At 74.3% G+C, this 55,830-nt stretch carries 50 protein-coding genes and 2 pseudogenes (2 of these 52 running past the window's edge); 21 read left to right on the top strand and 31 right to left on the bottom strand.

The annotated features are described in order from the left end of the window. From ACZ3IG_RS29850 to ACZ3IG_RS29835, 4 genes are all read right to left on the bottom strand, one after another. Window positions 1–295, bottom strand: the 5' end (the start) of a protein-coding gene (locus ACZ3IG_RS29850) for an NPP1 family protein (protein ID WP_467435935.1). It extends 482 nt beyond the left edge of the window; 295 of the gene's 777 nt are visible here — the first part of the coding sequence; the start codon lies at window positions 293–295; its stop codon lies beyond the left edge, outside the window. Window positions 296–425: 130 nt separating this feature from the next. Further along, window positions 426–1,406 carry an ATP-dependent DNA ligase gene (locus ACZ3IG_RS29845; RefSeq protein WP_467435954.1) on the bottom strand — a complete coding sequence of 327 codons (981 nt, stop codon included), beginning with the start codon at window positions 1,404–1,406 and terminating at the stop codon, window positions 426–428. A gap of 161 nt (window positions 1,407–1,567) precedes the next feature. Next, entirely contained in the window at window positions 1,568–2,617 is a 1,050-nt protein-coding gene (locus ACZ3IG_RS29840; protein WP_467435934.1) for a YncE family protein, read from the bottom strand. Between the two features lie 62 nt (window positions 2,618–2,679). Then, a complete protein-coding gene (locus tag ACZ3IG_RS29835) occupies window positions 2,680–4,419 on the bottom strand; it encodes a hypothetical protein (protein ID WP_467435932.1) in 1,740 nt (579 codons plus the stop codon). Window positions 4,420–4,563: 144 nt separating this feature from the next. Here ACZ3IG_RS29835 and fes (ACZ3IG_RS29830) point away from each other — a divergent pair, with 144 nt between their 5' ends. Continuing rightward, window positions 4,564–5,838: an enterochelin esterase gene (gene fes / locus ACZ3IG_RS29830; RefSeq protein WP_467435931.1), complete on the top strand. Its 1,275-nt coding sequence runs from the start codon at window positions 4,564–4,566 to the stop codon at window positions 5,836–5,838. 164 nt (window positions 5,839–6,002) lie between these two features. On the opposite strand, the gene ACZ3IG_RS29825 is transcribed toward fes (ACZ3IG_RS29830), so the two are convergent. The 9 genes from ACZ3IG_RS29825 to fes (ACZ3IG_RS29785) all read right to left on the bottom strand — a co-directional run bounded on the left by ACZ3IG_RS29825 (window position 6,003) and on the right by fes (ACZ3IG_RS29785) (window position 17,014). After that, a complete protein-coding gene (locus ACZ3IG_RS29825; protein ID WP_467435930.1) occupies window positions 6,003–6,206 on the bottom strand; it encodes an MbtH family NRPS accessory protein in 204 nt (67 codons plus the stop codon). Continuing rightward, the gene (locus ACZ3IG_RS29820) at window positions 6,203–10,081 is read right to left on the bottom strand and encodes an amino acid adenylation domain-containing protein (protein WP_467435929.1); all 3,879 of its coding nucleotides are present in this window, start codon (window positions 10,079–10,081) and stop codon (window positions 6,203–6,205) included. Before ACZ3IG_RS29820 ends, ACZ3IG_RS29825 begins: the two co-directional genes overlap by 4 nt. Further along, window positions 10,078–10,305 (bottom strand): phosphopantetheine-binding protein, encoded by a 228-nt coding sequence (locus ACZ3IG_RS29815; RefSeq protein ID WP_467435928.1) that lies wholly within the window; start codon window positions 10,303–10,305, stop codon window positions 10,078–10,080. Before ACZ3IG_RS29815 ends, ACZ3IG_RS29820 begins: the two co-directional genes overlap by 4 nt. A 3-nt stretch (window positions 10,306–10,308) precedes the next feature. Beyond that, window positions 10,309–10,941 (bottom strand): isochorismatase family protein, encoded by a 633-nt coding sequence (locus ACZ3IG_RS29810; RefSeq protein ID WP_467435927.1) that lies wholly within the window; start codon window positions 10,939–10,941, stop codon window positions 10,309–10,311. 22 nt (window positions 10,942–10,963) lie between these two features. Then, window positions 10,964–12,592: a (2,3-dihydroxybenzoyl)adenylate synthase gene (locus ACZ3IG_RS29805; protein WP_467435926.1), complete on the bottom strand. Its 1,629-nt coding sequence runs from the start codon at window positions 12,590–12,592 to the stop codon at window positions 10,964–10,966. Next, complete coding sequence (locus ACZ3IG_RS29800) at window positions 12,589–13,788, bottom strand: isochorismate synthase (RefSeq protein ID WP_467435925.1); 1,200 nt, start codon at window positions 13,786–13,788, stop codon at window positions 12,589–12,591. The genes ACZ3IG_RS29805 and ACZ3IG_RS29800 overlap by 4 nt, the downstream gene beginning before the upstream one ends. An 84-nt stretch (window positions 13,789–13,872) precedes the next feature. Continuing rightward, window positions 13,873–14,655 carry a 2,3-dihydro-2,3-dihydroxybenzoate dehydrogenase gene (locus ACZ3IG_RS29795; RefSeq protein ID WP_467435923.1) on the bottom strand — a complete coding sequence of 261 codons (783 nt, stop codon included), beginning with the start codon at window positions 14,653–14,655 and terminating at the stop codon, window positions 13,873–13,875. Further along, a complete protein-coding gene (locus ACZ3IG_RS29790) occupies window positions 14,652–15,632 on the bottom strand; it encodes an ABC transporter substrate-binding protein (protein WP_467435922.1) in 981 nt (326 codons plus the stop codon). The genes ACZ3IG_RS29795 and ACZ3IG_RS29790 overlap by 4 nt, the downstream gene beginning before the upstream one ends. Before the next feature lie 62 nt (window positions 15,633–15,694). Then, the gene (fes, locus tag ACZ3IG_RS29785; RefSeq protein WP_467435920.1) at window positions 15,695–17,014 is read right to left on the bottom strand and encodes an enterochelin esterase; all 1,320 of its coding nucleotides are present in this window, start codon (window positions 17,012–17,014) and stop codon (window positions 15,695–15,697) included. A 184-nt stretch (window positions 17,015–17,198) separates the two neighbouring features. Here fes (ACZ3IG_RS29785) and ACZ3IG_RS29780 point away from each other — a divergent pair, with 184 nt between their 5' ends. The 5 genes from ACZ3IG_RS29780 to ACZ3IG_RS29760 all read left to right on the top strand — a co-directional run bounded on the left by ACZ3IG_RS29780 (window position 17,199) and on the right by ACZ3IG_RS29760 (window position 23,071). Continuing rightward, on the top strand, window positions 17,199–18,251 hold the full coding sequence (locus tag ACZ3IG_RS29780; RefSeq protein ID WP_467435919.1) for a FecCD family ABC transporter permease: 1,053 nt from the start codon (window positions 17,199–17,201) through the stop codon (window positions 18,249–18,251). Between the two features lie 5 nt (window positions 18,252–18,256). Beyond that, the gene (locus ACZ3IG_RS29775; protein ID WP_467435953.1) at window positions 18,257–19,351 is read left to right on the top strand and encodes a FecCD family ABC transporter permease; all 1,095 of its coding nucleotides are present in this window, start codon (window positions 18,257–18,259) and stop codon (window positions 19,349–19,351) included. A 428-nt stretch (window positions 19,352–19,779) separates the two neighbouring features. After that, the gene (locus ACZ3IG_RS29770; RefSeq protein ID WP_467435918.1) at window positions 19,780–20,160 is read left to right on the top strand and encodes a DoxX family protein; all 381 of its coding nucleotides are present in this window, start codon (window positions 19,780–19,782) and stop codon (window positions 20,158–20,160) included. Beyond that, window positions 20,157–20,624 carry a peroxiredoxin gene (locus ACZ3IG_RS29765; RefSeq protein WP_467435917.1) on the top strand — a complete coding sequence of 156 codons (468 nt, stop codon included), beginning with the start codon at window positions 20,157–20,159 and terminating at the stop codon, window positions 20,622–20,624. The genes ACZ3IG_RS29770 and ACZ3IG_RS29765 overlap by 4 nt, the downstream gene beginning before the upstream one ends. 104 nt (window positions 20,625–20,728) lie before the next feature. Beyond that, window positions 20,729–23,071: a SpoIIE family protein phosphatase gene (locus tag ACZ3IG_RS29760; protein WP_467435916.1), complete on the top strand. Its 2,343-nt coding sequence runs from the start codon at window positions 20,729–20,731 to the stop codon at window positions 23,069–23,071. A 22-nt stretch (window positions 23,072–23,093) separates the two neighbouring features. On the opposite strand, the gene ACZ3IG_RS29755 is transcribed toward ACZ3IG_RS29760, so the two are convergent. Further along, entirely contained in the window at window positions 23,094–23,924 is an 831-nt protein-coding gene (locus tag ACZ3IG_RS29755; RefSeq protein ID WP_467435914.1) for an aldo/keto reductase, read from the bottom strand. 144 nt (window positions 23,925–24,068) lie between these two features. Between ACZ3IG_RS29755 and ACZ3IG_RS29750 the strand changes: the two genes are divergently transcribed. After that, a complete protein-coding gene (locus ACZ3IG_RS29750; protein WP_467435913.1) occupies window positions 24,069–25,046 on the top strand; it encodes a TauD/TfdA dioxygenase family protein in 978 nt (325 codons plus the stop codon). Window positions 25,047–25,295: 249 nt separating this feature from the next. On the opposite strand, the gene ACZ3IG_RS29745 is transcribed toward ACZ3IG_RS29750, so the two are convergent. Next, window positions 25,296–26,051, bottom strand: a complete 756-nt coding sequence (locus tag ACZ3IG_RS29745; protein ID WP_467435912.1) for a dienelactone hydrolase family protein — start codon at window positions 26,049–26,051, stop codon at window positions 25,296–25,298. Between the two features lie 153 nt (window positions 26,052–26,204). Next, window positions 26,205–26,825 (bottom strand): L-threonylcarbamoyladenylate synthase, encoded by a 621-nt coding sequence (locus ACZ3IG_RS29740; protein WP_467435911.1) that lies wholly within the window; start codon window positions 26,823–26,825, stop codon window positions 26,205–26,207. Between the two features lie 54 nt (window positions 26,826–26,879). Here ACZ3IG_RS29740 and ACZ3IG_RS29735 point away from each other — a divergent pair, with 54 nt between their 5' ends. Then, a complete protein-coding gene (locus ACZ3IG_RS29735) occupies window positions 26,880–28,439 on the top strand; it encodes a helix-turn-helix domain-containing protein (protein ID WP_467435910.1) in 1,560 nt (519 codons plus the stop codon). A gap of 145 nt (window positions 28,440–28,584) precedes the next feature. On the opposite strand, the gene ACZ3IG_RS29730 is transcribed toward ACZ3IG_RS29735, so the two are convergent. Genes ACZ3IG_RS29730 through ACZ3IG_RS29720 form a run of 3 tightly spaced genes read right to left on the bottom strand, consistent with a single transcriptional unit; the run spans window position 28,585 to window position 31,147 of the window. Further along, the gene (locus ACZ3IG_RS29730; RefSeq protein ID WP_467435908.1) at window positions 28,585–29,625 is read right to left on the bottom strand and encodes an NAD(P)-dependent alcohol dehydrogenase; all 1,041 of its coding nucleotides are present in this window, start codon (window positions 29,623–29,625) and stop codon (window positions 28,585–28,587) included. A gap of 42 nt (window positions 29,626–29,667) precedes the next feature. Next, on the bottom strand, window positions 29,668–30,456 hold the full coding sequence (locus ACZ3IG_RS29725) for an SDR family NAD(P)-dependent oxidoreductase (RefSeq protein WP_467435907.1): 789 nt from the start codon (window positions 30,454–30,456) through the stop codon (window positions 29,668–29,670). 7 nt (window positions 30,457–30,463) lie between these two features. Next, window positions 30,464–31,147 (bottom strand): TetR/AcrR family transcriptional regulator, encoded by a 684-nt coding sequence (locus ACZ3IG_RS29720; protein ID WP_467435906.1) that lies wholly within the window; start codon window positions 31,145–31,147, stop codon window positions 30,464–30,466. A 187-nt stretch (window positions 31,148–31,334) separates the two neighbouring features. Here ACZ3IG_RS29720 and ACZ3IG_RS29715 point away from each other — a divergent pair, with 187 nt between their 5' ends. The 3 genes from ACZ3IG_RS29715 (at window position 31,335) to ACZ3IG_RS29705 (ending at window position 34,506) form a co-directional block, all read left to right on the top strand. Beyond that, on the top strand, window positions 31,335–31,571 hold the full coding sequence (locus ACZ3IG_RS29715) for a hypothetical protein (protein ID WP_467435905.1): 237 nt from the start codon (window positions 31,335–31,337) through the stop codon (window positions 31,569–31,571). 318 nt (window positions 31,572–31,889) lie between these two features. Then, on the top strand, window positions 31,890–33,548 hold the full coding sequence (locus ACZ3IG_RS29710) for a catalase (RefSeq protein WP_467435904.1): 1,659 nt from the start codon (window positions 31,890–31,892) through the stop codon (window positions 33,546–33,548). Between the two features lie 634 nt (window positions 33,549–34,182). Beyond that, complete coding sequence (locus ACZ3IG_RS29705; RefSeq protein WP_467435903.1) at window positions 34,183–34,506, top strand: hypothetical protein; 324 nt, start codon at window positions 34,183–34,185, stop codon at window positions 34,504–34,506. Between the two features lie 19 nt (window positions 34,507–34,525). On the opposite strand, the gene ACZ3IG_RS29700 is transcribed toward ACZ3IG_RS29705, so the two are convergent. After that, window positions 34,526–35,755, bottom strand: a complete 1,230-nt coding sequence (locus tag ACZ3IG_RS29700) for an SLC13 family permease (RefSeq protein ID WP_467435952.1) — start codon at window positions 35,753–35,755, stop codon at window positions 34,526–34,528. Window positions 35,756–36,020: 265 nt separating this feature from the next. On the opposite strand from ACZ3IG_RS29700, the gene ACZ3IG_RS29695 reads away from it, so the two are divergent. Further along, the gene (locus ACZ3IG_RS29695) at window positions 36,021–36,698 is read left to right on the top strand and encodes a hypothetical protein (protein WP_467435902.1); all 678 of its coding nucleotides are present in this window, start codon (window positions 36,021–36,023) and stop codon (window positions 36,696–36,698) included. Window positions 36,699–36,765: 67 nt separating this feature from the next. Here the strand turns inward: ACZ3IG_RS29695 and ACZ3IG_RS29690 are convergent, their stop codons facing one another. Then, the gene (locus ACZ3IG_RS29690) at window positions 36,766–38,022 is read right to left on the bottom strand and encodes an MFS transporter (RefSeq protein WP_467435901.1); all 1,257 of its coding nucleotides are present in this window, start codon (window positions 38,020–38,022) and stop codon (window positions 36,766–36,768) included. A 499-nt stretch (window positions 38,023–38,521) separates the two neighbouring features. On the opposite strand from ACZ3IG_RS29690, the gene ACZ3IG_RS29685 reads away from it, so the two are divergent. Together ACZ3IG_RS29685 and ACZ3IG_RS29680 are read left to right on the top strand one after the other, a co-directional pair. Further along, entirely contained in the window at window positions 38,522–39,523 is a 1,002-nt protein-coding gene (locus ACZ3IG_RS29685) for an NAD-dependent epimerase/dehydratase family protein (protein WP_467435900.1), read from the top strand. Then, the gene (locus ACZ3IG_RS29680; protein WP_467435899.1) at window positions 39,520–40,458 is read left to right on the top strand and encodes a glycosyltransferase family 9 protein; all 939 of its coding nucleotides are present in this window, start codon (window positions 39,520–39,522) and stop codon (window positions 40,456–40,458) included. The genes ACZ3IG_RS29685 and ACZ3IG_RS29680 overlap by 4 nt, the downstream gene beginning before the upstream one ends. 61 nt (window positions 40,459–40,519) lie before the next feature. Here ACZ3IG_RS29680 and ACZ3IG_RS29675 read toward each other — a convergent pair whose 3' ends face one another. After that, window positions 40,520–41,083, bottom strand: coding sequence for a hemerythrin domain-containing protein (locus ACZ3IG_RS29675; RefSeq protein ID WP_467435898.1), 564 nt, complete (start codon window positions 41,081–41,083; stop codon window positions 40,520–40,522). A gap of 278 nt (window positions 41,084–41,361) precedes the next feature. Between ACZ3IG_RS29675 and ACZ3IG_RS29670 the strand changes: the two genes are divergently transcribed. Next, entirely contained in the window at window positions 41,362–42,723 is a 1,362-nt protein-coding gene (locus tag ACZ3IG_RS29670; protein ID WP_467435897.1) for an MGH1-like glycoside hydrolase domain-containing protein, read from the top strand. 16 nt (window positions 42,724–42,739) lie between these two features. Here ACZ3IG_RS29670 and ACZ3IG_RS29665 read toward each other — a convergent pair whose 3' ends face one another. Then, a complete protein-coding gene (locus ACZ3IG_RS29665; RefSeq protein WP_467435896.1) occupies window positions 42,740–43,036 on the bottom strand; it encodes a hypothetical protein in 297 nt (98 codons plus the stop codon). Between the two features lie 23 nt (window positions 43,037–43,059). Here ACZ3IG_RS29665 and ACZ3IG_RS29660 point away from each other — a divergent pair. Then, window positions 43,060–43,597, top strand: a pseudogene (locus tag ACZ3IG_RS29660) (Tn3 family transposase); the annotation flags it as partial. A 139-nt stretch (window positions 43,598–43,736) separates the two neighbouring features. On the opposite strand, the gene ACZ3IG_RS29655 reads toward ACZ3IG_RS29660, so the two are convergent. Continuing rightward, entirely contained in the window at window positions 43,737–44,606 is an 870-nt protein-coding gene (locus ACZ3IG_RS29655) for a helix-turn-helix transcriptional regulator (protein WP_467435895.1), read from the bottom strand. Between the two features lie 81 nt (window positions 44,607–44,687). Continuing rightward, window positions 44,688–44,822, bottom strand: a complete 135-nt coding sequence (locus ACZ3IG_RS29650; protein ID WP_467435893.1) for a hypothetical protein — start codon at window positions 44,820–44,822, stop codon at window positions 44,688–44,690. Between ACZ3IG_RS29650 and ACZ3IG_RS29645 the strand changes: the two genes are divergently transcribed. The 4 genes from ACZ3IG_RS29645 (at window position 44,821) to ACZ3IG_RS29630 (ending at window position 51,956) form a co-directional block, all read left to right on the top strand. Then, entirely contained in the window at window positions 44,821–45,519 is a 699-nt protein-coding gene (locus ACZ3IG_RS29645; protein ID WP_467435892.1) for a type 1 glutamine amidotransferase domain-containing protein, read from the top strand. The genes ACZ3IG_RS29650 and ACZ3IG_RS29645 overlap by 2 nt on opposite strands. A 98-nt stretch (window positions 45,520–45,617) precedes the next feature. Then, window positions 45,618–47,123, top strand: a complete 1,506-nt coding sequence (locus ACZ3IG_RS29640; RefSeq protein ID WP_467435891.1) for an NAD-dependent succinate-semialdehyde dehydrogenase — start codon at window positions 45,618–45,620, stop codon at window positions 47,121–47,123. Next, the gene (locus ACZ3IG_RS29635) at window positions 47,120–48,529 is read left to right on the top strand and encodes a lyase family protein (RefSeq protein ID WP_467435890.1); all 1,410 of its coding nucleotides are present in this window, start codon (window positions 47,120–47,122) and stop codon (window positions 48,527–48,529) included. The genes ACZ3IG_RS29640 and ACZ3IG_RS29635 overlap by 4 nt, the downstream gene beginning before the upstream one ends. A gap of 382 nt (window positions 48,530–48,911) precedes the next feature. Next, window positions 48,912–51,956 carry a glycosyl hydrolase gene (locus tag ACZ3IG_RS29630; RefSeq protein WP_467435889.1) on the top strand — a complete coding sequence of 1,015 codons (3,045 nt, stop codon included), beginning with the start codon at window positions 48,912–48,914 and terminating at the stop codon, window positions 51,954–51,956. A gap of 18 nt (window positions 51,957–51,974) precedes the next feature. Here the strand turns inward: ACZ3IG_RS29630 and ACZ3IG_RS29625 are convergent, their stop codons facing one another. The 3 genes and pseudogenes from ACZ3IG_RS29625 to ACZ3IG_RS29615 all read right to left on the bottom strand — a co-directional run. Then, on the bottom strand, window positions 51,975–52,364 hold the full coding sequence (locus ACZ3IG_RS29625; protein ID WP_467435951.1) for a hypothetical protein: 390 nt from the start codon (window positions 52,362–52,364) through the stop codon (window positions 51,975–51,977). Continuing rightward, complete coding sequence (locus ACZ3IG_RS29620; RefSeq protein WP_467435950.1) at window positions 52,361–52,663, bottom strand: hypothetical protein; 303 nt, start codon at window positions 52,661–52,663, stop codon at window positions 52,361–52,363. The genes ACZ3IG_RS29625 and ACZ3IG_RS29620 overlap by 4 nt, the downstream gene beginning before the upstream one ends. Before the next feature lie 10 nt (window positions 52,664–52,673). Then, window positions 52,674–53,344, bottom strand: a pseudogene (locus ACZ3IG_RS29615) (molybdopterin-dependent oxidoreductase); the annotation flags it as partial. Window positions 53,345–53,454: 110 nt separating this feature from the next. On the opposite strand from ACZ3IG_RS29615, the gene ACZ3IG_RS29610 reads away from it, so the two are divergent. Next, the gene (locus ACZ3IG_RS29610; RefSeq protein ID WP_467435887.1) at window positions 53,455–54,096 is read left to right on the top strand and encodes a GNAT family N-acetyltransferase; all 642 of its coding nucleotides are present in this window, start codon (window positions 53,455–53,457) and stop codon (window positions 54,094–54,096) included. 125 nt (window positions 54,097–54,221) lie between these two features. Here ACZ3IG_RS29610 and ACZ3IG_RS29605 read toward each other — a convergent pair whose 3' ends face one another. The 3 genes in view from ACZ3IG_RS29605 to ACZ3IG_RS29595 are tightly spaced (each overlapping or abutting the next) and all read right to left on the bottom strand, a layout consistent with a single transcriptional unit that may run on beyond the window. Then, window positions 54,222–54,947, bottom strand: a complete 726-nt coding sequence (locus tag ACZ3IG_RS29605; RefSeq protein WP_467435886.1) for a metallophosphoesterase family protein — start codon at window positions 54,945–54,947, stop codon at window positions 54,222–54,224. Continuing rightward, on the bottom strand, window positions 54,947–55,195 hold the full coding sequence (locus ACZ3IG_RS29600) for a BON domain-containing protein (protein ID WP_467435885.1): 249 nt from the start codon (window positions 55,193–55,195) through the stop codon (window positions 54,947–54,949). Before ACZ3IG_RS29600 ends, ACZ3IG_RS29605 begins: the two co-directional genes overlap by 1 nt. Next, window positions 55,192–55,830 carry the 3' portion of a nucleotidyltransferase family protein gene (locus ACZ3IG_RS29595; RefSeq protein WP_467435883.1) on the bottom strand. 54 nt of this gene lie beyond the right edge of the window, so 639 of the gene's 693 nt are visible here — the last part of the coding sequence; the start codon falls outside the window, past its right edge — the gene reads right to left on this strand; its stop codon occupies window positions 55,192–55,194. The genes ACZ3IG_RS29600 and ACZ3IG_RS29595 overlap by 4 nt, the downstream gene beginning before the upstream one ends.

Here is a 55,830-nt window from a genome sequence, read left to right as displayed (position 1 = left end):
AACCGTTGGTGTTGTCCAGGTCGGAGGCGTCCCGGCAGTTGCCGTTGAGGGCGCCGGTCGGACTGAGGCCGCCGTTGACCGTGCCGTCGGCGCTGATGGCCGGGGTGGGGTAGCAGCCGTCCGTGTCGTAGTCGAAGGCGGGCTGGTAGGCGGCCTCAGCCGCGTCGGCGCCTGCGGGGAGCGCCGGGGGCGGGGCGGCGAAGGCGGTGGCGGGGAAGGCGACGACCAGGGCGATGGCTCCGGCGGCCGTGGTCAGCCATCTGCGGCGGCGGGTGCGGGACATGCTCGACGACACTGCGTCCTCCTCTTGGGCGCAGCCCAACGGCTGTGGGGGGAAAGGGAGTTCAGAGTGCCGTCGTTCCCCGTCCGTGCCAAGAGGCGCAGGCGTCCCGGTGGTGAAGAGCGGCCCAACAGTCGGGCCGGTGTCACACCAGGTCGTCGGGGACGTCGGCGGCCGACTCCTCCGGGGCCAGGTCGGGCCGCAGCCGCAGCCAGGACGGCTGGCGGAGCATCCCCTCCCGGGTGCGGGTGCTGAAGCGGACCTCGCCCACCAGCCGGGGCACCACCCAGCGGGCCTCCGGCACCGCCGGTACGGGATCGAAGGGGCAGGCGTCGCAGGCGCCGGCCCGCAGCAGCCGGGCCAGTTCCGCGCGCTCGGCCTCGCTCCAGCCGGTGCCCACCCCGCCCACGTAGCGCAGGCGTCCGGCGGCGCGCTGGCCGACCAGGACCGCGCCGGGCAGCCCGGCCAGCCGGCCCTTGCCGGGCAGCCAGCCGCCGATCACCACGTCCTCGCTGCGCATGTTGCGGATCTTGATCCAGGCCCGGGAGCGCACGCCGGGCTCGTACCGCGAGTCCAGCCGCTTGCACACCAGTCCCTCCAGGCCGTGCTCGCGGGTGGCCCGGAGCGCCTGCTCGCCGTGGCCGACCAGGGCCGCCGGAGTCGACCAGGACGGCCCGGCGAGACCGAGCCCCTCCAGTTCCCCGCGCCGCCGCGCGTACGGCAGGGACACCAGCGGGCGGCTGCCCAGGTGGAGTACGTCGAAGAGCACCAGGTGGACGGGGACCTCGGCCGCGCGCTGTGCCGCCCGGACCGGCGCGTGGGCCAGGCCCATCCGGGACTGGAGCAGCTGGAAGTCGGCGCGGCCCTCGGCGTCCAGCGCCAGGACCTCGCCGTCCAGCACGGCGGGGGTGGTGCCGAGCGCGGTGCCCAGGGGCCGCAGTTCGGGGTAGGCGGCGGTGATCTCCAGACCGGAACGGGCGCGCAGCAGCACACTGCCGTCGCCGGGCAGGTAGACCACCACCCGCTGGCCGTCCTGCTTCGTCTCGTACGCCCAGCGCGCGTCCTGCGCCGCGGGCGGCAGGGTGCCGGGCGTGGCCAGCATGGGAGGGATCAGCGGCAGCTCCACGGGGTCCACGGGGAAGGTGTCGACGCCATCGGCCGCCGCCACGCGCGGTGCCGCCCAGGTTCGCCTGAACGGCGCCGCGCCCGGCGGGCGCACGGACGGCGCCCGCCCCGCACCGCCGCTGACCGTAGCGGGGGCGGGACGGGCGCCGGGCCGGTGGGGTGTCAGCGGGCGAGGCGGATCTTGGTGATGGTGTCCTGGGCGGCGCCGGCGCCCGACTTGTCGACCACGTAGGCGGTGCCGTCGGCGATCTCCACGTGGTTGGGGTTGGCGCCGGTGGCGACGGTCTCCACGACGGTGCCGGACTTCACGTCGACCCGGGTGACGTCGGCGTCGGTGCGGTTGACCACCAGGACGTCGCCGGAGCGCTCGTCGGTGGCCACCGACAGGGCGCCCGCGCCGGTCGCCACGGACTTGGTGACGACACCCTTCTTGAGGTCGATCACGGAGACGGTGCCCGCGGTCTGGTCGGCGGTGTAGGCGGTCTTGCCGTTCTTCGACAGGGCGACGGAGATCGCGCCGTCGCCGGCCGGGACGAAGGCCGGCGTGGTGGAGCCGCGCTTGACCGCGATCAGCCGGTCGTTGGTCATGTCGGCGGCGTAGACCGTGCCGGTCTTCTCGTCGACGGCGAGCCCGGCCGGGCCGGCGCCCTCGACGGTGACCCGCTCCTTCTCCTTCAGGGACTCGCTGTCGAAGGCGACCAGGGTGCCGTCGCTGTAGGCGCTGGCCCAGACGGTGTTGTGCTTCTCGTCGACGACGATCTCGCGGGCGTGGTTCACGTTCGGCAGGGAGGCGAGGTGCTCGCCGGTGCGCTGGCTGTAGACGGACACCGTGTTGTTGCGGGTGTTGGTCGTCCACACGGTGTTGTGCTCGTCGTCCACGGCGACGCCGTAGACGGCCTCGACGGCGCCGGTGGCGGTGTCGGTGACCGGCGGGGTGATGTCCGACTTGACCTCGAAGGTCTCCGGGTCGACCGCGAGCAGGTGGGACTGGGTGACCGGCGGGCGGCCGACGGCGGTGGTGACCCACAGCACGTCGTTGCGCTCGGAGTAGGCCGACTGGTACTGGCCGGTGCCGAGCTTGGCCGTGGTGACGGTGGAGCCGGTCCGCGCCGCCGAGGCGGTGCCGGCCAGGGTGAGGACGCTGCCGGCGGCGACCGCCACGGCGACGGCCGAGGCGACCGCGGTACGGCGGTGGGTGCGGGTGAAGGACATGGTGGGGTAACTCCCTCGGTAGGGGATCGATACGGGGGAAAGTGGCTTGGGAGGGCCCGGTGTCAGGCGCCGGCCGCGGGCCGCTCGGTGCGGCGGCGCACGACCGCCAGCGTGGTCGCGGCGGCGCCCGCCGCCCCGCCGGCCGCGGCGGCCGCCGCCGACCAGGCGACGGTCGCGTAGGAGACGGGGGAGCCGGAAGCGGCCACCAGGTTGCCGGCGGTGGTCCCGGGCGCGGCGGTGGAGGAGGTGCCGGTGCCCGGACCGGCGGCCGCCGCGGCGGCGTTCACGGTGAACTCCACCTTCAGCGAGGTCGGCGGGTCGGGGGCGAGGAAGCGCAGCCAGTGGCCGCCGGCGGAGGTGTCCGCGGGGACGGTCACGGCACCCTCGTAGGTGCCGTTCCCGTCGGTCTTCCACTGGCCGAGGATGGCCTCGTCGTCGAGTTTGACGGTCACCTGCTTCCCGGCCGGGAACTTGGTCACCGTGAAGTGCAGCGTGCCGCCGGGCTGCACCTCGCTGGCGGTGATCTCGGCCTTGGCGCCGGCGTCGTTGGTGGCGCCGGCCGGTGCGCCCGAGGCCGCCGGGACGGGGGTCGCGGAGCTGCCCGAGGAGGAGCCTGCGGAGGCGGCGGTGGTGGAGCCGGACGTCACCGTGAAGTCGGCGCGCAGGCTGGTGGGCGGGTCGGGGGCGAGGAACCGCAGCCAGTGGGCGCCCTTCGCGGCGTCCGGGGGGACGGTCACACCGCCGGAGTACGACCCGTCGGAACCGACGGTCCACTGGCCGAGGATCTCGCTGTCGTCCAGTTTCACGGTCAGCTGCCGTCCCGCCGGGAAGCCGGTCACCCGGAAGGAGACCTTGCCGCCCGCGGCCACCCGGGAGCCCGCGGTGATGGTGGCGGAGGTGCCGGAGGAACTGCTCACCGACCCCGAGGTGCCGCCGCTCGCGGCGCCGCCGGAGCCGACCGAGCCGCTGCCGCCGGTGGAGCCGCCGCCGGAGCCGCCGCCGGAGCCGCCCGAGCCGCCGGACGAGGACGAGGACGAGGACGACGTGACGGTGAGGTCCGCCTTCAGGCTGGTCGCCGGTTCGGGCGCCAGGAACCGCAGCCAGTGCGCCCCCGCGGCGGTCGAGCCGGGGACGGTCACCGTGCCGGAGAAGGTCCCGTCGGCCTTCACCGCGCCGGTCCACCGGCCGAGGATCTCGCTGTCGTCCAGTTTCACCGTGACGTTCTGGCCCTTGACGAACCCGGAGAGGGAGAAGGACACCTTGCCGCCCGCGGCGACCTTGCTGCCGCTGGTCAGTTTCACCTTCGGGTCGGCGACCGGTGTGGTGCTCCTCGTGGGGGCCGGCGTCGGCGTGGGGGAGGCGGTGGCCGCCGCGGTGACGGTCAGGCTCTCGCTCTTGACGCTGGTCCCGGGCGCCAGGAAACGCAGCCAGTGGCCGCCGCCCGCGCTGGTGCCGGCCGGGATCGTCACCTTGTCCGAGACACTGCCGTCCTCGCCGATGGTGAACTGCTCCAGCAGCGTCGCGTCGTCGAGTTTGACGCTCAGCGTGCCGCCGGCCGGGAAGCCGGTGGCGGTGAACGCCACCTCGCCGCCGGCTTTCACCGTGGTCGTGCCCAGGGCGACCGCGGGCGCGGTCGAGTCCGCGGCCAGCGCCACCGTGTCGGTGACGCCCGTGCCGCCGGCACCGGCAGCGGCCAGTGGAACGGCGACCAGGGCGCCGAGGCCCAGCGTGGCCCCGGCGGTCAGGGCCACCATCCGGCCCAGCCGGGCACCGGTCGGTGAGGCGGATCTGTCAGAGGTCATGATGGCTGCTCCTGGCAGGCGAACGTCCCCGAAGGGACGCTTGGAGAGGAGGCACGTGTGGGGGCGGCGGACAGCCGGCGCGGGAAAGCGACGTGCGATCAAGTAAGGTAAGGCTAACCTAATATGGAGATCGTGAGCAGTCAAATGCAATCCGCACCCACCGTGTTCACCGGCCCGCCCGAAGCCACGGCGAACCGGCCGCCCCGCCTGCCCCGGCCGCACCCCGTCCCACGGCTCGCGGAGCCCGTCCGGGCGCTGCCGGGCCCGGACGGCGCGGAGGACTTCTGGGCGGAGGTCCGCCGCCTCGGCACACCGCTGGTGGGACCCGATCCCCAGGGCAGCTCCGAGCACCGGGCGGTGACGTTCCTGTGGCGCGGCACCCCGGCCACCCGCGCCGTCGAGGTGCTGCCCAACAAGCTGGGCGACCCGCGCGATCCCGAGGGCAACCTCATGGAGCACGTCCCCGGTACGGACGTATGGCACTGGACCCTGCGCCTGCGGCACGACTGGCGCGGCACGTACGACTTCCACGTCGACGAAGGGATCGAGGCCACCGGCCCCGACTACTGGCGCGCACTGCGGGCCGGTCCCCGGCCCGACCCCTTCAACGACCGCGCCCTGCCCCGCCGCTGGGGCGGCACGCCGGTGTCGTACGCCGAACTCCCGGCCGCTCCCGACGCGGCCGACTGGGCACCCCGGCCGGACGTCGCGCACGGCACCGTCACCGAACACCGGGTGCCCAGCGCCCGGCTGGGCGGACAGCGGCGGGTCTGGCTGTACGCGCCCCCGGCGCCCCCCGGCGGGCGGGCGCCGTCCGATGGGCTGCCGGTGCTGGTCCTGCTGGACGGCGAGCACTGGGGGCCCCGGCTCGGCCTCGCGCACCTGCTGGACAACCTGATCGCCGACGGACGGATCCCGCCGCTGGCCGCCGTACTGCCGGAGGCCGTGGACGAACCCACCCGCTGGGCCGAACTGAGCTGCCGGCCCGGATACGTCGCCCACCTCACGGACGAGCTGCTGCCGTGGGCGGCCGGGCGGCTGCCCGTCACCGCCGACCCGGCCCGGACCGTCGTCGCCGGGCAGAGCCTGGGCGGGCTCACCGCCGCCTACGCCGCCGTGGCCGCCCCGCACCGCTTCGGCAACGCCCTCGTCCAGTCGGGCTCGTTCTGGTGGCCCGTCGGAGAGCACGCCGAGTGGCTCACCCGGACCCTCGCGGGCGTGCCGCGGCTGCCGGTGCGCTTGTGGCTCTCCTTCGGAGAGCAGGAGTGGGTGGCCCTGCCCGCGGCCCGGCGGCTGCGCGACACCCTGCGGGAGCTGGGGTACCACGACTCCTCCTATCGGGAGTTCAACGGCGGTCACGACTACCTGTGCTGGCGCACGGAACTGGCCGACGGCCTCGTGGCGCTCCTGGGCCGCTGACCCGGGCAGCCGGGTCGGCGCCACCTCGGCGCCACCTCGGCGCCACCTCGGCGGCGTCGAGGGAGGCGTACAGGGAGGCGTCGGGCGGCGCGTCCGGCGCGGGGGCGCGCACGACCCACCCGGACGCGCCCCCGCCGCCCGGCCGGACGCACCGCTGTCGCCGCTCAACCCCGGTCCGCCTCCGCCTCCGCCACCCGGCGCAGGCACGCCGCGTGCGGGGCCGGACCGAAGCGGGCCGTCCACCCGGCCGGCACCGCGCGCCAGGCCGGCCACAGGGACCGCAGCCCGCCCGCGTTCTCCAAGACCAGATGGCTGCCGTGGCCGTCGCCGGACCCGGCGTCGAAGGGGCCGATGGCGTCGGGGGTCATGCGTCCAGCTCCTTCAGACGGGCGGTCAGGGCCGCCGCGATGTCGTCGAGGTACCGGTCCCGCATCAGCTGCGGATGGGTGCAGTCCAAATCGAGGTTGACGATCCGTCCGGTCACGTACGGCCGCCACGCCTCCCTGGTCAGCCAGTCCTCGGCACGCGGCGCGGCGGCGGTGAAGAACAGCACGTCACCGTCGTAGACCCGGTGTTCGTGCTCGCGCATCATGCGGGCGTGGTTGGGGACGATGTCGACGATCCGGGACAGGGTGCGGTCGGTGAGCCCGGCCAGCGGGCTGCCGGCCGCGCGCAGGGTGGCCAGCACGTCCTCGCGGGTGCGTTCGCCGGTGCGGTCGAAGCCCGCCATGCGCAGCACGGCGGTGAGCGCGTCGCCCTCCTCGGGCGCGGGCCGCTCCCGCCACTGCTCGGAGGGGAAGGCGTCGAGCAGCGCGAGGAGGTCGACCCGCTCGCCGGCCTCCTGGAGCAGGACGGCCACGGTGTGCGCGAGGACCCCGCCGACCGACCAGCCCACCAGGCGGTACGGGCCGTGCGGCTGGACGCGGCGGATCTGCGCCGCGTAGTCCTCCGCCTCCTCCTGGAGGGTGCGCGGCAGTTCCTCGTCCCCGGTCAGGCCGCGGGCCTGCAGCCCGTACACGGGCAGCCCGGGAAGCCGCGCGGTCAGGCCCGCGTAGCACCAGGCCAGCCCGCCCGCCGGGTGGATGCCGAACAGCGGGGTGCCCTCGCCCTCGGCGCGCAGCGGCAGGACGACGCCCAGGGCGTCGTCGGCGGCGGGCGCGGCGGCGTCCAGCCGGGCGGCCAGCGCGGCCGGCGTCGGCGCCTCGAACAGCGAGCCGATGGTCAGCTCGGCGCCGAACTCCTCCCGGACGCGCCCGACCAGACGGACGGCCAGCAGCGAGGTGCCGCCCAGGTCGAAGAACGCGTCGTCGGGACCGACCCCCCGGGCGTCCAGCACCTCGGCGAACAGGCCGGTCAGGGCCTCCTCGCGGGCGGAGGCGAAGGGCCGCGCGCCCGTGCCGCCGGCGAAGACCGGGGCGGGCAGCTCACGGCGGTCCAGCTTGCCGTTGGGGGAGAGCGGGAAGGCGTCCAGCGCCACCACGGCCGCCGGGACCATGTGCTCGGGCAGTTCCCGGGCCAGCGCCGCCCGGACCCGCACCGGGTCCGCGCCGCCGGTCACGTACCCCACGAGCCGGTCGTCGCGGACCAGCGCGCACGCCGCGTCCACGCCCGGCAGGGCCGCGAGCGCCGCCTCGATCTCGCCCAGTTCGATGCGCTGACCGCGCAGTTTGACCTGGTGGTCGGTGCGGCCCAGGTACTCGACCTCGCCGTCGGCCGTCCAGCGGGCCAGGTCGCCGGTGCGGTACATCCGGGTGCCCGCCGGCCCGAACGGGTCGGCGACGAACCGGGTCGCGTTCAGCTCGGGCCGGCCCAGATAGCCGTCGGCGAGCTGGGCGCCCGCCAGGTACAGCTCGCCCGGCACACCGGGCGGGCAGGGCTGGAGGGCGGCGTCCAGGACACGCAGGCGGGTGTTCCACACCGGGCGGCCGATCGGCACCGGACCGGAGTCCGCCGGGTCGCAGGCGTGGTACGTGACGTCGACGGCGGCCTCGGTCGGCCCGTACAGGTTGTGCAACTCCACGCCCGGCAGGGCGCGGGCGAAGGCGGACGCCGTCTCGCGGGGCAGCGCCTCGCCGCTGCAGAACACCCGGCGCAGCACCTCCCCGCACTCCGCGGCCTGCGGAGCGCCCAGGAACACCTGGAGCATCGACGGCACGAAATGGCAGGTGGTGACCGCGCGTTCGCGGATCAGCCGGGCCAGGTACACCGGGTCCTTGTGGCCGCCGGGCTCGGCGACCACCAGCGCCGCGCCCTCGCGCAGCGGCCAGAAGAACTCCCACACGGACACGTCGAACGACGACGGCGTCTTCTGCAGCACCCGGTCGGCCGGGGTCAGCCCGTACTCCGCCTGCATCCAGCGCAGCCGGTTGTCGATCGCCCGGTGCGGTACGACGACGCCCTTGGGGCGGCCGGTGGAACCGGAGGTGTAGATGACGTACGCCGGGTGCGCCGGGGTGAGCGCGCGGGCCGGGTCGGTCCACGCGTACCCGGACAGGTCGAGCCCGTCCAGCACCACCGCTTCGGTGCGGGTGCCCTCGGGGAGGCGGCCGGCGCGGTCGGTGATCGCGCACACCGGCTCCGCGTCGTCGAGCATGTACGCCAGCCGCTGCGCCGGGTAGTCCGGGTCCAGCGGCAGATAGGCGGCGCCCGCCTTCAGCACGGCCAGCAGCGACACGATCAGCTCCACCGAGCGCGGCACCGACACGGCCACCACCGTGCCCGGCCGGGCGCCGAGGGACTGGAGGTGGCGGGCCAGCCGGTTGGCGCGGGAGTTCAGCTCCGCGTAGGTGAGCGTGGTGTCCCGGAAGACCAGCGCGGTGGCGTCCGGGGTGCGCGCGGCCTGCGACTCGACGGGACCGATCAGGGTGGTCGGCGGCAGGGCGCGCTCGGTGCGGTTGAACTCGTCGACGACCAGCGCCCGTTCGGCCGGGGTTGCGATGGAGTGGACGGCGAGGGGGGCCTGCGGGTCGGCCCCGGCCAGCCGGTCCACCAGGTGCAGGAACCGCTCCTGGTGCGCGGCGAGGTCGGCGTCCTCGTACAGGGCGGGGTTGCCGTCGTGGTCGACGCGCAGCCCGCGGCCGTCGGCGCGGTCGTAGATGTTGACGGTGAGGTCGTCCACCGGGCCCGCGGACAGGTTGCGGGCGCGCGCGGGGGCGCCCGCGAAGTCCACGCCGTAGTCGAACGGCATCACGTTGACCAGCGGTCCCACCAGGCCCCGGCTCTCGCCGAGCAGGCCCAGGTCGCGGCGGATGTCCTCGTAGCGGTAGCGCTGGTGGCGGCGGATCTCGCGGATGCCGAGCACCACCTGCCGGACCAGTTCCGCGAAGGTGGCGTCCGGGGTGACGGTGAGCCTCAGCGGCAGCACGTTCATCACCATGCCGGGCACCCGCAGCGCCACCGACCCCATGCGGCCCATCATCGGCAGGCCGAGGACCACGTCGGTACGGGCGGTGGCGCGGGCGGTGTACAGGGCCTGCGCGGCGATCAGCACGTCCGGCCAGGTGGCGCGGAGCCGGGCGGCCAGGTCCTTCAGCCGCTCGGTGGTCTCCGGGGAGAGGTGAGCGGTACGGCGGTGGAACGTACGGGACGGCAGCGCGCCGCGCCCGGCCAGCCGGGGCGCCTCCGGGCGGTCCCCGAACGCCTGGGACCAGTGCGCCCGGTCGGCCTCGAAGGCGGCCGAGGACCGGTAGGCGGCGTCGTCCGCGACCAGGTCGGCCAGCAAGCCGAAGGAGCGCGGGGCGGGCTCCTCGCCGCGGGCCAGCGCCGAGTACACCTCGGCGGTGCGGCGCACCAGCAGCGAGTAGCCGTAGCCGTCCATGACGAGGTGGTGGATGCGCTGGTACCACAGCCACCGGTCCGCGCCGACCCGGAACAGGGCGTGCCGGAACAGCGGCCCCGTCGCCAGGTCGAACGGCTCGGCCAGGTCGGCGCGCATCCACGCCTGAGCCTCGGCCGGGGTGTCCGACTCCCGTACCGTCAGTGGCAGTCCGACGGACTCGGCGAGGAGCTGCCGGGGCCCCTCCGGGGTGTCCTCGACGCGGACCCGCAGCGCCTCGGCCTCCGCGGCCACCCGGCCGAGGGCGTCCGCGAACAGCGCGGGATCCAGCGGTCCGTCGATCTCCAGGCACTCGGCGGTGTTCTGCGCGGGGCTCAGCGGATCGAGGGCCTGCGCGTACCACATGCCCGACTGGGCGGCCGTCAGCGGCAGTACGGCCGGCGCGCTCACCGCTGTGAGGGTGGTCATGCCACCCCCAGCAGCGCGGCCCACGCCTCGATGGCGGGCTGTTCGGCGAGATCGGCGAAGTCGGCGGTCACGGCGTGCTCGCGGCGCCAGCGCTCCAGGAGCGTCATGATGCGGACCGAGTCCAGGCCGTGGTCGACGAGGTTCTCGTCGAGGGGTATGTCCGCCACGTCCTCGCCGAGACAGTCGGCGACGTCGGTACGGATCTGTTCGACGGTGAGCGCCATGCCTCAGACCTCCTGGAGCAGTGTGTCGGTGGTGGTCACGACCGCGCAGCGGCCGGCCGCGTAGCGCAGCGCCATGTCGTGGTCGGCGCGGGAGAAGTCGGCCACGGCGTCGGCGACGACGAACGCCTGGATGTCGCGCTGCCAGGCGTCGGCGGCGGTCATCAGCACGCCGATGTGCGCGTACACCCCGACGACGACGATCTGGTCGCGGTTCTTCTCCCGCATCAGGTCCGCCAGTCCGGTGCGGACGAACGCGCTGTACTTCCACTTGGTCAGCACCGTGTCCCCGTCCTGCGGGGCCACGGCGTCCGGCGTGGCCAGTTTCGCCGGGTCGTCGGCGACGCCGGGGCCCCAGAAGTCGAGCTGGAGACCGCGCTGCTCGGGGGTCTGGCCGCCGCGCTGGGCGGAGTAGACGACCGGCACACCGAGGCGCCGGTACTCCTTGAGCAGGCGGGCCGTGTTGCCGAGCATGCCGGTCAGCGGCTGCTCGCCGGCCGGGAACGCGCCGAGGAAGTGCTGTTGCAGGTCGTGCACGAGCAGGACGGCACGCGCCGGGTCCACGGTCCACGACACCCGGTTGGCCGGCAGCTCGTCCGGTGCCGGGAGCGGATAGGGGGCGATGGCGGGAAGTGCCATGGGGGAGTCCTCTCGGATGCGGTCAGGACTGTTCGGCGGCGGACCGCAGATGCTTCTTGCTGATCTTGCCGACGCCGGTCTGGGGGAAGGCGTCGACGAACTCGACGAGGTCGGGGACCTTGTAGGCGGCGATGCCGCGCTCACGGACGAACCGCTTGACGGCCACCGGCTTCAGCGGTTCGGCGTCCTCGCGCAGGATCACGTAGGCGAGGGAGCGCTCGCCGAGGTACTCGTCGGGTACCGCGACCACGGACACGTCGTGGACGGCGGGGTGGGCGAGGATGATGTTCTCGACCTCTTCGGGGGCGATCTTCTCGCCGCCCCGGTTGATCTGGTCCTTGGCCCGGCCCACGACGACGAGGTGGCCGCTGGGCAGCCGGCGGACGAGGTCGCCGGTGCGGTAGAAGCCGTCCTCGGTGAAGGAGCGGCGGTTGTGGTCGGGGGCGCGCCAGTAGCCGCGGATGGTGTACGGGCCGCGGGTCAGCAGGTGTCCGGGCTCGCCCTCGGGGACGTCGTTGTCCTCGTCGTCGACGACCCGGATCTCGTCGTCGGGGGAGATGGGCCGGCCCTGGGTGGTGACGACGGTCTCGGTGTCGTCGTCCAGCCGGGTGTAGTTGACCAGTCCCTCCGCCATGCCGAACACCTGCATCAGCCGGCAGCCGAGCGCGGGTTCCAGACGGCGGGCGGCCTGCTCGCTGTACTTGGCGCCGCCGACCAGGGCCAGCTCCAGGCTGGACAGGTCGTGCTCGGCGGCGGGAGCGGCGTCGGTCCACACCAGCGCCAGTGGCGGCACCAGCGCCGTCATGGTGATCCGCTCGGCCGCGATCAGCGGGAACGCGGTGGCCGGGTCGGGTTTCGGGGACAGCACCACCGTGCCGCCCGCGTACAGCACGCCGAGCCAGCCCGGCGAACTCATCGGGAAGTTGTGCGCGGCGGGCAGCACCACCAGGAACCGGGTGGCGTCGTCCACTCCGCAGATCTCGTTGGAACCCCACAGCGAGTACATGTAGTCGTCGTGGGTGCGCGGGATCAGTTTGTTCAGACCCGTCGTCCCGCCGGAGAGCTGGAGGAACGCCAGCTCGTGCGGCTCGGGCCCGTCGAACGGGCCGGACGGCTCGCACGGCACCTCGCTCAGCGCGGTGTGCTCACCGGGGTCGCCGGCCACGAACACGTGCTTCAGGCTCGGCACCCGCTTCAGCATCGCCGAGGCCAGCTCCCGGTGGTCGAAGCCGGCGTGCCGGTCCGGGACGACGTAGGCGACCGCCTCGGTGAAGGAGCAGAAGTGGACGATCTCCGTCTCGCGGTGCGCGGGCAGCGCGTAGACCGGCAGCGCGCCGATCCGGAAGAGCCCGAAGACCACCTCGACGAACTCGCCGATGTTGGGCAGCTGGACGACCACCCGGTCGCCCTTGCGGATGCCGCGCGCCAGGAAGCCGGCGGCCATCCGGTCGGCCCGCTCGTCCAGCTCCCGGTAGGTCCAGGTACGGCGCTCGGGGGCCGGGTCGACCAGTGCGGTCCGGTCGGGGTGGGCGGCGGCGCGCTCGCGCAGCACGCCGCCGAAGGTCTCGCCGCGCCAGTAGCCGGCGGCGCGGTAGCGCTCGGCGAACTCGGCGGGCCAGGTGGGGGAGTCCACACCGGGGGTGAGGGTCACAGCGAAGCTCCAACGGCGTGCAGGAACGTACGGAACTTGGCGGCGGTCTCCGCCGTCTCGGCCTCCGGCGTGGACGCCGCCACGACACCGGCGCCGGCGAACAGCCTGAGGGTCCTGCCCTCGGCCTCGGCGCAGCGGATCGTCACGACCCACTCGCCGTCGCCGTCGGCGTCCTGCCAGCCGACCATGCCGGTGTAGGCCCCGCGGTCGAAGGGCTCCGACTCGGCGATGACCTGCCGGGCCAGCTCGGTGGGCGTGCCGCACACCGCCGGGGTGGGGTGCAGCGCGGAGGCCAGGTCCAGGGCGGTGGTGGCCCCGGGGTCGGCCAGCTCGCCGGTGACGGTGGTCGACAGGTGCCACATGGCGGCGGTCCGCACCAGCGTGGGCCGCTCGGGCACCTGAAGGGTGGTGCAGAACGGCGCCAGCGCCTCCCGTACGGCGGCCACCACGACGGCGTGCTCGTGCAGGTCCTTCTCGGACTCCAGCAGCGCGACCGCGCGCCGCACGTCCTCGGCGAGGTCCTCGCTGCGCGGCGCCGACCCGGCGAGGGGGTTGGCGGTGAGCGAGCCGCCCTGCCGGGAGACCAGCAGTTCGGGGCTGGCGCCGATCAGGGTGCGGCCGGGGCCGCTGGGCACCGCGAAGGTGTAGCCGGCCGGGTCGCGGCGGGCGAGCCGGCGCAGCATGGCCGGCAGGTCGGGCTCGCGGCCGGAGGTCAACTCCAGGCTGCGGGCGAGGACGACCTTGTCGAACTCGCCGGCCCGCATCCGCGCCACCGCCGCGGCGACCGCCTCGCCGTACCGCTCGGGGGAGGGGACCTCCTCGACCCGCCAGTGAGGCCGGTCCTCGTCGTGCGGGACGGCCAGCGCGACCAGCGGGTCCTCGCGCAGCGGCGGCGCCCAGTGCACCATGTCCGGCACCGCCAGCGCGGACGGGCCGTCGGGGGCGAAGGGCAGGGTGCCGACGACGACCGGCGCCGCAGCTCCCGGGCGGCGCAGTCCGTCGAGCACCTCGCGCACCCGCACGGCCGGGGGCCGGGCGTCGTCGGGTATCACGGCGGCGGTGCCGCGGCCCAGCAGCGTCCGGTGCGGGGTGGCCAGGAAGCGGTCGGTGGCCGGGCGGTACGCGTCGAGCAGGGAGGTCGCCGCGCCCGGGGAGACGGGCGCGGCGGCGGTGGGTTCGTGCAGGGAAACGGACATGACAGTCTCCTGTGGGGGACTCCGGGACTCCGTGAGGACTCCGGTGGGGGACTCCGTCGGGGGCGGGCCGGGCCGGGGTGGGGCTCAGGCCCGCAGGGTCGCGCCGCCGTCGACGTACAGGTCGTGCATCGTGATGTGGCGGGCCCGGTCGGAGGCGAGGAAGACGACGGCGTCGGCGATGTCGGAGGGGTCGGCGATCCGGCCGAGCGGGATGCCCGTGCGGTAGGACGCCAGGTCCCCCTCGATGACGCGCCGCGCCGAGGCCTCTTCCTCGCCCTCGGTCCACAGCGCGCGCTGCATGTCGGTCATGGTCGAGCCGGGTGAGACCGTGTTGCAGCGCACCCCCTGCCGGGCGACCTCCAGGCCCAGGCACTTGGTGAACATCACCGCGGCGGCCTTGGAGGCGGCGTACGCGGCGAAGTTCGCGCGGGGGATGCCGCCCGCGTTGGAGGCGACGGTGACGATGCTGCCCCGGCCGCGTCCGGTCATGCGGCGGGCGACGGCGCGCGAGACGTGGAACACGCCGGTGGTGTTGACCGCGAAGTGCGCCGCCCAGTCCTCGTCGGTGAGTTCGGTGACGGGCGCGTCGCGCAGGATGCCGGCCACGTTCACGGCGATGTCCAGCGGCCCGATCTGGGACTCGGCCGCGTCCACCAGCGTGTCGACGGCGGCGGCGTCGGTGACGTCGAGCCGCCGGGGGGTGACCCGCTCGCCCAGCTTGCCGGCGAGCGCCTCCACGTCGCCGGGTCCGAGGTCGGTGGCGACGACCCGGGCGCCCTCCGCGACCAGCGCCTCGACCACCGCCGCGCCGATGCCCCGGCCCGCTCCCGTCACGAGGGCGAGCCGGCCGTCCAGTGCGCCGCTCACGAGGCCAGCGCCTTCGTCAGGTCGTCCAGGACGATCCGCGCGGCGAGCGGACCGCCGGCGCTGTTCCAGGCGGAGCCCTGGACCACGACGACGTGGCCCGCCTTCTCGGCCTTCAGCTTCGAGAAGTTGGGGACCTTCTTGGCCTCGGCGTACGCCTTCTCGCCGTCGGCCTTGTCGCCGAGGGTGCCGAAGACCAGCCAGTCGCCGTCGATGGTGGAGAGCTTCTCCAGGCTGACCGGCTCGCTGTGGCCGCTGCCCACGCCCTGCTGGTCCTCGGGCCGCTCCAGCCCCAGGTCGGTGAGGGTGGAGCCGACGTGGCCGACGCCGCGGCCGACCGCCGAGGGGGCGCTGTTCTGCCAGCGGATCACGCTGACCACCGCGCCCGCGTTGTCGCCCAGCTTCTTCTTGGTGGCGGCCAGGTCCGTGTCGAAGTCGCTGATGATCTTCTCGGCCTCCGACGCCTTGTTGAGGGCGTCGGCGGTGGCGGTGAAGGCCTTCTTCCAGTCCTCGTTGAGCTTGGCGGTGACCACCGTCGGGGCGATCGACTCCAGCTTGGAGACCTGGGTCTTCACGGCGGTCGTCTCGTCGAGCAGGATCAGGTCGGGCTGGAGCGCGGCGACCTTCTCCATGTCGGCCTCGGCGACCGTGGCGACGACCTCGGTCCCGCCGGCCTTGTCGGCCAGGTAGGTGGAGACGCCCTGCTGCCCGCGGCCCGCGGTGGCGCCGACCGGCTCGACGCCGAGCGCCAGGGCGGCGTCCAGGGTGGGCTCGCTCAGCGTGACGACCTTCTTGGGGTCGGCGGGCACGTCGACCTCGCGGCCCGTGGCGTCGGTGACCTGACGGGTGCTCGGCTCCTTGCCGCCGGCGGTGTCGCTGCCGCCGTCGTCGCCCCCGCAGCCGGTCAGGAGGACCGCTCCGGCCAGGACCGCGGCGGCGGACGTCGTTACGGTTCTGCGGGTGGAACGTGCACGGGACATGGAAGAAGGACTCCTCGGTCGTGGGTGGGTTGGCGGGAATTGGCGGGAAAGGGGTCTCGGGGTCAGCGGGCGCCCAGCAGCCGGACCAGGCCGTCGGCCAGCGCGCCGTGCCAGCAGGCGTAGTCGTGGCCGCCGTTGTACGTGCCGAGGGTGACCGGACAGCCGGCGGCGCTCAGGGCGTCGTACAGGGCGCGGCTGTGGTCGACCATGGCGCCCTCGTGCAGTCCGACGTCCAGACGGACCGTCACGGGGCGCGGCGGCGCGGACTCGCAGCGGGCGACGAGCCAGGGGTCGCCGGACACGAGGGGTTTGGGACCGGCCGGCGACGGCAGTCCGGGCCGCCACCACAGGGAGGCGGACTGGGCGAGGACGTTGCCGAACCGGTCGGGCCGCAGGAACCCGGCGTACAGGGCGGTCATGCCGCCCAGGCTCTGCCCGGCGACCACGGTCCGCCGCGGGTCCGTGGTGAGCGGCCAGCGGCCGGCCGCCCAGGGCAGCAACTCGTCGGCCAGGAAGGCGACGAACGGCTCCCGGGCGCCGAGGTCGCGCCAGCGGGTCCGGCGGTCCACGGCGTCCGGCGCGACCACGACCAGCGGCGGCAGCGCCCCGTCGGCGATCATCGCGTCGAGGGTGTCGCCGAAGCCCAGCCGGCCGAACCACATGTCGCCGTCGCACACCACGGCCACCGGCAGCGGCGTCCCGGCGTGGCGGTCGAGCCCCGGCGGCAGGTACACCCAGGTGTCCCGGTCGCCGACCGGCTCCGCGGCCGTCACCCGGTGGCGTTCGACGCGGCCGGCCGGGACCGTGCCCCGGCGTCCGGTCCACGGCTGGGCCGGGGCATCGGGCAGGGCGAAGACCGAGCCGTCGGCCGGCTGCCACCGGGTCGCCACCCGGCGGGGGTTGAGCGGGTCGGCGGCGGCGTGCGCGGACAGCGACCGCAGCCGCTGCTGGAGGCCGGCCGGGTCGGTCGGGGGCTCCCGCAGCGAGATGTCGGCGGCCAGCCGGTAGGAGCCGCGGTGGTCGGCGCGCAGCCGCAGGCCCAGGTGCCACACGTCCGTCCCCGGCACCCGCTCCAGGAGCGAACCGGCGAGGTGGTCGCGGTCGGTGATGCGGTTGCCCTGGAACAGCACCTGCCGGGTGGCGCGGTGACCGCGCCACAGGAAGGTGACCGCGCGGTGGCCGGGCCGGCCGTCCAGCTCCTCGATCAGCGGAGTGCCGAAACGTTCCACCTCTGCCCAGAACTCGGCGGCCAGCGCCGCGCGTCGCACGGCGTCGGCACCCTCCGCCTCCGCCAGGAGGCGCGCGACGTGCGGACCGGTGACGCGGACCGGACGGACGTCCGGGGAGGCATCACTCGGGGCGGAACTGGGCAGGCTGGTCATCGGTGTTCTCCGTGGACCGCGGTCAGGGGCGTACAGGGGACGGCCGGTTTCTGCCGACGAGATCGTCAACAGCCTCGGTAAGGGTAGCCTAAGCTAACCACATGTTCATTGGAATGTGTGCACTGCACCGGCCGAAAACGGTGCCCGACTCCCGGTGCCGCCGCGCCCGTACGGCGGCCGCCCCGTGAGCGCCGCGACGGCCCCCGCCCCGCCGGACACGGCGCCCGGCGCCCGCACCCCGCGCGCCCGTGCCGCGGTGCGCCCGGCCGGTCTGCTCCTCGGCCTGGTACTGCTGGCCGCGGCGGCCGCCCTGTCGCTGGCCGTCGGCACCAAGGCGATCCCCCTCGACCAGGTCTGGTCCGGCCTGTTCAGCCCCTCGGGCACCGAGAACGACGCGATCGTGCGGGACTTGAGACTGCCCCGCACCCTCATCGGCGTCGCGGTCGGCGCGGCCCTCGGTCTCGGTGGCGCGGTCATGCAGACCCTGACCCGCAACCCGCTCGCCGATCCCGGACTGCTCGGCGTCAACGCGGGCGCGTCCGCCGCCGTGGTCACCGCGATCGGCGTCCTGGGCATCACCTCGTTCACCGGGTACCTCTGGTTCGCCCTGGCCGGCGCGGCCGTCGCCGCCACCGTCGTCAACGCCCTGGGCGGCGGCCGCTGGGCCACCCCGGTCCGCCTCGCGCTCGCCGGAACCGCCGTCAACGCGGCCCTGTTCGGTTACGTCAACGGCCTGTCGCTGTGGCACCTGAGCACCCTGGACGAGATGCGGTACTGGTCGGTCGGCACGCTCGCCAAGCGCGACGTGTCCCTGCTGCTCACCGTGGCGCCGCTGCTCGCGGCCGGCGCGCTGCTCGCGTTCGCGCTGGCCCGGCCGCTCGGCGCGATCGCCCTCGGCGAGGACCACGCGCTGGCCCTGGGCACCCGGGTGCGGCGGGTGCGGGTGCTCTCCGTCGTCGCCATCACCCTGCTGTGCGGCGGCGCGACCGCCGTGTGCGGGCCGATCGGCTTCATCGGCCTGATGATCCCGCACGCCGCCCGCGCCTTCTGCGGACCCGATCCGCGCTGGCTCATGCCGTACTGCGCGGTGTTCGCGCCGGTGCTGCTGCTCGTCTCCGACGTCGTCGGCCGGATCGTGGTGCCGCCGTCGGAGATCGAGGTCGGCACCGTCACCGCGTTCCTCGGCGGGCTCCTCTTCATCCATCTGGTACGGCAGCGGAAGGTGGCCCAGCTGTGAGCGTCCTGCGGGCCGAGCGGCGGCACGAGAAGAAGCGGGACGGCGAGGCAGCGGTGTCCCGGACCCACCTGAGGCGCGGACTGCTGCGCGCGGGGCGCTGGTCGGTGCGGTACGACCCCCGGGCGGTACTGGTCTGCGCGGTACTGGCCGTGCTGGCGGCGCTCGCGATGGTGCTGGCCATCGGCACCGGGACCTACGCGCTGTCCCCGGCCGAGGTGGTGCGCACCCTTCTCGGCGACGGCCCGCCGGGCGCCGAGTTCGTGGTGCTCGACCTCAGACTGCCGCGCGCGCTGGTGGCCGCGCTGGTCGGGTTCGGGATGGGCATGGCGGGCGCGGTGTTCCAGTCGCTCACCCGCAACCCGCTCGGCAGCCCCGACGTCATCGGGTTCGGCAACGGGGCCTCGGCCGGCGCGCTCGTCGCCATCATCGTCCTGGACGCGGGCGCGGCGCAGACGGCCGCCGGCGCGGTGTGCGGCGGCCTCGCCACCGCCGCCGCCGTCTATCTGCTGGCCTGGAAGCGCGGGGTGCACGGCTACCGGTTGGTCCTCGTCGGCATCGGCGCCTCGGCGGTGCTGGGCGCGGTGACCAGCTTCCTGTACCTGCGCGCCGACATCGGCAAGGCGGCCCAGGCGGCGAGCTGGACGATCGGTTCGCTCAACGCCCGGGACTGGAGCGACGTACGGATCGCGGCGCTCGGCGTCGTGGCCCTCGGCCCGGTCGTCCTGGTGTACACGCGGCGCCTGACCATGCTGGAGATGGGCGACGACACCGCCGCCGCGCTCGGGGTGCCGCCGGAGCGCAGCCGCCTGGTGCTGCTGAGCGCGGGCACGGGGCTGACGGCGCTGGCGGTCGCGGCGGCCGGTCCGATCCCGTTCGTGGCCATGGCCGCGCCGCAGCTGGCACGCCGGGTGACGCGCGCGGCGGGCCCCAACGTCCTGCCCGCCGCCTGGATGGGCGCCCTCCTGCTCACCGCGGCCGACCTCACCACCCAGCGGGCGACCGGCTCGGCCCTGCTGCCGGTCGGCGTCCTGACCGGAGTGGCCGGCGGCGCGTACCTGGCGTGGCTGCTGCGGGGGGAGCGGCGCGGGGCCCGGCTCTGAGCGGGGCCGGGGTGTGAGGGTCAGGCGCGGAGTGCGCCGCCCGGCGGCACGGACCCCCACACCCCGCACCTCGCCCTCTCTCCGCGCCGCCGCCGGCTCCCGCGGCCCGTGGAGCTGGAGCCGCCCCACCACCGAGAGGGCGCCCAGTGCCGGTGCTGTCGCTCGCGAGGGTGCCGTGCCGGCGAGAGTGTCCAGGGCTGCTAGTGCCGGTGCTGTCGCTCGCGAGGGTGCCGTGCCGGCGAGAGTGTCCAGGGCCGCCAGCGCCGGTGCTGTCGCTCGCGAGGGTGCCGTGCCGGGCAGAGCGCCCAGGGCCGGCGCGGCGAGGCCGTCGGCGCTCACCGCCGGCCCAGGGGCACCCGGCTCGCCCACCGCCCCACCGTGCTTACCGTCGAGTAATATCGCGCGTCAGGCCCCCCGGAGGAGGAACCGTGTCCCGGTCCGAACGCTCGCCCCTGCTGCTCGCCGGCCTGCTGGCCGCCGCGGGCGCCGCCCACTTCGCCGTCCCCCGCCGCTTCGACGAGATCGTCCCGCGCGGCCTGCCGGGCACGCCCCGGGCCTGGACGTACGCCAGCGGCGCCGTCGAACTGGCGCTGGCCGCCGGGATCGCCCTGCCGCGCACCCGGCCGGTCGCCGCCCGGGCCGCCGCGGCCTTCTTCGTCGGCGTCTTCCCCGCCAATGTCAAGATGGCCGTCGACTGGCGGCACCGCCCCACGCCCCAGAAGGCCGCCGCCTACGGACGGCTGCCCCTGCAACTGCCGCTGGTGCTGTGGGCCCGCGGTGTCGCCCGGAACGCGCGGGACTCGGCATGAGCGGGCGCCCGGGGCCCGGCGACACCGCCCCCGACTTCGCGCTGCCGGACGAGACCGGTGCCGAGCGCAGCCTGACCGGTCTGCTCGCCGACGGCCCGGTGGTGCTGTTCTTCTACCCGGCCGCGCTCACCCCCGGCTGCACCGCCGAGGCCTGCCACTTCCGCGACCTCGCCGCCGAGTTCGCCGCCGTGGGCGCCCGGCCCGTCGGTATCAGCGGCGACGCCGTGGACCGCCAGCGGGAGTTCGCCGGCCGGCACGCACTCGGCATGCCCCTGCTGTCCGACGCCGACGGCACGGTCCGCGAGCGGTTCGGCGTGCGGCGGGGCTTCACCCTCGCCCCGACCAGGCGGGTCACCTTCGTCATCGCCGAGGACCGCACGGTGCTCGACGTCGTCCGCAGCGAACTGCGCATGGCCGCGCACGCCGACCGGGCCCTGGCGGCCCTGCGCGCGCACCGCTCCTGAGGAACGGCCGGGGGCACCAGTGACCGGCACACGGACCGCCCCGGTCGGCGCTCCCGGATCCGCAGCGGTTGATAGCGGGACGTAAAGGGATAATCCTGGACGGCATGGAGCACGCCTCCGCTGCGGCGATCGTGGACACCGACGGCCTGGTGACGGGGTGGAGCGAGGGTGCCCGGCGGCTGACCGGGTACCCGGCCGAGGAGGCCGTGGGCCGGTACGCGCGAGACCTGCTCGCCCAGGACACGGAGCCCGGTGCCGTGTCCGCCCTGTCGGGCACGGTCCTGGTGCGCCACCGGGACGGCCCCGCGGTGGCGCTGACGCTGCGCGCCCTGCCGCTGCTCACGGCGGACGGCTCACCGGGCGGGTACGTGGTCACCGCCGAGCGGCCGGGCGAGGGCACCTTCGCCCTGACCGGGGAGACCTTCCAGCAGTCGTCCCTGTCGATGTCCGTGCACGACGTCGCGCAGCGGTATCTGCGCGCCAACGACACGGCGCTGCGGCTGCTGGGAACGTCGGAGCAGGAGCTGCTCGGGCGACGGCTCTCCGACGTCATGGAGACCATCGACGCCGACGGCCCGGGCTTCCGCCAGTACCTGCGGCAGGTCGCCGAGACCGGCCGCCCCGCGCGCTACGAGACCCTCACACCCGCTTCCTCCCCGCTCGGCGAGCACGCCTGGCGGGTGGAGATGTGGCCGGTGCGCGACGCGTCCGGCACGGTGGCCGCCGTCGCCATGGCCGGCTTCGAGACCACCGAGCAGCACCGGGCACGGCAGCGGCTGGCCCTGCTGAACGAGGCCGCGGCGGGCATCGGCACCACCCTGGACGTGGTCCGCACCGCCGAGGAACTGATCGAGCTGCTGGTCCCGCACATGGCCGACTTCGCCGGCGTCGACCTGCTCGACTGGGTGCTGGGCACGGAGGAGCCGGTCGTGGAATCGGCCACGGACGTCTCACTGCGCCGGGTGGCTCACCGCTCCGCCACCGAGAACTACCCCCGGCCCACCCCCCATCTGGGCGAACGGATCGTCCACCCGACGTACTCGATGGCCGCCCAGGCGCTGCAGGAGGGCCGGGCGGTGCTCAGGGGACCGGGCGACCCGGACTTCGACCGCTGGATCCGGCTGCGCAACGAGCAGGCCCCGCACAACCGCGCCTGGCGCCGGAGCCTGCGCTCGGCCCTGGCGGTACCCCTGAGGGCCCGCGGCACCGTCCTCGGGGTCGTGCTGCTCGCCCGCGGCGCGCCCGGGGAGCCGTACGTCGGCGACGACGTGGCCCTGGCCGAGGAACTCGCCAGCCGGGCCGCCGTCTGCGTGGACAACGCCCGCCGCTTCGCCCGGGAACGCGGCACCGCGCTGGCCCTCCAGCACAGCCTGCTCCCCACCGGCCTGCCGGGACAGGCGGCGGTGGAGGTGGCCCACCGCTACCTGCCCTCCGGGTCGGCGGCCGGCATCGGCGGCGACTGGTTCGACGTGATCCCGCTCTCCGGCTGCCGGGTCGCCCTGGTCGTCGGCGACGTCGTCGGCCACGGCATCCCGTCCTCGGCGACGATGGGCCGGCTGTGCACGGCCGTCCGCACCCTCGCCGACGTCGACCTGCCGCCCGACGAACTCCTCACCCACCTGGACGACCTGGTCAGCCACCTCGCCGCCGGCGGCGAGGGCGACGAGGCCGCCGAGCTGGGCGCCACCTGCCTCTACGCCGTCTACGACCCCGTGTGCCGCCGCCTCACCGTGGCCGCCGCGGGGCATCCCGCCCCCGCCGTCCTGCTGCCCGACGGCAGCGCGCGCCTGGTCGACATGACCGCCGGGCCGCCGCTCGGCGTCGGCGGCCTGCCGTTCGAGGCCACGGAACTGGAGCTGCCCGAGGGCTCCGTCGTCGCCCTGTACACCGACGGCCTGATCGAGGACCGGGTCCGCGACCTCGACCATGCCACCGCCGAGCTGTGCCACGCCCTGACCGCGTCCGTGGCCTCGCTGGACGAGCTGTGCGACAGCGTGCTCAAGGCCGTGATGCCCGAGGACCCCTGCGACGACATCGCCCTGCTGCTGGCCCGCACCCGGGCGCTGGGCGCCGAGCAGGTCGCCACCTGGAACATCACCCCCGACCCGGCGCAGGTCGCCGCCACCCGGACCTCCGTCATGGAACGGCTGGCCGCCTGGGGCCTGACGGAGACCGCGTTCGTCACCGAACTGGTCGTCAGCGAGCTGGTCACCAACGCCATCCGCTACGGCGAACCCCCCATCCAGCTGCGGCTCATCCGCGACCACAGCCTCATCTGCGAGGTCTCCGACGCCAGTCCCACCTCACCGCACCTGCGCCGGGCGCACGCCTACGACGAGGGCGGCCGGGGGCTGCTGCTGGTCGCCCAGCTCACCCAGCGCTGGGGCAGCCGGCCGACCGGCGGCGGCAAGACCATCTGGGCCGAGCAGCCGCTGCCCCAGGGCTGACCCCGCGCGGCTGTCCACCGCGTCAGAACTCCTCGTGCGCCTCCGGGTCACCGCCGATCCGCCGCCGGGGGCGGTCGGCGATCGCCCGCATCTGGTCCGCGTCCAGCTCGAAGCCGAAGACATCGAGGTTCTGCCGCTGCCGCCCGGGGTCCGCCGACTTCGGGACCGGCACCGCGCCGAGCTGGAGGTGCCAGCGCAGCACCGCCTGAGCGGGGGTCACCCCGTGGGCGTCGGCCACGGCGGCGACGGCCGGGTCGTCGAGCAGGTCGCTGCCCCGGCCCAGCGGGCTCCAGCTCTCGGTGCGGATGCCCTTGCCCTCGTGGAAGGCGCGCAGTTCGTCCTGGGGGAGGAGCGGGTGCAGCTCGATCTGGTTGACGGAGGGCAGCACGCCGGTCTCCTTCTCCAGCCGCTCGATGTGCCCGGCGGTGAAGTTGGAGACGCCGATCGACCGGACCAGGCCCTCCTCGCGCAGCTTGATCATGGCCTTCCAGGAGTCGACGTACCGGTCGACGCGGGGCAGCGGCCAGTGGATCAGGTACAGGTCGACGTAGTCCAGGCCGAGCCGGGCGCGGGACTGCTCGAAGGAGGCGAGGGTGTCCTCGTAGCCGTGGTGGCGGCCGGGCAGCTTGGTGGTGACGACGATCTCCTCGCGGGGCACGCCGGCGTCGGACACGCCGAGGCCGACGCCGGTCTCGTTGCGGTAGTTGGCCGCGGTGTCGATCAGGCGGTAGCCCAGGCCGAGGGCCTCGGCGGTCGCCCGCCGCGCCTCGGCGTCGTCCATCGGCCAGGTGCCCAGGCCCAGCGCGGGGAGCGAGGTGCCGTCGTTGAGGGTGTGTGCCGGGATGCTGCTCACGGGTGACCTTCTCTCGACTGCGTACGGAAAGGTGGCGCCTCCCAGCCTCCGGGACGGCGCCGCGATGATCAACCCGGCGTCGCGGTCCCGGAAGTTCCCGAGGCGCTCTCGCCATACCCGGCGTGGGCTGTCACGATCTCTGCCATGACGACGGACAGGGGCAGCGCGGAGCGGACGGCGGAGCGGGACACGGGGGTCGAGGTGCGGCCCGCCGCGGGGCACATCGGCGCCGACATCACCGGCGTGGACCTGGCCGGTGACCTCACCGACGCGCAGGTCGCCGCCGTCCGGGCCGCCGTGCTGCGCCACAAGGTGGTGTTCTTCCGCGACCAGCGGCTGGACCACGCCGCGCACGTCGCCCTGGCCCGCCGGTTCGGCGAACCGGTCGTCCTGCCCCGGCGCGGCAAGGCGTCGCCGCCCGACGTCCCGGAGGTCGAGACGACCGCCGACCGGCTGGAGCTGGGCGGCCGGTTCGGCATGGAGCACGACGAGTGGCTGAGCCGCCGCCGGCACACCCTGCTGCGCGGCTGGCACTGCGACCACGGTGCCCGGGTCGACCCGCCCGCGGCGACCATCCTGCGCGCCGAGACCGTGCCGCCGTACGGCGGCGACACCACCTGGTCCAACCTGGCCGCCGCCTACGCCGGACTCTCCGCCCCGTTGCGCGCGTTCGCCGACGGGCTGCGCGCCGAGCACCGCCTGGGCGTCGGCTACCAGCCCCGCCCGGGCGACGACGCCTACCTCCGCCGCCTGCTGGACCACCAGGTCGCCACCGTCCACCCGCTGGTCCGCGTCCACCCGGAGACGGGGGAGCGGGTGCTGTACGTCAACGGCTACTACGTCGAGCAGATCACCGGCCTGTCCCGCCCCGAGAGCGCGGCGATCCTGCGACTGCTGCTGGAGCAGGCGACCCGGCCCGAGTACACCGTCCGGTTCCGCTGGGAGCCGGGCAGTGTCGCCTTCTGGGACAACCGGGCCACCATCCACCTCGCGCCCGGCGACAACGTCCACCTGGACCACCCCCGGATCATGCACCGGGTGATGCTGCACGGCGAGGTCCCCGTGGGCGTCGACGGCCGCCCCTCCGAACCGCTCACCGGGAGCGCGCCGGGCCGCTGGTGACCGTCGCACCAGCGGGATCGTCACCTCGTCCTCGACCGGCGGGCCGGTCTCCTGCGCCCGGTTGCCGGTTGCCGGTGGCGGCGCAGCCGCACCGCCTCCGGCGTGACGTCCAGCCGCAGGAAGCACCTCTCCTCCGGCCGCCGCCCGAAGTCATGGCATGCGGTGCAGGAAGGTTTCTACGGGGCCCGGTCGTGCAATAGCAAGGGTTCCCGGAGGTGAGGTGAAACGTCCTCTTCCGGAACGACTCCCTCAGAACGTCCGCTTCAGCAGGTCCAGCAGAGCCGCCCAGTGCCGCTCGGTGGCGGCCTCGTCGTACGCGGCGGTGTCGGCCTGGGTGTACCCGTGCGCCGCGCCGGCGTAGACCTCGCAGCGGTGCCGGACGCCGGCCTCGGTCAGCGCCGCCGCCAGGCGCTCCTGCTGCTCGGGCGGCATGGCGTGGTCATGGTCGGCGTGAGCGAAGTACACCTCGGCGGTGATCCGGTCGGCCAGCAGGTGCGGGCTGTCCGGATCGTCGGTGGCCAGCGCGGCGCCGTGGAAGCCGGCCGCGGCGGCCACCCGGTCGGGGTAGGTGCCCGCGGTGTACAGCGCGAGCCGGGCGCCCATGCAGTAGCCGGTCAGCGCGACCGGCCCGTCGGCCGCCTCCGGGCGCGCGGCCAGCCAGTCGAGGTACGCCCGCGCGTCCCGCATCGCGAGGTCCGGGGTGAGGGACTGCATGATCGGGCCGAGCCGCTGGAAGATCTCCGGTCGCGCCTGCGGGTCGATGAACTCCGGCAGTTCCACCACCGGCGCCCGGCCGTGCCGGTAGAAGACGTTGGGCACCAGGACGGTGTATCCGGCCCCGGCGAGCCGGTCGGCCATGGACCGCAGCTGCGGGCGCGGTCCGAAGGCGTCCATGTAGAGCAGGACCGCGGGGTGCGCCCGCCCGTCGTCGGGACGCGTCAGATACGCGTCGGCGGTTCCGTCCTCGGTGGGGATGTCGACAGCGGTTCCCTGTACGGCGGTCATGGCTGGGCTGCCTCTCTGCGGTGACGTCGGCACACGGCCGCCCGCGGCACGGGCGGACCGGAGATCATCGTGACACGTCCGGTCCCCGGCGCGGTCGCGCCCCTGGGCCCGGCAAGCCCTCCGTGACCTGCGCTTGGGCCGCTTCTTACCCGCTCACTCGAAGCGCGTGGGGTCGCCCGCCCCGCGGCGCACGATCTCCGGCTCGCCGCCCGAGAAGTCGACGACCGTCGTCGGCTCGGTGCCGCATTCCCCTGAGTCGACGACCGCGTCGACCACGTGGTCGAGCCGGTCCTTGATCTCCCAGCCCTGGGTCAGCGGCTCGTCCTCGTCGGGCAGCAGCAGCGTGCTGGACAGCAGCGGCTCGCCCAGCTCCGCCAGCAGGGCCTGGGTGACGACGTGGTCGGGGATGCGCACCCCGACGGTCTTCTTCCTGGGGTGCTGGAGCACCCGCGGCACCTCGCGCGTCGCGGGCAGGATGAAGGTGTAGCTGCCGGGCGTGGACGCCTTCAGCGCCCGGAACACGTCGTTGTCGATCCGCACGAACTGGCCGAGCTGCGCGAAGTCCTGGCACACCAGGGTGAAGTGGTGCCGGTCGTCCAGCTTGCGGATGGACCGGATGCGGTCGATGCCGTCCCGGCTGCCCAGCCGGCAGCCCAGCGCGTAGCAGGAGTCCGTCGGGTAGGCGATCAGCGAGCCCGAGCGGACGCTGTCGGCGACCTGGGCGATGCTGCGCGGCTGGGGGTTGTCGGGGTGCACGTCGAAGTACTTCGCCATCCGCCGAGCTTAAGCCCCCGGCCCCGCCCGGCCCGCCCCGGCCGCCCGGCCGGGATGATGGGGCGGGAGACCGAACACCCGATAAGACGAGGAGAGAGGGACGACGTGACGGGCCGGGACGAGGACAGCGGGCACGTGCGGTGGGCGGAGGAACTGCTCGGCCGTCTGAAACCGGCCGGCGACGACGTGGGCGGTGTCGTGGACTGGCTGGCCGGCGCCCTGCACGCGGCCGTGTCACTGCGCGACGGCACCGGGCGGCTGCTGGCCGGCACTCCGGTGGAGCCGGACGAGGACCTGGTGCGCGACCTCACCGCCGGCCGGATCGCCTCCGCGGCCTTCGAGGACGCCGGACGCCACCTGCGTCTGGTCCGCGTGGACCACGGTGGCGCGGAACCGGCGGCCGTGCTCGCGGTGGCGCGCGAGGCGCCCTTCGACCGGACGGCCTCCAACGTCGTCGCGCACACCGGGCGGGCCCTCGCGCTGCTGCTGGCCGCCCGCGCCTCGGCCGAGGCCGGGTACCGGCTGGAGCGGGCCACCTCCGACCTGCGCCTGGCGATCCTGCAACTGCTGATGGTGGAGGAGATCGTCTCCGCGCGCCGGGTCGCCGCGGGATTCTGGCCGGGACTGCTCGACACCGACACGGCCAGCGTCTACGTCGTCGAGACCGACCCCGACCGGCGCGACCGGCTCGCCCGGAAGTGCCGGGACGCCACCCGGGAAGGCGCCCTCGTCGTGCGCTGCCCCGCCATGGACGGCCATGTGATCGTGGTAGCGCCCCGCGAGAGCACCGGCGACGAACTGCGGACCCTGGTCCAGCGGCACCCGGGGGTCCTGCTGGGCGGCAGTGTCCGGCAGAGCCTGGTGCGCACCGCCACCGCCTACGGCCAGGCCGTCAGCGCCCTGGCCGTCGCCCGGATCCGCCCGGAGCGGGCGGCCGTGTACGCCGAGCGGACCTCTCCCGAGCGGCTGATCGACCCGGCGGCACTGCGCGGCTGGACGGCCCGGGTGCTGCGCCCGCTGGACGGGCTGCCGCACCACACCCGGGCCGAACTGCTCGCCACCACCCGGCTCGGCCTGGAGTTCACCGCCGTCAACGCGGCCAAGATCCTCGGCATCAGCCGCAACACCGTCCGGGCCCGCATGGACCGGGTCGCCGCGCTGCTCGGCACGGACTTCACGGACCTGACCGTCCGGGCCACCGCCCACCTCGCGCTGAACGCCGAGGCCGGCTCCGCCCCGCACCCCGCCGACCGGGACGCCGGGCGGCCCGACCGCGCCTGCCTCACCGAGCTGCTGACCGACCCCGCGCCGCGCGCCTGGGCCGGTGACCTCCTCGCCCGGCTGGAGCCCGACCCCCGCAACCTGCGGCGCACCCTGCGCACCTGGATCGCGGCCGGCGGCAACGCGGAGCGGACCGCGCGGACGCTGGGCCTGCACCCGCAGACCGTGCGCGACCACGTCCGCGGCGCCGAACCGGTCCTGGAGCGGCAGCTGCTGGCCGGCGGGGGTGACCTGTACGAGGTCGTCCTGGCCCATCTGGCCGTGGGCGACCTCGACCGCCCGGCGCTGTGCGGCACGAAAGCGGACCATCCGGACTCACCTGTGCACGGGTGAGTCCCCGGGGCCGGGCAGCGGGCACCGGCACGCTTCACAGCGGCCGGGCCGCCCCCTAGGTTCGGACACCGCGGGGGACACCACGGGGGACGACGCGGGGGCACGACCGGAACGGGGGACCGGTCGCGCCTCCGTGTTCCGGCGGTCAGCCGTTCGGCAGGATCACCGCGCGGCCGTTGACCTTGCCTTCGTGCAGCCGCTCGTAGGCGAGCGGGGCGTCGTCGAGGGAGTACGTCTCGGTGTGCACCGACACCGCTCCCGCGCGGGCCAGCGCCAGCACCTCCATCAGCTCGCCTCGGCTGCCCCAGTAGGGCGCCGACACCGACACCTCGAACGGGGTGAGGCCGAAGCCGACCGGGAACGGTGCCCCGCCGATGCCGACCAGCGCGACATCGGCCTCGACGCCCGCGACGCCCGCGGCGGTCCGGACGGTCGGCGCGACGCCGACGAAGTCGAACACCGCCTGGGCGCCGGCCGGCCCGGTGATCTTCCGGACCGCGTCGACGGCCTGGTCGTCGGAGCGCACCGTCTCGTGGGCGCCGACCTCACGGGCCAGGCGCAGCTTGTCCTCGCTGACGTCCAGGGCGACGACCCGGGCGGAGGTCAGCGCGCGCAGCAGCTGGATGGCGACGTGCCCGAGGCCGCCGGCGCCGATGACCACGGCGGTGGAGCCCGGGCCGAGCTTCGCCAGGGACTTCTTGACGGCGTGGTACGGCGTCAGACCGGCGTCGGTCAGCGGGACCGCCGCGACCGGGTCGAGGCCGTCCAGCGGGACCAGGTGCCGGGGGTCGTCGACGAGCAGGTACTCCGCCATCGACCCGGGGCGGCCGAGCCCCGGCGGGTGGATGCCCAGCTCGTCGGCGCGCAGGCAGTAGTTCTCCTTGCCCTCCGCGCACTTGGCGCAGGCGCCGCAGCCCCAGGGGCCGTAGACGGCGACCGCGTCGCCCTCGTTCAGGCCGGTGACCCCGTCGCCGAGCGCGGCGACGGTGCCCACGCCCTCGTGGCCGAGGGTGAGCGGCAGCCCGTACGGGAAACCTTCGGCGGGCCAGCTCATCACCGCGATGTCCGAGTGGCACACCCCGGCGGCGGTGACCTTCAACAGCACCTGGCCGGGCCCGGGTTCCGGGTCGGGGACCGTGACCACCTCGGGGGGTGCCCCGATGGTGCGGTACTGCAGAGCCTTCATGGTCGAACTCCTTCGTTCTGTTGTCTCCCCCGTGGGCGGGACTCAGACGGCGGTGTAGGCGCCGTCGACCAGGTGGTAGCTGCCCGCGATGAAGGACGCGCGGTCGGACAGCAGGAAGGCGATCAGCTCGGCGACCTCCTCGGAGGTGCCCAGCCGGCCGGCCGGGTGCAGGGCGACCAGAGCGTCGTGGGCGTCCTGGTCCATGGTCTTCAGCAGCGGCGTCTCGATGAAGCCGGGGCCGACCGCGTTGATCCGGATGCCCTTGGCGGAGTACTCGGCGGCGGCCGTCTCGGTCAGTCCGACCACGCCGTGCTTGGCGGCGACGTACGCCGAGGAGCCGGCGAAGCCGACCTTGCCGAGGATGGAGGCGACGTTGACGATGGCGCCGCCCTTGCCCGCGGCCTCGATGACGGGCAGTTCGTAGCGCATCGAGTAGAAGACGCCGTCCAGGTTGGTGCGCACGACGCGGCTGTAGGCGTCGATGTCGTACTCGCCCACGGGGGCGCTGGGGCCGCCGATGCCGGCGTTGTTCACGGCCAGGTCCAGGGAGCCGAAGGTGTCGACGGTGAACGTGACGGCGGCCTCGACGGACTCGGGGCGGGTCACGTCCAGGGCGACGGCGGCGGCCTCCACGCCCTCCGCCCGGAGGCCGGCGGCCGCCTGCTCGGCGCCCTCGGCGTTGTAGTCGGCGACGACGACCCTGGCGCCGCCGGCGCCGAGGCGGCGGGCGGTGGCCAGGCCGATGCCGGAGGCGGCGCCGGTGACCAGGGCGGTGCGGCCGGCGAACTCGGCCGCGTAGTCGGTGACGGGGGTGGTGCCCGCAGTGTTCATGGTGTTCTCACTCTTCCGTGGTGCTGTCGGGGACCGCGGCAGCGATCTCCGAGGTCAGGGCGTCGTAGGCCCGCTCCACGAGGGCGGCGAGGTCTGCGGCTCCCGAGTGCTGGTCGCCGGTCCGGGCCCAGACGCGCAGCGCGGCGACCAGGACTCCGGCGGCGGCGTCGACGACGGCGGCCGGGCGTACGTCACGGGCGGGGTCGGTGCCGAGCCGGTCGGCGACGATGCGGATCGACTCCTCCTGGGCGTCGACCCGGATGCGCTGGTAGGCGCCGAAGAGGGCGGGCTCGCTGTCGACCAGGGCCAGCAGTCGCCGCATCCGCGGACGCAGCTGCCGCGGTGGGTCGTCCGGGTCGGTCAGCCAGGCGTGCACCGCCCTGCGGTAGGCCAGCAGCGGGGGCTCGTCGGCGGGACGGCACCGCAGCAGCGCGTTGATCCGGTCGCCGTCGCGGCGGACGAAGTCCAGGGCGGCGTCCTCCTTGCCCGCGAAGTGCCGGCTGAAGGTGCGGCGGGTGACGGCCGCGCGCTCGGAGATGGCCTCCACGGTCGTCGCCGCCGTCCCCTGTCCGAGGATCAGGTCGCATGCGGCGGCCGACAGGGCGTCCCGGGTCTGCCGCGCCTTGCGCCGGCGCCGGTCGTCGGGGGCACCGGGCGCGCCTGGGGTGTCCGTGGGCTTCGCTGCCGTCATACGTCTCACGGTACACCCGAAAATGTCCCAGTGGGACATGTGTCCTGCTGGGACATTTTGTAGGGGAGGGTGCCGGCGGCCGGCCGTGTGCCGCCGCTGGGCAGGGGTACCCGGCCGCACCGAGAAGGGTCCTGAGAAGGGCCCTGAGAAGGCTCTGGCCGAACAGACGCGTGAAGTGGAGGCCCGTATGACCAGCGGAGCGGAGACCGGCGGTGTGACCGGTACGCAGGACAAGGACTACAACCTCATCTGGTACGTCGAGTCGTGCCTGAACAACGCGCTGCGCCTGGAGACGTACATCCAGGACGCCGAGCGGGACAAGGACACCGAGGTCGCCGAGTTGTTCCGCAAGGCCCAGGCGGACAGCCGCAAGGGCGCCGAACTGGGCAAGGAACTGCTGCGCGCCCGGCTCTCCCAGGGCTGACGACGGCACGCCCCCGGGCCCGGCCGCCGTGACGGACGCGGTGGCCGGGCCCGTCGGGGTCCGCGCGGAGGCGGCCATCGGGGTGGTCCGTACCCGGCCGGGCGTGTGCCGGGACCCTGCGCCGGTCGGACGACCGGGTCCACGATGCGCCGTTCGGCCCTGTCCGGCCGGTCGCGGGGGTCCCCGGGCCGTGTCAAGGTCACAGGTGACCGACCCCGCGCGGCCGGGTACCCGGGACGCCCACGCGACCGGCCGACGGCCGCCGCTTCGTCACGCGTGTGGCCCGCGGCGGTCACGAGTCGAAGGAGCCGAAGGAAAATGACCGACGTATCGAGCCAGGGTCCCGCTCCCGGCGACGACCGGAAGGTGCTCACCAACCGGCAGGGACACCCGGTCTACGACAACCAGAACCAGCGCACGGTCGGCGCCCGCGGGCCCGCCACGCTGGAGAACTACCACTTCCTGGAGAAGATCAGCCACTTCGACCGGGAGCGCATCCCCGAGCGCGTCGTGCACGCCCGCGGGGTGACCGCGTACGGCTTCTTCGAGGCGTACGGCGCCTGGGGCGACGAGCCGATCGACCGGTACACCCGGGCCAAGCTGTTCCAGGAGCGCGGCAAGCGCACCGACATCGCCCTGCGGTTCTCCACCGTCATCGGCGGACGCGACTCCTCCGAGGCCGCCCGCGACCCGCGCGGCTTCGCGGTGAAGTTCTACACGGAGGACGGCAACTGGGACCTGGTCGGCAACAACCTGGGCGTCTTCTTCATCCGGGACGCCATCAAGTTCCCGGACGTCATCCACGCCCTCAAGCCCGACCCGGTCACCTTCGAGCAGCAGCCCCGGCGCATCTTCGACTTCATGTCGCAGACCCCGGAGTGCATGCACATGCTGGTCAACCTGTTCAGCCCGCGCGGCATCCCGGCCGACTACCGCCACCAGCAGGGCTTCGGTGTCAACACCTACAAGTGGGTCGACCAGGCCGGTGACACGAAGCTCGTCAAGTACCACTGGATGCCCAAACAGGGCGTGCGCAGCATGACCGAGGAGGACGCCGCCAACGTGCAGGCGGACTCCACCGGCCACGCCACCAAGGACCTCTACGAGGCGGTCGCCCGCGGCGACTACCCGGAGTGGGAGCTGCTCGTCCAGATGATGGACGACCACGACCACCCGGAGCTGGACTTCGACCCGCTGGACGACACCAAGACCTGGCCCGAGCAGGAGTTCCCGCCCAAACCGGTCGGCCGGATCGTACTGAACCGGATGCCGGAGAACTTCTTCGCGGAGAACGAGCAGATCTCCTTCGGCACCGGCGTCCTCGTCGACGGACTGGACTTCTCCGACGACAAGATGCTGGTCGGCCGGACCTTCTCGTACAGCGACACCCAGCGCTACCGGGTCGGGCCCAACTACCTCCAGCTCCCGGTCAACCAGGCCAAGAACGCCACCGTGCGCACCAACCAGCGCGACGGTTTCATGGCCTACCACATCGACGGCGGCGAGAACCCGTCGGTCAACTACGAACCGTCGATCACCGACGGCAGCCTGCGCGAGGCCGAGTACCCCACCCATGACGAGCAGGGTCCGGAGATCCGCGGCCGGGTCACCCGCAAGCGCATCCCGCGCACCAACGACTACCTCCAGGCCGGCCAGCGCTACTGCCTGATGGAACAGTGGGAGCGCGACGACCTGGTGAAGAACTTCGTCAACCTGCTCTCCCAGTGCGACCGGCCGGTGCAGGAGCGCATGGTGTGGCACTTCCTGCTGGTCGAGAACGACCTCGGACTGCGGGTCGGCGAGGGCCTCGGCATCTCGCCCGAGGACGTGGCGGGCCTGGAGCCGCTGGCCAGCCAGGACCTCACCGACGAGGACCGCAAGCGGCTGGCCAACCTCGGCAAGAACCCGCCGCGCGACGTCGAGGGCCTCACCATGACCCACTGCGTGCCCAACGAACGGCACGTGGTGACCCGGTGAGTCGGCCCCGCAACGCCGCCCGGGCCACCGCGGCGGACCGGGCGGCGTAGCCCCGGCCGACCGCACGGCGTGCACCAGCGGCGGGAACGGCTGGTGCACGCCAGCCCGTTCCCGCCGGCCCGCGGCGAGCGGCGCCGCCCCGTCGTAGGAGTCGAGGACGCCCGTCCGGGAGACGCCCGCTCCGGTCTGCCGGGCGGCGTGGCGCCGCACGCCGCGGCTCCGGCGGCGTGCGGCGCGGCCGGCTCCCGCCCGAACCGCTCGGCGGCCCGGACGCCGGGCGGACCCTCGGCCACCAGGCCGGTGACCAGCCGGCGCCGGTCCGCGCCGCGCACCGCGGGGACCCGGACCGCCCCGGGGGTCGCCGGCCGACGCAACAACGGCGGCCTCCGCCCGGACCGTGGCCCGTCGTCGCCCCGCTCGACCACCACCGTCCGCCCGTCGCCGAGGGTGACCTCGGCCGACCCGGCGGACCGCCGGCCTCGCCCGTCACCGCCGCCCGGTGAGCCGCGCCGCCGCGGCCCCCTCATCGTCCGCCGCGTCCATGGCGGCCGCCCCGAGCCGGGTGGCCGCCGACCCGGTGAATACCGCCGCGCACGCCGATCGAACGGCCCGGGAGCGGGGGACCAGTGGGATCATGACCAGTTCAGCGTTCCCCCGTACGATCATCCTGCCGCCCCCCGTCTGCGAGCAGGCCGCGCAGCACCTCGAACACGCGGTGCGGCGGGCCATCGACGGTGCCGCCGCCCCGTGGCGCGCCTTCCGCGGCGCCGACGACCAGGACTTCGAGATCCCCGTCTCCGTGGTCGAGCAGGCGGCGGGCTGTCTGCTGGTACTGGCCGCCGAGAGCGCCCAGAACCTGCGCCCCTCCGCGCTGCGCGCCCTGATCACCGTCGCCCTTCATCTGCGGGACGCCGCCGAGGCCGTCCGCCGCCCCACCCTCCCGACCACGCCGTGGTGACCCGGTGGCGGGAGCTGACTCAGGCGCCGACGACGCGCAGCGACACCCACAGCGCCACCGTGGCCGCCACCAGCGTGGCCGGTACGGCGATCAGACCGAGCCGGGTGAAGCGGCCGAGGTCCGCGGCGATGCCGTGCTGGTGCAGGACGCGCCGCCACAGCAGGGTGGCCAGTGAGCCCACATAGGTCAGGTTGGGGCCCAGGTTCACGCCGATCAGCACGGCGAGGACGGGGCCGGGACCGGCCGGCGCGGCCAGCGGCAGCAGGGCCAGCACGGCCGGCAGGTTGTTGACGAGGTTGGCCAGTACGGCGGCCACCGCCGCCACCCCGAGCAGCGCCGGCAGGGAGTGCCCCGAGGGCAGCACCCGGTCCAGCTCGTCGGCCGGGCCGCCCGCCACCACGGCCTGCACCACGACGCCGAGCGCCAGCACGAACAGGCAGAACAGCGGGGACGCGGCACCGGCCAGTTCCCGGACGGTGGCCCGGCGCCGCAGCAGCGCCCGGCCGCCGAGCAGCACGACACCGCCCAGCGCCGCCCACGCCGGTTCCAGCCCGAGCGGCGAGGTGACGGCGAACCCGGCCAGCGTCAGGGCGAGCACGACGAGCGTGAAACGGGGAACGGCGGGCTCCTCGGTCTCCACCGTGTGCGAGGCGGCCTGCGGTGAGGCGGGCACGGCGAGGTCGGCGCGGAAGAAGCGGCGGAAGACCGCGTACTCGACGGCGACCGAGACCAGCCACGGCAGCGTCATCAGCACGGCGAACCGGGTGAAGCTCAGCCCGCTCGCGGTGAACGCCAGCAGGTTCGTCAGGTTGGAGACCGGCAGCAGCAGCGACGCGGAGTTGGCCAGGTGCGCGACGGCGTACAGATGCGGACGCGCCGGGGCGCCGGCCCGGGCGGCGGTGGCCAGGACCACGGGGGTGAGCAGCACGACCGTGGCGTCCAGACTGAGCACGGCGGTGACCGCGCAGGCCAGCACGAACACCCCGGCCAGCAGCCGCCGCGGGCTGCTTCCGTACCGGCGGGCCACCAGCGCGCCGGCCGCCTCGAACAGACCGTCCCGGGCGCACAGGTGCGCCAGCACCAGGATCAGCGCGAGGAAGCCGACGACCGGCAGCAGGTCGCGGACCTGCGTCCAGGCCGCGTCCGGCGTGACCGCGCCGAGCGCCACGGCCAGGGCGGCGGCGGGTACGGCGGCGGTGGCCTCCGGCAGACCCCGGGGGCGTACGACGGCGAAGGCCAGCACGCCCAGCAGCAGGGCGACCGGGACGGCCTCGGAGAGGACGGCGGTACTCAGCGGTTCTCCTCGGGCTTCGTGGTCAGTGGACCGGGTGACGGCGGTCGATCGCCAAGGATCGCACCCCCGACCTCGGCGGACACCGCGTCCCCCGAGGTCGGGGCACGGATGTGGCCGACGCCACGGCGCCGGAGAGATCCGGACCACGGAACGGGCCGGACGTCGCGGGCTACGGTGGCCGCTGCCCCACCCATCGAAGACCCGTTCGGACGGCTCGGCAGTGCACGCAGAACTCTCCCCGGTCATCGCGGCCACCACCCAGTGGCTGACGCGCTCCTACCCGGCGTACGGCGGCGCGTTCTCCGCCGCGCTCTGCGAGGCGCAGGCCCGTCAGGCCGTGACGGTCGCGGCCCGGCTGCGCCACCCGACGCCGATGGACATGGCGCTGGTCGGTGTGGCGGGGCCCGGCGGCTCCGCCCGGCTGGACCGGATCTCGGGCGCGGACGACACCGCGGCCGGTGCGCCGGACGAGCACGCCTGGCGCAGCTGGGTCGACGAGGCCGTGGCGAGCTGGGCGGCCTGCCTCCTGGGCGACGCGGAGCTGGCGGACCGAGCCGTGGCAGCGCTCGCCGATGACGGGGTGGTGGGGGTGGACCGGTCTGTGGCCGGGTTTGCTGACGACGGTGCTGTGCGGGCGGAGCCGTCCGTGGCTGGGCGGGCTGACGACGGGGTGGCGCGGGTGGACCGGTCCGTGGCTGTGCCGGCTGATGACGGTGCTGTGGGGGCGGAGCCGTCCGTGGCTGTGCCCGCCGAGTACCGGCGGCTGCTCGCGCCCGACGCCGCCGACCGCCGGGCCGCCGCTCTGCTGCGCCACCCCGACCTGCTCGCCCCCGTCGCCGGCCTGCACCGCGCCCAGCTCCTGGCTCGCCTGGGAACGGGCTCGGCACGGGCCGCCTGAGCGGCGGCGTCCGCCGGGTCACCCCGACGACGCGCCGCCTACGGCACCGGCGGCACGACCGGTGCCGTCAGGCGGCCGGGGCCAGGGCCGGCCGGGCCGGGGCGTCGGCGCCCGCGGCCCGTACGGGTACCGGAACCGGAACGCGGCGCCGGTGCAGCAGGTGCCCCGCGCCGATCGCGGCGGCGATGAGGAGACCGCCGGTCACCAGGGCGCCCCGCGCGCCGGCCAGCTCCATCAGCAGGCCGAGCGCCGGCGGACCGCCGAGGCTCCACACCGTGCCGATGCTGCCCCACACGCCGAGCACCCGGCCCCGCATGTGGGCGGGCGGGTCGGTCTGCAGGACCGCCGTGGCGGCCGTGTCGGAGACGGACTCCACCACCGCCATCGGCAGGACCATGACCAACAGGACCGCCATCGACGGCGACACGCCCGCCATGACCTGGAACAGCCCGCCGGCCGCCGCCAGCGCGCCCACCACACGCACCGAGGGCCGCCGCATCCGGGCGCCGAGCACCGCGCCGACGATGCCGCCGGCCGCCAGGACCGTGGAGACCGTGCCGAACGACCCGGCGCCGCCCGCGAGCGGCCCGGTGACGAGCACGGCCAGGGTGAGCTGGTAGTTCCGGCCGAAGACCGCGCTGATCCCGTAGACCCCGGCCAGCGCCAGCAGCCGGGGGCGCCGCGCGAAGAAGGCGAGGCCCTCGCGCACGCTGGTCCCGGCCGCCGCGGGACGCTGGGACGGCTTCCCGCTCGCCACGGCCACCCGCTCCGCCGCCCCGCGCACCGGACGCAGGAACGGGATGACGGAGGCCACGAACAGGAACGACACCCCGTTGGCCGCGTAGGCGGCGGCCGTGCCCAGGAAACCGACGGCGACTCCGGCCAGCGCGGCGCCGGTGAGCCGGCCCGCCTGGTGCACCAGGGCGCCCACCCCGATCGCGGAGGGCAGGTCCTCGGCCGGGACGAGATCGTTGCCCAGCAGGGAGCAGGCCGGACCGTCGACGGTGGCGATGACACCGGTCACCGCGGCCAGCACCATGAGGGACGTCATGTCGAGGCGGTCGAGGGCCACCAGTACGGCCGTGGTGAAGGCGACGGCGCCGAGCAGGGTCTGGCTGACGGCGGCGGTCAGCCGGCGCGGCCAGCGGTCGACGGCGGCACCGCCGAAGACGCTGATCAGCAGGGCGGGCGCGGCCTGGACGGACATCGACAGACCGGTCGCGGCGGCGGACCCGGTGATCTGGAGGACCAGCAGGTTCTGCACCGTGAGCTGCATCCACGTACCGGCGTTCGACACGAAGTTGGCGACCGACCACCAGCGCATGCTGCGGTGGCGCAGGGACCGCCACGGCGAGCGGGACGGGGGCGGGGACGGCGCTGAAGCCGGCGGAGGCACGGGGGCCTGCGGGGCTGAGACGGGGGAGGAAGACACGTTGCGTCACTCGGGAAGGCCGGGAGGAGCCCGGAGGGGAGGTGGACCGGAGCGGGATCGCCGGCTTCGCTGCACGGTCGCTCCACAAGGCCGGAGTACGGCGCCGACCATGGTGGCAGAGGGGGACGGCGAGCCGATGACGGAACCCGTCCGCCGCGCGGGCGGGACACCGCCAACAGGCCGCTCCTGGGCGGCACTTGGCATGGGGAGTGCGGTTGCTCACAGGCGTCCGCGCGCTTGCGCGCGCCGTGACCCCGGACACAGCGGCCGGACCGCCGCCCCCGACGCCCGGGAACCGCGGGGCACGGCAGGCGTCAGAGCGTGAACGCGACTCGGCGGGGCACTCGGGGCGGGGTCGTCAGCGCTGCGCGGAGGAAGGGAAGGTCTCCTCATGATGCCGATGGCGGCGTTCGCCATGCGGACCGGGGCCCGGGCCCCCTGGGACCGGGCTCTGGTCACCGGGGGCGCGGGGTTCCTCGGCTCACACCTGTGCGCCCGGCTGCTGGATTCGGGTGTCGAAGTCGACTGTCTGGACGATCTCTCGACCGGCCGGGCCGAGAAGGTGGCCCACCTGGCCGGCCGCCCCGGTTTCCGCTTCCTGCAACGGGACGTCGCGGACCCCGGCCTCCCGGACACCCTCGCCGGGCCCTACGGCCTGGTGCTGCACCTGGCCGGTCCGGGCCGCCCGGCCGCGTGGCCGGACCGGCCGCTGGACCTGCTGGACACCGCGAGCGCGGGGACCCGCGCCGCCCTGGCCGTCGCCGCCCGGGACGGCGCCCGCTTCCTGCTCGCCTCCGCGCCGCCGCCGGCGGACCCCGGCCCCGACGGCCCGGCCGGCCCGCACGGGGCGTACGGCGAGGCCGTCCGGTTCTCCGAGGCGCTGGTGGCGGCGCGGGCGGGCGACCCCGGCTCGAACGCCGGCATCGTGCGGCTCTTCCCCGTCTGCGGGCCCGGGATGCGGACGGACGACGGCGGGGTGCCAGGTGCCTTCCTCGACCAGGCGCTGGCGGGCCGGCCGGTCACCGTCGCCGGGGACGGCTCCCGCAGGCACTCCCTGTGTTACGTCGACGACCTGGTCGACGGGGTGCTGCTGGTCGCGGCCGGCCGTTCGGTGCGGCCCGTGGACCTCGGCGGCGACGAGGCGCCGACGGAACGGGAGATAGCCCGCCGGGTCATCGAGCTGACCGGCTCCGACGCGCCGCTGACCTGCACCGGCCGGCCGCCGGACGGTCCTCCGCCGCCCCGGCCGGTCACCGGCTTCGCCCGGGAGATCTTCGGCTGGATGCCCGGCGTGACCTGGCAGGAGGGCCTCGCGCGCACCGTCGCCGCCCGCACCGAACGGCCCGCACCGGTGCCGGCCGCCGTGATGCGCTACGGCGGGGGGTGGGCGTGAAGGCGCTCGTCGCCCACCCCGGCGGTTTCGGAGAGGTCCTGCTGGCCGGCCCGGCCGTCCGGGCGCTGGCCACCCGGGCGGGCAGGGTCACCCTGCTGTGCGAGGCCCGCGGGGCGTCCGCCGCCCGGCTGCTGCCGCACGTCGACGACGTACTGGTGTGGGACGCGCCCGCACCCGACGACGGCACTGACAGCACTGACAGCACTGACGGCTCCGGCGGCCTGCTGCGGCGGCTGCGGCAGGAGGCGTACGACGTCGCACTCGTCCTCGGCCCGGAGCCGCGCGGTGACTGGCCGGCCGCGCGGCTGCTGCGCTCGGCGCGGGTGCGACGCGTCGCCACCGGCGGCCGGGACGTCGGCCGCTTCCCCGGCGACGGCCCCCTCCGCGGCGACGGCCCCCTGCGCGACATCCGCGATGCCGGCGCCCGGCAGCACCGGGCAGCACCCCGGGCCGGGGCGGAGGCGGCCCTCGACGCGGTGGCCGGCCTGGGTTTCGGCCTGCGCGCCGGGGACGACGGACGGCTCCGCGTCCGGCCGGTCCCCGACACCGCGTCCCTCACCGGCAACGGCCCGTACGTGGCCGTCCATCCCGGAGCCGGCGATCCGGGCCGGGCCTGGGACGCCGCGCACGGCGCCGGGATCGTCGCCCGGCTCTGCGACGCGGGCCACCGGGTCGTCGTCACCGGCGGACCGGAGGAGGCCGCCCTGACCCGCGCGGTCAGCGGTGACATCGCGGTCGACCTCGGCGGACGCACCACCTCGCGGGCCTTCGCGGGCGTGCTGAACTCCGCCGACCTGCTCGTCACCGCCTCGCCGGGCCCGGCCCACCTGGCCGCGGCGGTCGGGACGCCGGTCGTCGTGCGGGGGGCGGCGGGCCCGGGAAGCGCGGAGGACGTGGTCCGGGCGGTCACGGAACTGCTGGTGGCGACCGGCTGAACAGGCCGGCGGGCCCGTCGCGTACGCGCGCGACGGGCCCGCCGGCCTGTTCAGCCGGGACTCAGCCGGACTTCCCGCGTCCCGACAGCGCGTCCCGCATCCGGTCGACCAGCCCGGCGCCCGGGTCCATCAGCTTGTTCAGCGGCGGAGTGTCCGGCGCGGCCGGGTGGGGGCGCGTCGGAGCGGTCTTCTTGGTCCTGCGCACCTGGTCACCGAGCTTGTCCAGCGCCCGGGGCGGACACGCCTCGCGCAGCCGGGGGAAGAGGTTCTTCTCCTCGTCGGCCACGTGGGCGCGGATCTCACTCATCAGCATGCCCATCAGCCGGTCGAACTCGGCGTCGTCCGCCTCCCGGTGCTCCAGGTCCTTCATGAGCCGCTCGGCCTCGGCGTGGTCCGCCAGTTCCTTGTCCGCGAGGGCGGCGCCGCCGGCCACGTGTTCCCGGACGGCCGGGTACAGGTACATCTCCTCGGCCACCGAGTGCCGTACCAGCTCCATGGTGACCTGATCGGCGTACACCTTGCGGTCCTTGTGACCGGGCGGCAGTGCCTCGATCTTCCCGAAGAGCTCCTCGACCTCCCGGTGATCGGTCGTCAGCTCGTCGACGACGTTTCCACCGTGTCCCATGTCCACACCTCCAGGGTTCGCGGGGCCGGGCCCGGCCGCCACGAACGCCGGGTCCCCGCGTCCCCGGCTGAGTAACGCCGCGCCCGGTGCGCACCCCGCCGGACTTACGCGCAACCGTCAGACATCAGGTCATCGGTTTTGCGTGTTGACACGACATAAGTTGGGGATATTGTCGACGCAACCGCAGACCGTAACTTTCCGGAGTCATCCGTGGAACGTGTCGTTCACATCACCTGCTCCCCGCAGCCCGAAGCCGTCGAACCGAAGGGGACCGGAGCGTGACGTCACTCCTCGACCGGGCCGACCGGGCCGGCCTGCCCGCGCGCGCCGGCCTCTCGGCCCCGGCGCTGCGGCGCGGGGCCGCGCGGGTCCTCACCGACAACTGGACCGGTGCCTCCACCGTCCCCTCCCGCACCCTCTATCCGCACCAGTGGAGCTGGGACTCGGCCTTCGTCGCCATCGGGCTGCGCCACCTCTCGGCCCGCCGCGCCCAGCGCGAACTGGAGTCCCTGTTCGCCGCGCAGTGGGCGGACGGCCGTATCCCGCACATCGTGTTCAACCCCGCCGTGCCCGAGGACGCCTACTTCCCCAGCCCGGACTTCTGGCGCTCCTCCCGCGCCGGCCGGACGGCGGGCGCCCCCGCGGGCCCGGAGACCTCGGGCATCGTCCAGCCCCCGGTGCACGCCCTGGCCGCCTGGCTGGTCCACCGCGCCGACCCGGACCTGTCCCGCCGCCACCGCTTCCTCGACCGGGCCTATCCACGGCTCACCGCCTGGCACGACTATCTGCTCACCCGCCGCGACCTCGGCGGCGGGGGACTCGCGGCGGTCGTCCATCCCTGGGAGCCCGGCACCGACAACAGCCCCTGCTGGGACCGCGCCCTCGCCCGCGTCGAGCCCGCTCCGCCGGACACCTTCCGGCGCGCCGACCTCGACCACGGCCACCCCCGCGACCGGCCCACCGACCTCGACTACGGCCGCTACGTCCGCCTCGCGGCCGACTACCGGGAGGCCGGCTACGACGACCGCGCCGCCCGGCCCGCCTTCGCCGTCGAGGACCCCTGCTTCAACGCGCTGCTCGCCGTCGGTGAGCACGCCCTCGCCGCCACCGCCCGCGCCCTCGGCCGCGACGACGCCCCGCACACCGCCCGGGCCGGCGCCCTCACCCGGCACCTGGTCGACCGGCTCTGGGACGCCGAGGCGGGCCTCTTCCGCGTCCGCGACCTGCGCACCGACGACCTGGTCGAGGAACGCGCGGTCACCGGTCTGGTCCCGCTCCTGCTCCCGCACCTGCCGCCCGGCGTGGTCCACGCCCTGCGCGGCACCCTCACCGGGCCCGGCTTCGCCGCCCCCGGCACCCGGCTGGTCCCCAGCTACGACCTCACCGGCCCGGCGTTCGACCCGCAGCGCTACTGGCGCGGCCCCGCCTGGTTCAACACGGCCTGGCTGATCCACCGGGGCCTGCGCACCCACGGCCTGGACGCGGACGCCGAACGCCTGCGGCAGGGCTTCCTCGCCGAGGCCGGCCGGTCCGGTTTCGCCGAGTACGTCGACCCCGTCACCGGCGAGGCCCGGGGCGCCCGGCACTTCTCCTGGACGGCCGCCCTCGCCCTCGACCTGCTGAAGCCGAGGAGCCGCTGAGAAACCGCCGTTCCCGTCAGCGCCGCCCGAGCTTCTCCAGCACGCCGCCCGCCGCGGCGGCCGGGCCCGCCGTCGCCCTGACCGGGCGGTGCACCAGGCGGGCGTCGCGCCGCGGGTCCCGCGCGGTGTGCCGGCCGCGCCACAGCGGCGAGGGGGCGCCGCCCGTGTCGCCGGCCGCGATCAGCAGCCCGCCCAGCATCGACAGGTTCTTGAAGGAGTGGACGCGCTGCTGGGCGCGGGCGGACGGGTCCTCCTCCTCCCAGAAGCGATGACCGGCGAGCGCGATGGGCACCAGCGCCGCGGCGAGGGCCATGCCGCCAGCCGGGGACAGCGGCCGAGCCCGGCGGGTACGAGCCGTTGGAGCCGCCGGCCGGCAACAAGGTGCATCCGAACAAGGTGATCACGCACCGGCCGGACATGCTCCGGGTGGTCGGCTCTCTGGTCACCGGGCAGGTCCGCGCGTACGACCTGCTGCGGATGTCCGGCCGCGAGGGACCTCCCACCCCGCTGGGCACTGCGTTCGCCGAGTACGGGCGGATCACCAAGGACATCCGCCACGGCAAACGCGGGCAGATCACGCGGGCGTACAAGACGGGACAGGAGGACCAACCCGGCGCCCTCGGTCTCGTGCTGAACGCCGCCGTACTGTGGACGACCCGCTGTCTCGAGGCCGCAGTCGAGAAGTTGCGGGCCCTGTCCGCCGAGGAGCGCGCGTATGACGCCCTGGACGAAGATGCCGCCCGCGTCTCCCCGCTCAAGCACGCCAACCTCAACGTGCTCGGCCGCTACAGCCTCACGGCTCCACCCCGGCACCCGGCGCCCGCTGCGCCACCCGGACGCGCCGGAGCTGGACGAGGACGACGGCGGACAAGACTGGGAGCAGCCGGCCAGGGCGGTGATGAGCTTGCGGGTCCTCGCCTTGCCAGCCGCCTCGCGGCCGTCGCCCGAGCGCAGGTCACAGCACTCGTACAGATGTCAGTGACGTCACGCTGGGCGACCGAGGCTCGCCGAGTTCAGGACCCGCTGCCAGGAACGGTGGGGGTGAGCGTCCAGGAGGTGAGGAGATCGAGTGCGTGACGGGACGGGGAGCCCGCTTCGGTGCTGTAGAGGAAGACAGCTGCTTCGGCGTCTCCGGGGAGGGCCAACGTTTCGTACTGCACGGTGATTTCACCGACGAGCGGGTGGAGCAGTCGCTTGGATCCGTGGGTGCGCTGGTGGACGCGGTGCTGCTGCCACCAGCGGTTGAACTCTGTGCTGTTTTCCTTCAGCTCGGTGACGAGGTCCTGAGCGGGTTGGTCGTCGGGGGTACGGCCGACGTCGAGGCGGAGGTTCTCCACGGCTGCGCGGGCTTGGAGGTCCCAGTCGACGAAGAGGGCGCGGGCTTCCGGGTCGAGGAGGAGCCACCGTGTGTAGTTGCGTTGAGCCGGCGGCAAGGCGTCGAAGTCGGTGAACAGCGCCTTGGCTGTCCGGTTGATGCCCAGGACGTCCGTTCGGCGTCCCAGGACCAGGGCGGGAGTGCCCTCCATGGAGTCCAGTAGTTGATGCAGGCCGGAGCGCAAGCGTTGGACGGTTGGCGGACGTCGGCGTCGGGAAACCGCGGTGGTGGTGCCGATGAGGTCGTTGAGGTGGGCACGGCCGGCGGCGTCGAGTTCCAGTGCCTGGGCCAGTGCTTCGACCACTGCGGGTGAGGGCGTGATGTGGCGTCCCTGTTCGAGGCGGGCATAGTAGTCGGCGGAGACTCCGGCCAGTCGTGCCACCTCTTCGCGTCGCAGGCCGGGTACGCGGCGCACGCGGGTGTCCGGCGGCAGTCCTGCGCGCGCTGGGTCGCACTGGGCACGGGCCCGGCGCAGGAAGTCGGCAAGTTCGCGGTTCGAGGTGGCCATGGGTCCAGTGTGGTCGATTCGCTGCGGCCACGGCCGCCTCAACAGGGACTGTCAGTCCTAGGCAGAGCGGACCCAGGAAGGTCAGGGCAGATGATGGCCGCCTTCAGGCGGCCGGGGCGGGTGACAGTGGACGCGCAGCCGGATCAGCCGATCCCGCAGCCCGGTCCCGCACCGCAGGTGACCGGCCGCCAGCGAGAAGCCGAGGAAAAAAGTCATGAGTCGCATTCTGATCGTCATGTCCGCAGCCGCCGTGTGGGAGCGCACCGACGGCTCGCAATACCCCACCGGCTACTGGGCGGAGGAGCTCGCTGCGCCGCACGAGGCATTCGTCGGCGCCGGCCACACGGTCGACTTCGCCTCTCCCGGGGGTGTGCTGCAGCCGCTGGACGAGCACAGCGCCGACCCGGCGATCGCCGGTGAGGACTGCGCCCGGCACGTGGCCCACGCTCAGAAGGCGCTCAGCGACTTCGGGCCGCTGCTGAAGCTGGAGGAGGTCTCGGCCTCCAATTACGACGCCGTGGTGCTGCCGGGCGGGCACGGCCCTGTGGTCGACCTCTTCCAGGACGCGAACCTGGGCCGGTTGCTGATCGAGGCCGATCGCGCCGGCAAGATCGTCGGCGCGGTCTGCCACGGTCCGGCCGCGTTGCTGTCCGCGGTCGACGAGCAGGGCAGGTGGATCTTCTCCGGCCGGCGGATGGCCGCGTTCACCGACGAGGAGGAGCGCCTGTTCGGCACCGCCGACAACGCTCCGTGGCTGCTGGCGAGCCGTCTGCGCGAGATGGGCGCCCGGCACGAGCAGGGTGACCCCTACCAGGCGTTCACCATCCGGGACGCCAACCTCTTCACCGGCCAGAACCCGGCTTCCAGCACCCCGATGGCCGACGCGATCAACACCGCGCTGGCAGCGGGCTGAACCCTCGCCCCGGGCCGCCGCCGCACACTCCTCCAGGCGGCGGCGGCCCAGGCCGCGCCTCTTGCTTTTCCTCCTTCGACGACGGGTGAGAAACCACCATGACGGACCGCACACCACGCCCTTGTGGCGTTGATGCTCTGCCGCAGGGGCTACTGATCGGCGGAAGGTGGCTGCCCGCAGCCGGCGGCGCCACGTTTCCCGTGGAGAACCCCGCGACGGGCGAACCGGTAGCCCGGGTCGCCGATGCCGGCACCGCGGACGCACTCGACGCCCTCAGCGCGGCTGCCGGGGCGCAGTCGCAGTGGGCCGCGACATCGCCGGGACAGCGCAGCCGCGTTCTGCGCCGCGCCCACGACCGGCTGCTGGAGAGCCGTGAGGACTTCGCGGGGCTCATCACTCTGGAGATGGGCAAGTCTCTCGCCGAGGCCCGTGCAGAAGTCGATTACGCGGCCGGATACCTGCGCTGGTTCGCCGAAGAAGCCGTCCGCGTCGACGGGACCTGGAAGGTCAGCGAGGACGCGACGGCACGGGTTCTGGTCATGCGCCAGCCCGTCGGACCGTGCCTGCTGATCACGCCCTGGAACGCGCCGCTGGCGATGCCGGCTCGTAAGATTGCCCCCGCCGTGGCCGCCGGCTGCACGATGGTCCTCAAGCCCGCCCCGCAGACCCCGCTCACCAGCATCGCACTGGCCACTGTCCTGGCCGAATCCGGCCTGCCCGCCGGCGTTCTGAACCTCCTTCCCACCACCGGCGCTGCTGCAGTGGCGGAGGCACTGATGAGGGATCCGCGGCTGCGCAAGGTCTCCTTCACCGGCTCCACCGCAGTCGGCCGGCTGCTGCTGGCCCAGGCATCCGCCAACGTACTGCGCACCTCGATGGAGCTGGGCGGCAATGCCCCGTTCATCGTGTGCGCCGACGCCGATCTGGAAGCGGCGGTGGACGGCGCCATGACCGCGAAGCTGCGCAACATCGGCGAAGCGTGCGTCGCGGCGAACCGCTTCCTCGTTCATGCCGATGTCGCGCAGGAATTCACCGAGCGTCTCGTGGACCGGATGCGCGGCCTGACTCTCGGCAGCGGAACGGAACCCGGTACCGACCTCGGCCCGCTGATCGACCGCACCCAGCGGGACCGTGTCGCCCAGCTGGTGGAGGAGACCATCGCCGGGGGCGCGCGGCTGCACACCGGCGGCAGCACTCCCGACCTGCCCGGCTACTTCTATCCGCCCACCGTGCTCACCGACATCCCCGACGGCGCACGCATCAGCCGCGAGGAGATCTTCGGCCCCGTCGCCGCCATCCGGACCTTCTCCAGCGACGACGAGGCACTCGCGCTGGCCAACGCCACCGAGTTCGGCCTGGTCGCCTACCTCTACACCCGCGATCTCGGCCGGGCACTGCGGATGAGCGAACAGATCGAGAGCGGCATGGTCGGCCTCAACCGCGGCTACGTCTCCGACCCTGGGGCGCCCTTCGGCGGCATCAAGCATTCAGGTGCCGGCCGCGAGGGCGGCAACTCCGGCATCGAGGAATACCTGGAGCAGAAGTACATCGCCATCGACACTCCCGCCGACGCCGGCACCCCCGCTCCCCAGGACCGGTCATGAACCCCCATGTCCCGCTGTCGGACCCCTTCTTCCTGACCAGCCGACTCGCGACGGACCCCGAACAGTGTGCCCTCTTCTGCGAGGACGCGACCGTCAACAGCTGGCTCGCAGTCGAACGCGCTCTCGCCCAGGCCCAGGCCGAAGCCGGAGTGCTCACCCACGCGGAGGCCGCCGCCATCCGCGACGCGGCACAGCTGCACCACATCGACCGCGAAGAGCTGTGGCGCACAGCCCGCACCGTCGGCTACCCCATCTTGGGCCTGGTCCGGCAGATCAGCCGCCGGCTCCCGCCGGGACCCGACGGCCGGGTGCACTACGGCGCCACCACGCAGGACATCATGGACACCGGTCTCGCCCTGCAGATGGTCCGCTCCCTGGCCGCTCTCGAACGCCGGATCGCCGAACTCGGCGATGTCCTCGCAGACCGCGTCACCGAACACGCCTCCACCGTGATGGCGGCCCGCACCCACGGCCAACAGGCCGTACCCACCACGTTCGGCGCCACCCTGGCCACCCTCCTGGCACAGTTCACCCGCCACCGGCAGCGCCTGGCCCAGGCCGCACCGCGCATCGGCATGATCTCCCTGACCGGAGCCGGCGGCACCGCGGCCGCATTCGGCCCCCACGCGGCAGCCATCAGAAGCGGCATGGCCCGTCTGCTCGGCCTGCACGACACCGCGACATCCTGGCACGTGGCCCGCGACGGAGTCGCCGAGTTCGGCTGGCTGTGCTCCTTGCTCACCGCTACATGCGCGCGCCTGGCCCGCAACATCGTCGACCTCTCCCGGACCGAGATCGCCGAGGTCTTCGAGCCCTACAGCGACCACCGCGGCGCATCCTCGACCATGCCGCAGAAAGTCAACCCGATCACCTCTGAAAGCATCATCGGACTGAGCGGCACCGCCGGCGCCCTCACCTCGGCACTGCTCCGCGCCCAGGAAGCAGGCCATGAGCGCGCCGCCGGCGAATGGCACACCGAATGGCGTGTCCTGCCCGAACTCGCCGTATCCGCCGGAACGGCCCTCACAGAAACAATCGCCCTCCTGCGCGGACTCCGGGTCGACGCCCGCCGCATGCGCACCAATCTCGACAGCGACGGCGGCCTCGTCATGGCGGAATCACACATGATCACGCTGGCCGGACCCGTCGGCCGAGAACGCGCCCACGACCTGGTCCACGAAGCCGCGATCCGTACCCGTACCACCGGCACACACCTCGCGCAGACACTGCGCGACGTCCTGACCGAAAACCACCTCGACACACTCCTGCCCGGCCTTCACACCCAGCCGGAGAACTACCTCGGACAGGTGCGCCGGACCGTCGAATCCACCACCCGCCTCTGGCGCACCCAAACCGCATCACTCCTCGAACCGCCAACCCCCCTCGCCCGTCTCGCCGCCGACTGATCGTCCCGCCGCGCAGTGCCACGGCCCTTCCCAGCATGAGGCAGACAGGCCTGGCGTTCCGTCCTCAGCAGCGGGTACGGGCGGCGCTCGGCCCTGCGCCGACCTGGCTTGTCGGCCGGCCCATGCTGCCCTGTCGTCGAACGAACGATTGACGACGGGGCGGCAGCTCGTCCAAGGAACCCGCGTGCTTTCGTGGGTCCGCGGCGGCCCGGATCCCATCGGATCCGATGGTGATCGGTGACAAGAACGTCCAAGAACGGCGTCCGGATCAAGAACCCGTGCACGGATCTTGACCCGCCCCGCACGGGCCACTTAGCGTTCCCGCACTGATAGGCGATTGAAACGATTCACTCGCCTTTTCGCTGAGTCGAGGGACGCACTCATGCACGAACACGACACGCCGCGCCCGGTTATGCCGCGCCGCCGTATCCTCGCCGCCGGCCTCGGTACCGGCGTCGCGGTGGCCGTGGGAGCCACCGCCGGGGCGCCCGCCGCGTCCGCCCGGCCCGCGGACGGCCTCGCCGCGAACGCCGCGTCCGCGTCCGCCGCACAGGCGCCCGGCGCCGCCTGGTTCGCCGAGCCGCCCCGGTCGGTGCGCCCCAAGTTCCGCTGGTGGTGGCCGGACGGACTGGTCGACCCCGACGAGATCGCCCGGGAGGTCGACCAGATCGCCGACGCGGGCTTCGGCGGCGTCGAGATCGCCGCCGTCCACCACAGTGTCACGGACAAGTCGGTCCTGGACACCGCCCATCACGGGTGGGGGAGCAGACCCTGGCGCGAGGGCGTCGAGGCGGCCCTGCGCCGGGCCGTGCGGCGCGGCCTCACCGTCGACCTCACCCTCGGCCCGAGCTGGCCGACCGCCGTCCCCGGCGTCACTCCCGACGACGAGGCCGCCGTGCACGAACTCGCCCACGGCCGCGCCGTGGTGCCCGCCGGCACCACCTACACGGGCCCCGTCCCGGCGCCCGTGCACGAACCGGCCCCCGGTGTCACGAAGCAGACCCTGCTCGCCGTCCAGGCCGCCCGGGTGAACACGGCCAACTCCACCCGCAAGGAGACCGGCCTCGACCTCGCCTCCGTCCAGGACCTCACCGCCACCGTCACCGGCTCCGCGCTGACCTGGACGGCGCCCGACGATGGCGAGTACGTGCTGATCTCCTACTGGCGGCGCGGCTCGGGACAGCAGCCCGAGTCGGGCCCGCACTCCTCGCCCGCCGCCCACGTCGTCGACCACTTCAGCCCCGCCGGCACGGCCGCCGTCACCGCGTACTGGGAACGGAACCTGCTGACCCCGTCGATCCGCAAGCTGCTGAAGGCGGCGGGCGGCGCGTTCTTCGAGGACTCCGTCGAGCTGGAGACCGAGGGCCTGGTCTGGACGCCGAAGCTGCCCGAGGCGTTCGAGAAGGACCACGGCCGCCCCCTGCTGCCGTACCTGCCCGCGCTGGTCCTGGACGACAGCGACCAGGTGTTCGCCTTCGGGGCCCAGGAGACCCGGCAGATCCGCCACGACTTCTGGGAGACCGTCTCCGGCCTGTTCAACCGGCACCACGTCACCGCCCTGCGCGACTGGGCGCACTCCCTGGACATGGAACTGCGCGCCCAGCCCTACGGCCTGCAGACCGACGCCATCGCCACCGCCACGATCCTCGACATCGCCGAGGGCGAGTCCCTCGGCTTCAAGAACCTCGACGACCACCGCTGCCTGGCCGGCGGCCGCGACATGGCGGGCCACACCGTCCTCTCCTGTGAGGCGGGCGCCTACAACGGGTCGGCGTACAGCACCACGTGGGACCGGTTCCTGCGCACCATGGGCGGCGCCTACGCGGCCGGCGTCAACCAGACCGTCGTCCACGGCTTCTCCTACGCCACCGTCCCCGGCACCGCCTGGCCCGGCTTCGCCGCCTTCAGTCCCTACAGCGGGGCGCCCGGCTACGGCGAGTCCTGGGGCCCGCGCCAGCCCACCTGGGACCACCTGCCCGACATTGCCGGCTACCTGGGCCGGGTGCACCGCGTCCTCCAGGCCGGCGTGGCCCGCGCCGACGTCGCCGTCTTCCGGCAGACCGGCTACACCGCCACCGGCATCGGCGCCTCCTGGTTCACCTCCACCGGCGTCCCGCTCGGCTGGAGCCACCAGTTCCTCAGCGGACCGCTCCTCGACCTGCCCGCCGCCACCGTCGAGGGCGGCCGGCTCGCCCCCGACGGCCCCGCCTACAAGGCCCTCTTCGTCGAGGGCGACTTCTTCTACTCCTCCACCCCCACCCTCGCCCTCGCCGACGCCCGCAAGCTGCTCGCCCTCGCCGAGCAGGGACTCCCGGTCGTGCTGCTCGGCGCCTTCGGCCAGGCGCTGACCCCGGGCGTCCCGGCGGACGGCGAGACGGAGCAGCTGCGCGAGGTGCTCGCCCGGCTGCTCGCCCTCTCCCACGTCGCCCTCGTCACCGACAAAACGGCCGTCGGGGACGCCCTCGCCGGCCTCGGCGTCACCCCCGACGTCCGGTACGCCACCTCCTCCACGCTCCTGAACGCCCACCGGGCCACCGACGACGCCGACTTCTACTACCTCGTCAACGGCAAGCACGCCGAGACCGTCAAGCCGGCGGTGGCCGCCGTCGACCACGACGTGACCCTGCGCCGCACCGGGCGCGGGAGTGCCGTGCCGTACCTGCTCGACCCGTGGACCGGCGAGGCGGTGCGGCTCGCGCAGTACACCGAGGACGGCGACGCGTTCACCGTCCGCGTCACGCTCCAGCCAGGCGAGACGATGATCGTCGCCCTGGGCCGGCCCGGCCTGTTCGGCGACCGCCACGGCAACCGGCCGCACGTCCTCACCACCGACGCGGACGAGGCGCTGTTCACCGGCGAGGGGCCGGCCGTCCGCACGACCACGGCGGGCACCTTCACCACCCGGCTGTCGCGGGGCCGCCCGGTCACCACGACGGTCCGGGAGGTGCCCGAGCCCCTCACCCCCGGGACCTGGCGCCTGGAGGTGGAGGACCGGCTTCCCGGCTCCTCCGCGACCCGCACCGACATCGTGCGCCGCACGGTGGAACTCGACACGCTGCTGCCCTGGTCGCAGATCCCCGAGCTGGCCGACTCCGCGGGCGTCGGCCGCTACCGCACCACGGTCACCCTGCCCGCCGGCTGGGACGCCTCGCACGGCGCCCACCTGGAACTCGGGCAGGTCAGCGACACCGTCCGCGTCACCGTCAACGGCACCCGGACGCCACCGGTGGACCGCCTCCACCCCGTCGTCGACATCGGGGCATACCTGCGACGCGGCCGCAACGTCATCGAGGTCGAGGTCGCCACACCGCTGATCAACCGCCTCCGGGTGGCCCGGCCGGACGTGTTCGGCACCGCTGCCCGCCAGGACCACGGCCTGGTGGGACCGGTCCGCCTGGTGCCGTACGTCCAGAAGGCCGTGCGCTGACGGCCGCCGGGCCCGGGGTCAGAGACTGGTGAGGACCTGCGGCGACAGCGTCTTGATCATGGTGTTGGTCCAGCGCAGTTGCCGCAGGGTCTCCGGATGACAGCCGGAGCCCACCGCCAGCAGCCCGCTGTCCTTCGACGCCTGCGCGGCCTGCGCGAGCATCTCCCAGTACAGGGACCCCGTCGTCCTCGCTCTCGTCCCCTCCACCGGCCCGTCGAGGTCGAGACCGTACGCGGCGCCCGCCGCGGTCAGCCGCCGTACGTGCGCGCGGGACCACGCCGCCAGGTCGAGCGCGACATGCCGTACCTCGTGCTCGGCGCGATGCCGGCCGGCCACGGCCCTCAGGTCGTGCGCCAGCCGTCCCTCGCCGTGGTGGAGGGCGCCTACGGTCAGGGTGATGCCGTTCACCGGGTACCTCCCCGCGGGGCCGGGGCCGACGCGGTCACCGTCGGCGCCGGGGCCGGGGTGCCGTCGCCCCGGGCGACCAGCGTGAGCGCGGCGGCGGAGGTCTTGAACAGCGGCTGTTCGGAGACCGGCTCCCCGTCCGTGACCGTGGTCCCGTCGGCGGCCCGGCCGGGCGCGTCCGGCGCCGGTCCCGAGCCCCGCGCGGTGTCCCAGTAGCCGTAGTGGAAGGGGACGAACAGCATCCCCGGCCGGATGTCCGCCACCCGCAGCCGGCCGCGCGGGGCGCCGCGCGCGGTGCTCACCTCGACCGGCCCGCATCCACTGCACGGGCTGGGTCTCCGCCATGTTGTGGCCGAACAGCGCGATCACGTCGGCGTGGTCGAAGTCGTCGTAGGTGCCCGGCTGGCCGTCGCAGCCGTAGGTCTCCTTCAGCGCCTCCGCGGCGGTCGCCGTGCACAGCCGGGTGTTGCCGTCCAGATGGTTCGTGCCGATCCCGGCGCGGGCGAGGACGGCGAGGGTGCAGTACTCCTCCAGGAACAGCTGGCCGCTGGCGTAGAAGCCGATCGAGCCCGGCCCGCGCTCGTCGAGGAGTTCACGTGAACGGGCGACGCCAGACGCATCGCCGTGTCCCAGTCGGTCTCCACCAGCCGCCCGCCGCGCCGCACCGAGCGGCCTGGTCAGCCGGTCCGGGGAGCCGTTCGCCTGCCGGCCGAACAGGTCCCTGGGGCCCAGCCGCCTCCGGTTGACCCGGTCCACGGTCCGGCCGCGCACCCCCACCATCCGGCCACCTGCCACGGCCACGGCGATGTCCATCGCGTCGCCGTCGGAGTGCGGGATCGACGCCGACGGCACCCACCGCTCGACCGGTCCGGTTCGACCCCGTCCCGCAAGTGGCGATCCGTCCGTTCCGGCCAGGATCCGTGCCGCCGGTGCGGCGTCCGGTCGCCCCAGGGGTGCGCGATCCGGTCCGCGGTCTCGTCCAATGTGCCGCTCTCCCGTCCGTTCCGGCCCTCCGGCCGGAGCGGGTACCCGCCGCGCGCCCCTGAAGCGAAACCCCCTTGTGGGAGCGCTCCCAACGGGGCACGATACCGCCGTGACCTCGACTGCCAGCGCATCCGTACGCCCGTACCGTCCCGAGGACGCCGCGGCCCTGGACGACATCTGCGTCCGCACCGGACACAACGGCCAGGACAGCCGGCCCCACTACACCGACCCCGGCGTGCTGACCGCGACCTTCGCCGCCCCCTACGCCCACTTGGAACCCGAGCTGACCTTCGTGCTGGACGACGGGCGCGGCCACGCCGTCGGCTACATCCTCGGCACCGCCGACACCGCGCGCTTCGCCGCCGACTTCCGCACCCGGTGGCTGCCCCGGGTCGCCGACCGCTACCCGGCGCCCCAGGGCTCGCCCGGCTCCCTCGACGAGGTGATCGCCGGCCTGCTGCACCGCCCCGAGCGGATGGTCGTACCCGAACTGGCCGACCACCCCGCCCACTTGCACATCGACCTGCTGCCCGAGTGGCAGGGCCGCGGTCACGGACGCGCCCTGATGCACACGTTCCTGCGGGCCCTGCGGCAGCGCGGGGTGCCCTCGGTCCACCTGGTGATGGCGACGGCCAACACCCCGGCCAGGGCCTTCTACGACCGGCTGGGCTTCCAGCGGATCGAGGTGCCGTCGTTCGGACCGGACACCACCGCGCTCGGCCGTACGACCGCGGAGGATCCGGGTGTTTGACCGTGGAGGATCCGGGCGTACGACCGTGGAGGGTCCGAGTGCAGGACCGTGGAGGGTCCGAGTGTAGGACCGTGGAGGTCCGGGACGTACATCCGTGGAGGTCGCGGGTGGGTGAGTGGACGTGATCAGGCCAGGGACAGCTGATAGACGCTGAACGCCCGCTTGATCACCGGCTGCGCGACGTTGCGCACCCGCACCCCGCCCGCCGTCATCCCGTGCTCCGACCCCAGGTGCGCGTGCCCGTGCACCGCGAGGTCGGCGCCGGCCGTGTCGATGGCCTCGGCCAGCAGATAGCTGCCGAGGAACGGGTGGATCTCCAGCGGCTCGCCCGCGAGCGTGTCGGCGACGGGGGAGAAGTGGGTCAGGGCGATCCGCGCCGCGCACCCCCGGCCGTCCAGGTCCTTCAGCGCGGCGCACAGCGAGTCGGCGCTGCGCCGGGTGGTGCGGACGAACTCCTTCATCACCGGCTCGCCGAACTCCCCGGCGCTGCGCCCGACGAACCCCCCGCCGAACCCCTTCGTCCCCGCGACACCGACCCGGGTCCCGGCGCACTCGACGACGGTCCCCTCGCCCTCCAGGACCGTCACTCCGGCCTCCCGGAGGATCTCGGTCACCTTCTCGGGCTGCTCGTCGTGGTGGTCGTGGTTGCCGAGCACGGCCACCACCGGCACCGGCAGCTCCCGTACCTCCCGGGCCACCACCTGGGCCTCCTCCGGGGTGCCGTGCCGGGTCAGGTCCCCGGCGAGCAGCAGCAGGTCGGCACAGTCGGACAGGGTGTCGAAGGCGGGGCGCAGCAGGCCCTGGCTGTCCAGGCCCATGTGGATGTCCCCGACGGCGGCGACACGGATCATCACAGCTCCTCGGCACGGTCGGGGCCGGCGGTCTCGGCCACCACGATGTCGCTGTGCACGGTCAGCCCGGCCAGCTCCTCGTCGACGACCCGCAGCAGGGTCCGACGGCACTGGGCGGAGGGCACGGTGCCGGTGACGACGACCGCCCCGGCCCGGACCTCGGCCCGTACACCGAGTTCGCCCAGTTCCTCGGCGGCCAGCCGGTCGTGGAGGTGGGCGACGCGGTACTCGACGTTCTCTTCGCTCATCGGTGCTCCTCCTCGGCATGGGCCGGGATGATCTCCAGCCGCTCCAGGATGAAGAAGAAGGCGGCGGGCATCGGGTCGGCCCCGCAGTCGCGGCGCAGCCGCTCCCAGTCGATCTTCTCCCGCAGGGTGCGGGCGATCGGCAGGACGGCCCCGAAGTCGCAGTGGTGTTCGGAGAAGGCCGCCAGCAGACCGTGCAACAGGTCCGTCGGGGACAGCACCGGCATGAGCACCGAGTCGACCGGCAACTCCTCGGCCCGGTCCAGCAGCTCGGCGGTGACGGGTTCGTGCGCCAGCGCGTGGATCAGGTCGACCTGCTGGCCGAGGCAGTCGGCCTTCAGCAGCCAGTCCTCGGGCGGCGTGAACACGGGCAGGCCGGCCTCCCGCAGCGCCTGCGCGACGGCACCGGCGTCCTCGGGGCGGATGCAGAAGTCCACGTCGTGCTGGAGATTCTGGACGCCGCCGTGCGCGTAGACGGCGACGCTGCCCGCCAGGGCGAAGGGCAGCCCGGTCTTCTTCAGCAGCGCCCCGACCTGTTTGGCGGCCTGGAGGATCGCCTGGTTGCGGTCGAGGGGGAGGTCCTCCTCGCGGGTCCCGGCGTGGCACGGGACGGGCACCGACTCCCCTGCCACACGGAG

The sequence above is a fragment of the Streptomyces sp. NPDC016677 genome (assembly GCF_055562815.1).
Note: the sequence above shows the minus strand (reverse complement) of the source record. Positions and strands in the feature narration are given on the sequence as shown.

Coding starts and splice junctions, on each gene's coding strand:
- ACZ3IG_RS29600 (WP_467435885.1), bottom strand. CDS start 55,195: ATGAGCGAAGAGAACGTCGAGTACCGCGTCGCCCACCTCCACGACCGG.
- fes (WP_467435931.1), top strand. CDS start 4,564: ATGCAATCCGCACCCACCGTGTTCACCGGCCCGCCCGAAGCCACGGCG.
- ACZ3IG_RS29800 (WP_467435925.1), bottom strand. CDS start 13,788: ATGTCCGTTTCCCTGCACGAACCCACCGCCGCCGCGCCCGTCTCCCCG.
- ACZ3IG_RS29685 (WP_467435900.1), top strand. CDS start 38,522: ATGATGCCGATGGCGGCGTTCGCCATGCGGACCGGGGCCCGGGCCCCC.
- ACZ3IG_RS29740 (WP_467435911.1), bottom strand. CDS start 26,825: ATGGCGAAGTACTTCGACGTGCACCCCGACAACCCCCAGCCGCGCAGC.
- ACZ3IG_RS29720 (WP_467435906.1), bottom strand. CDS start 31,147: ATGACGGCAGCGAAGCCCACGGACACCCCAGGCGCGCCCGGTGCCCCC.
- ACZ3IG_RS29745 (WP_467435912.1), bottom strand. CDS start 26,051: ATGACCGCCGTACAGGGAACCGCTGTCGACATCCCCACCGAGGACGGA.
- ACZ3IG_RS29810 (WP_467435927.1), bottom strand. CDS start 10,941: ATGGCACTTCCCGCCATCGCCCCCTATCCGCTCCCGGCACCGGACGAG.
- ACZ3IG_RS29650 (WP_467435893.1), bottom strand. CDS start 44,822: ATGACTTTTTTCCTCGGCTTCTCGCTGGCGGCCGGTCACCTGCGGTGC.
- ACZ3IG_RS29645 (WP_467435892.1), top strand. CDS start 44,821: ATGAGTCGCATTCTGATCGTCATGTCCGCAGCCGCCGTGTGGGAGCGC.
- ACZ3IG_RS29815 (WP_467435928.1), bottom strand. CDS start 10,305: ATGGCGCTCACCGTCGAACAGATCCGTACCGACGTCGCCGACTGTCTC.
- ACZ3IG_RS29715 (WP_467435905.1), top strand. CDS start 31,335: ATGACCAGCGGAGCGGAGACCGGCGGTGTGACCGGTACGCAGGACAAG.
- ACZ3IG_RS29735 (WP_467435910.1), top strand. CDS start 26,880: ATGATGGGGCGGGAGACCGAACACCCGATAAGACGAGGAGAGAGGGAC.
- ACZ3IG_RS29635 (WP_467435890.1), top strand. CDS start 47,120: ATGAACCCCCATGTCCCGCTGTCGGACCCCTTCTTCCTGACCAGCCGA.
- ACZ3IG_RS29790 (WP_467435922.1), bottom strand. CDS start 15,632: ATGTCCCGTGCACGTTCCACCCGCAGAACCGTAACGACGTCCGCCGCC.
- ACZ3IG_RS29765 (WP_467435917.1), top strand. CDS start 20,157: ATGAGCGGGCGCCCGGGGCCCGGCGACACCGCCCCCGACTTCGCGCTG.
- ACZ3IG_RS29675 (WP_467435898.1), bottom strand. CDS start 41,083: ATGGGACACGGTGGAAACGTCGTCGACGAGCTGACGACCGATCACCGG.
- ACZ3IG_RS29750 (WP_467435913.1), top strand. CDS start 24,069: ATGACGACGGACAGGGGCAGCGCGGAGCGGACGGCGGAGCGGGACACG.
- fes (WP_467435920.1), bottom strand. CDS start 17,014: ATGACCAGCCTGCCCAGTTCCGCCCCGAGTGATGCCTCCCCGGACGTC.
- ACZ3IG_RS29825 (WP_467435930.1), bottom strand. CDS start 6,206: ATGACCCCCGACGCCATCGGCCCCTTCGACGCCGGGTCCGGCGACGGC.
- ACZ3IG_RS29665 (WP_467435896.1), bottom strand. CDS start 43,036: ATGGCCCTCGCCGCGGCGCTGGTGCCCATCGCGCTCGCCGGTCATCGC.
- ACZ3IG_RS29640 (WP_467435891.1), top strand. CDS start 45,618: ATGACGGACCGCACACCACGCCCTTGTGGCGTTGATGCTCTGCCGCAG.
- ACZ3IG_RS29840 (WP_467435934.1), bottom strand. CDS start 2,617: ATGTCCTTCACCCGCACCCACCGCCGTACCGCGGTCGCCTCGGCCGTC.
- ACZ3IG_RS29630 (WP_467435889.1), top strand. CDS start 48,912: ATGCACGAACACGACACGCCGCGCCCGGTTATGCCGCGCCGCCGTATC.
- ACZ3IG_RS29725 (WP_467435907.1), bottom strand. CDS start 30,456: ATGAACACTGCGGGCACCACCCCCGTCACCGACTACGCGGCCGAGTTC.
- ACZ3IG_RS29605 (WP_467435886.1), bottom strand. CDS start 54,947: ATGATCCGTGTCGCCGCCGTCGGGGACATCCACATGGGCCTGGACAGC.
- ACZ3IG_RS29690 (WP_467435901.1), bottom strand. CDS start 38,022: ATGCGCTGGTGGTCGGTCGCCAACTTCGTGTCGAACGCCGGTACGTGG.
- ACZ3IG_RS29835 (WP_467435932.1), bottom strand. CDS start 4,419: ATGACCTCTGACAGATCCGCCTCACCGACCGGTGCCCGGCTGGGCCGG.
- ACZ3IG_RS29710 (WP_467435904.1), top strand. CDS start 31,890: ATGACCGACGTATCGAGCCAGGGTCCCGCTCCCGGCGACGACCGGAAG.
- ACZ3IG_RS29820 (WP_467435929.1), bottom strand. CDS start 10,081: ATGACCACCCTCACAGCGGTGAGCGCGCCGGCCGTACTGCCGCTGACG.
- ACZ3IG_RS29730 (WP_467435908.1), bottom strand. CDS start 29,625: ATGAAGGCTCTGCAGTACCGCACCATCGGGGCACCCCCCGAGGTGGTC.
- ACZ3IG_RS29655 (WP_467435895.1), bottom strand. CDS start 44,606: ATGGCCACCTCGAACCGCGAACTTGCCGACTTCCTGCGCCGGGCCCGT.
- ACZ3IG_RS29760 (WP_467435916.1), top strand. CDS start 20,729: ATGGAGCACGCCTCCGCTGCGGCGATCGTGGACACCGACGGCCTGGTG.
- ACZ3IG_RS29705 (WP_467435903.1), top strand. CDS start 34,183: ATGACCAGTTCAGCGTTCCCCCGTACGATCATCCTGCCGCCCCCCGTC.